This is a genomic window from Streptomyces sp. NPDC001634 (assembly GCF_040298185.1).
In the GTDB taxonomy this organism is placed as follows: Bacteria; Actinomycetota; Actinomycetes; order Streptomycetales; family Streptomycetaceae; genus Streptomyces.
On sequence record NZ_JBEOZU010000006.1, the window covers coordinates 57,008 to 114,678 of the forward strand.

Here is a 57,671-nt window from a genome sequence, read left to right on the forward strand (position 1 = left end):
TGAAGTGCTCCAGGGTGGGGCGGCCGGAGATGTCGTCAGGGTTCACGAACGTCTCGCCCAGCGCGCCCGAGATCGGCCAGCGCAGCCAGACCAGGCCGCCGCCGGCGACCGGGCACAGCGCCGAGTACTTGGACGCCGGGACCGGGAACGGCGTCACCCGGTTCTCCAGCCCCTCGATCTCGACGGTCACTACCCCGTCGCCTTCCTCTTCCTCCATGGGGTCGAGGCCGCCGGCCGCCGGTCGTCCCTCCGGGTTCAGCGCGAAGGGGGAAGGGGTCGCGGAGGACAGCGGCACCAGGTACGGGCGGCAGCCCAGCGGGAAGGACAGGTCCCCGGTGTGCACGTCGTACACCGGGTCGAAACCGCGCCAGGACAGGAACGCCAGGTAGCGCCCGTCCCGGGTGAACACCGGGTTCTCGTCCTCGAAGCGGCCGTTCGTGACATCGACGATCGACCGGTCTCCCTGTCCGGTCCCGGAGATTCGCGCCATCTTGATCTGCCTCAGCGACCGGCCGATCCCGGGCTGCGACCATGTCAGCCATGCCCCGTCCGGGGAGAACGCCAGGTCCCGCACCGGCCCGTTGACCGACCGGATCAGCTCGGTGACCGCGCCGTCCGACTCGTCACCGACCGCCGCGCCCGGCTCCCCCGCGCCCGGCTCCCCCGCGCCCGGCTCCCCCGCGCCCGGCTCCCCCGTGCCCGGCTCCTCTGCGGCCGGCTCCTCCGCGCCCGCGGTGGCGGTCGCCTCGTCGGACACGGTGATCAGCAGCAGTCGCCCGTCGCTCGAGGCGATCGCGAGCCGTTCGCCCTGCGGGTCCGCCACCATTTCCAGGACGCGGCCCAGTTCGCCGGAGACCGGCCGGCGCGGCTCGCGGTCGCCCGAGGCCCGGGGCAGATACGCTATCTCGATCGCGTCCTCGCCCTCTGCGTCCGTGATGTACGCGACCTGCCCGTCCGCGCCGAGCATCTCCGGCAGCCGGACCCGTACGCCGGGGGTGTCCGTGATCGTACGGGCGGGCCCGTCGCGGTGCGTGAGCCAGTACAGGCTGCCGCGGACGACGACCGCGCTGGCCCGCCCGGTGTCGTCGACCGAGATCCCGTCCACGTGCTGCGCGGCCGGTACCTGGTACTTGCGCCGCCCCGCACGCGGCCCGCCGAGGCGCACGTCCAGTCGGCGCGGGATCGAGTCGGGGGACAGGTCGTCGACGATCCACAGGTCGCCCGCGCACTGGTACACCACCCGAGTTCCGTCGCTGGACGCGTGCCGGGCGTAGAAGGCGTCGTGGTCGGTGTGGCGGCGCAGGTCGGAGCCGTCGTACGCGCACGAGTACAGGTTTCCGATGCCCTCGTGGTCGGAGAGGAACGCGATCCGCCCGCCGACGAACATCGGCGAGTCGAGGTGGCCGTCGAGGTCGGCGAGCAGCCGCTGCCCGTGCAGCCACAGGCGGCCCGTCGCGCCGCCGCGGTAACGCTTCCAGGAGACCGGTTCATGCGGCGGGGTGCCGGTCAGCAGCAGGGTCCTGTGCTCGCCCTCGACGTCGGCCACGGCGATGTCCGAGACCGGGCCCCAGGGGAGCTTGCCGCCGGGGTCGCCGTCGGTGGGGACCTTGTAGGCCCAGGTGAAGTGGGAGAAGGGCTCGCCGTGCGAGGCGACGGCGAGGATGTGGCCGTCCGGCGTCCAGCCGCACACCCGTGTGTCGGAGCTGCCCCAGTAGGTCAGCCTCCGGCCGGGCCCGCCGTCCACCGGCGTCAGATGGATCTCCGGGACGAGGCTGCGCCAGCTCGTGTACGCGATGAGGCGGCCGTCAGGGGAGAAGCGGGGGTGGCCGATCTTCGTACGGTCGACGGTGAGCCGCCAGGCGCGGTCGCGCCCGTCCAGCGGGGCCACCCACAGGTCGTCCTCGGCGGCGAAGCACAGCCGGTCGCCGTGCAGATGCGGGAAGCGGAGGTAGCCGGGTGCGTTCTCGAACTCGTCTCGCGCGTCACTCACCTACCCATGCTTTGCCCGGTGGCGGGCCCCGGCAACTCGTACGGCGGATGCCGCCGGACACCGAGACGGTTGAGTCCGCGACGCGTGACTCAGAACACGTACGAAACGGTTTCGTTTCGCTCGCCCGTTGGGTATCGTCTGACACGTACAGGAGAATGTGTGCGCGGAGCCGGGACAGCGGAGCAGGAAAGGTGAGTGGCATGACTGAGGCATCCAAGGGTGCGGTGGCAGCCGCTCCAGTGGAGCCGGTGCTTGCACCGGGGCGTCGCAGTCGCATCACGCCCGAGCGCGAGGCCGAGCTGTACGAGGCCGTGCTCGACCTGCTCCGGGAAGTCGGTTACGACGCCCTGACCATGGACGCCGTGGCCGCCCGCACCCGGTCGAGCAAGGCGACGCTCTACCGCCAGTGGGGCGGCAAGGCCGAACTGGTCGTCAAGGCCATCCGGCACGGCAAGTCGGGCCACATCGACGAGATCGACACCGGTTCGCTCCGCGGTGACCTGCACGCCCTCGTATCGCTCGAGGACGACTGCACCATGGAGCGGAACTCCGCGCTGATGCGCGGCGTGGCCATGGCGATCCACCACAACCCGGATCTGCGCCAGGCGTTCCGGGGGCAGCTCGTCGAACCGGAGATGGCGGCGTTCCGCCGCGTTCTGCAGCGCGCCGTCGACCGGGGTGAGATCCGTCCGGACTGCCCGGCGCTGGACTTCCTCCTGCACATGATGGTCGGCGGGTTCGCCACCCGTGCGCTGCTCGACGACCAGCCGCCGACCCAGGCCTTCCTGGCCTCGTACATCGACGCCGTGGTCCTCCCCGCCCTCGGCGTTCCCACCACCTGACCAGTCCCCCTTCAACTCTCTTCAGCAAGCCCCTTCCTGACGTAACCGCTCACGTCGTCGGGCTGATCACCCCTGCCCTGAATACCCCACGACCTGACCGGGAGTACGCCCTCGTGGCCACGTTCCTCTACAAACTCGGCCGGCTCGCCTTCCGGCGACGCCATTTCGTCGCACTGATCTGGGTGGCGCTGCTGACCCTCGCGGGCGTCGGCGCCGCCAGCGCCCCCGCAGCGGGCTCCTCCTCCTTCTCCATCCCCGGCACCGAGGCCCAGAAGGCCTTCGACCTGCTGGAGCAGCGCTTTCCCGGCATGTCCGCCGACGGGGCGACCGCGCGTGTCGTCTTCAAGGCGCCGGGCGGACAGAAGGTGACGGCCGCGGACAACAAGGCGGTCGTCGAGAAGACCGTCAAGGAACTGCGTGACGGTTCCGAGGTCGTCTCCGTCGCCGACCCGTTCACCGCGCACGCCGTCAGCAAGGACGGCACCATCGCCTATGCGCAGGTGAAGTACAAGGTCTCCGGCATGGAGCTGAAGGACGCCTCGAAGGACGCCCTGAAGGCGGCCGCACAGGATGCACGGGACGGTGGACTGACCGTCGAGGTCGGCGGTGACGCGCTGTCGGCCGTACCGGAGACGGGGTCGACCGAGATCATCGGTATCGCGGTCGCCGCGGTCGTCCTCGTCATCACCTTCGGCTCACTGGTGGCGGCCGGTCTGCCCCTGCTCACGGCCCTGATCGGCGTCGGTATCGGCGTCTCCACGATCACGGCACTGGCCAACGCGCTGGACCTGGGCTCGACCACCTCCACGCTGGCGATGATGATCGGCCTCGCGGTCGGCATCGACTACGCGCTGTTCATCGTCTCCCGCTACCGGGCGGAGCTGGCCGAGGGCCGGGAGCGCGAGGAGGCGGCGGGCCGGGCGGTCGGCACGGCGGGCTCGGCGGTGGTGTTCGCCGGTCTGACGGTCGTGATCGCGCTGGTGGGTCTCACGGTCGTGAACATCCCGATGCTGACGAAGATGGGCGTCGCCGCCGCGGGCACGGTCGCCATCGCGGTCCTGATCGCGCTGACGATGATCCCGGCACTGCTCGGCTACGCGGGCCGCAAGGTCAAGCCGGCGGGCGAGAAGAGCAAGCTCCTTGGCGGTGGCCGGGCCACCGCCAAGAAGGGCAGGCCGAACATGGGCACGCGCTGGGCGAGCTTCGTCGTGCGCCGCCCGGTGGCCGTACTTCTGCTCGGTGTCATCGGTCTCGGCGCGGCCGCCATCCCGGCGTCGCAGCTTCAGCTGGGTCTGCCGGACGACGGTTCGCAGCCGACGTCCACGACGCAGCGCCGGGCCTACGACCTGCTCTCGGAGGGCTTCGGCGCCGGTTTCAACGGCCCGCTGATGGTCGTCGTCGACGCGAAGGCGAGCGACGACCCGAAGGGGGCGGTCGCCTCGGTGACCAACGAGATCAAGGGCATGAAGGACGTCGTCACGGTCACACCGGCGACGTACAACAAAGCCGGCGACACGGCGATGATCACGGTGATCCCCGGCTCCAAGCCGTCCTCCACGAAGACCGAGGACCTGGTGCACGGCATCCGTGACGCGGGCGCCGGCATCAAGGCCGACACGGATGCGAAGCTGCTGGTCACGGGCACGACGGCGATGAACATCGATGTCTCGCAGAAGTTGAACGACGCGCTGATCCCGTACCTGGCGCTGGTGGTGGGCCTCGCCTTCCTCCTTCTGATCGTGGTCTTCCGCTCGATCCTGGTCCCGCTGAAGGCGGCCCTCGGCTTCCTGCTCTCGGTGATGGCGGCGCTGGGCGCGGTGGTCGCGGTCTTCCAGTGGGGCTGGCTGTCCGGTCTGATGGGCGTCGAGGAGACGGGCCCGATCATGTCGATGATGCCGATCTTCATGGTGGGCGTGGTCTTCGGTCTGGCGATGGACTACGAGGTCTTCCTCGTGACGCGTATGCGCGAGGCGTACGTCCACGGGGAGACGCCCGGCCAGGCGATCGTGACCGGCTTCAAGCACGGGGCGAGGGTCGTCACCGCGGCCGCGGTCATCATGATCGCCGTCTTCTCCGGCTTCATCGGCTCCAGCGAGTCGATGATCAAGATGATCGGCTTCGGCCTGGCGATCGCGGTGTTCTTCGACGCCTTCGTGGTCCGGATGGCGCTGGTTCCGGCGGTGCTGGCGCTGCTGGGCAGGAAGGCCTGGTGGCTGCCGAAGTGGCTGGAGCGGGTCCTGCCGAACGTGGACGTGGAGGGCGAGGGCCTGCGGACGCGTGGCGACGACGGCCGCAAGGACCCGGACGCGGACCAGGACCGGGAGCTGGTCCGGGTCTGAGACCCCGCCTCGGGAAACCACGCCTGCCGCGCCACCGCTCGCCGGTGGCGCGGCAGGCGCCGTATCCGGGCGCCCTATCCGCCGATCCCGAACGGCAGTTCCTTCTCGGCGCCATTGAGGGAGCGCCGTATCGCGTTGACGAGCCGCACCTGCGCCGCCGCGGGCGCCTCCCGCGCAGCCTCGAACTCCTCGGAGGTCAGCGGATCGGTGCGTGCGTCCCGCCCGACGACGTCCAGGAACGAGTTGATGGCCAGCCCGAAGGCCTGTATCTCGTGCGTGATGCCTGCGGGTGCCACCAGGCTCGCCCGCATCGGACTCGCGCTCCATTCACCCCAGTCGTAGTCCCAGCCGCTGCGGTCGGCATGCGCCCGCCGCAGGATCATCGTGAAGCGGGCGTAGTGGGTGAACAGTTCTTTGTAGGCGTCGAGTTGCTTGTCGCGCAGCCACTGGCGGTCCTGGGCGCGGCGGGTGACGATCCCGCCGACCACGACGCCGGCCGTCGCGGAGAGCGCCCCTGCCCCCGTCGTCAGAAGTGTCTCCAGCACCGCGTCAGTGTAGGGGTGTTCATCCCACCCGCGGCCGGAGCTATGACACGCGCCGCCCCACCGTTGTCGCCCCTTCCAGATACGTCCGGCTGAGGAACCGCATCAGCGCCTTCGACTCGAACTGCACCACCTCGACGCCCTGCGGTGAGTGGAACTCCATCACCGCCTGGACCCGGCCGCACGGCCAGATGCTGACGTCCCCCTTGGTCGCGGGGGCGCGCAAGCCCTTCTCCAGGAGGTCTCGGGAGAAGGCCCACTCGTGGGGGCCCGGCAGGCCGATGCGGACGGAGCGGGGATCGGCGTCGGGGTCGTAGCGCAGGATGACGGGGACCGCGTCCGGAGCGTCCGGGGCGTCGGTGACGACATGGGCTCGTGCGTACTGTTCCACAACGGACATCGGATCGCTCCTCACGCTGAGTCACCGAAGCAGAAGTTCTGCATCCGCTCCCCCTCCAATGTCCAATGTCGCATATATGGACGAAAGCGGCTTTTGGTGCATGGCGAGCGCTCTCGCCTATTCTCAGTTCTTGCGAATAGTTCGCAAGAAGGCCTCTTCCGGGACCCGGACGACCAGCTCTTCATGCCGACGGTCCGCGAGGACGTGGCCTTCGGGCCCGCCGCGGCCGGTCTGAAGGGCGCGGAGCTGGAGTCCCGCGTCGACGGGGCCCTGGAACGGGTCGGCATGGCGGACTTCAAGGACCGGCCGCCGCACAACGTGACGGTCCTCGTGGTCACGTACGACCTGTCGTACGCGCTGGAGCTGTGCCCGCGCTCGCTGGTCCTCGGCGAGGGCGTGATCGCGGCGGACGGGAAGACGGCCGAGCTGCTCGCCGACGACGCGCTCATGCGCGCCCACTGCCTGAAGCTGCCCTTCGGCTTCGATCCCCGATCCGTGCCGCCGGACACGAGCCGTCCGTGACAATGGGCGCGTGACGAACGAAGAGGACTCCGCGTCGCTGCTGCTGGACGACCAGCTGTGCTTCGCGCTGTACGCGGCTCAGCGCGCGGTGACGGCCGCGTACCGCCCGCTCCTCGACGAACTGGGCCTCACCTACCCGCAGTACCTCGTTCTGCTCGTCCTCTGGGAGCGCGGCGAGACCACGGTCAAGGAACTCGCCACGGCCCTGCGGCTCGACTACGGCACGGTGTCCCCGCTGCTCAAGCGGCTGGAGTCGGCGGGTCTGGTGCGGCGTGAGCGGTCGGCGCACGACGAACGTTCGGTGCTCGTCGCGGTCACCGGACAGGGCGAACAGCTGCGGGAGCGCGCGGAGCACGTACCGCAGGCGCTGCTGTCCGCGGCCGGACTGGGCGGTGGCGAGGTGGCCCGGCTGCGCGAGGAGCTGTGGCGACTGGCGGAGAAGGCGGAGTCCGCCGCGGACCGTACCCGCTGACCTGGCGTTACCCGTGGTTTCACCCCCTGATGGCGCATCTCCACCTACCGGCCGGTACCTTGTGCGCGATGTACTTGCACACGTTTGTGTTGCGCACCCATGTATCCGTCCTGGGGGAGGTCCCGTCGTGAGCGAAGAAGCCGCTGTCGACACCCGTCCGACGAAGATCATGTACGTCGCCGAGGCCACCGCGCACGGCGGCCGGGACGGGTACGTAACCAGTCAGGACGGCCATATCGGGCTGCGGGTCTCGATGCCGCCCGAGATGGGCGGCGACGGCAACGGCACCAACCCGGAGCAGTTGTTCGCGGCCGGCTACAGCTCCTGCTTCCACAACGCGCTGATCCTGGTGGGCAACCGCGCGGGATACGACCTGACCGGCTCCACGGTCGCCGCGAAAGTCGGCATCGGCCCCAACAAGCACCGCGGCTACGGCCTCGCGGTCGCCCTGAGCGTCTCGCTGCCCGTCCTCGACCAGGAGGTCGCGGCCAAGCTCGTGGACGCGGCCCACGAGGTGTGCCCGTACTCGAACGCCACGCGCGGGAACATCGATGTAACGATCGTGCTGGGCTAGCGGTACACAGGAATCGCAAGCTCTGCGTGCGCGTTGCACCCACAGTCGCAGGTGATGGTGAGGAGTGCGGACGTGGACGTGAACGGCACAGTGGCCGAGGGCTTCGAGCCGGTCAGGGAAGCGTTCGTACGGAACTTCGAGACGCTGGGGGAGCGGGGCGCGGCGGTCGCCGTCTACCGCGACGGCCACAAGGTCGTCGACCTGTGGGGCGGGACGCGGGACGTCGACGGCACGGAACCCTGGGAGCGGGGCACCGCGCAGATCGTGCGCTCGGCGACCAAGGGGGTGGCCGCGGCCGTCCTGCTGATGCTCGCCGAGCGCGGGGAACTGGACCTGGACGCCCCGGTCGGCCACTACTGGCCGGAGTACAAGGCGCAGGGCAAGGAACACACCCTGGTGCGGCACGTCCTGGCACACCGGGCCGGCGTACCGGTGCTCGACCGGCCGCTCACCCCCGCCGAGGCGGCCGACCCCGATTTCGCCGCGGCCGTGCTGGCCGCCCAGGCCCCTGCCTGGGAGCCTGGCACGAACCACGGCTATCACGCGCAGACGTACAGCTGGCTGACGGGCGAGCTGGTGCGCCGGGCCACGGGCCGCTCCGTCGGCGAGTGGATCGCGACCGGGATCGCCGGCCCGCTGGGCCTCGATCTGTGGCTGGGGCTGCCCGAGGCGCAGGCACACCGCGTGGGCCGGGTCGGCCCGGTCGAGGCTCCGGCGCAGGAGGGCGCCCTGCGCACCCGCCCCAAGCGCGCCGTCGCCGAGGCGTACGCGGACCCCGACAGCCTGACCACTCGCGCCTTCGCCGCGATCACCCCGCTGCCCGACGAGAACGACCCCTCCTACCGCGCGGCGGTCCTCCCCGCGTCGAACGGCATCGCGACCGCCGACGGCCTGGCACGCTTCTACGCGGCGCTGACGGGTGAGGTGGACAGCGTCCGCCTGTTCGCGCCCGGGACCCTGGAACGAGCCCGCACGGAGGTCTCGGCAGGTCCCGACCGCGTGCTGGTGATCCCCACCCGTTTCGGCCTCGGCTACATGCTCCACGGCAGCGCGTCCCCGCTCCTCGGCCCCGGCTCCTTCGGCCACCCCGGCCGCGGCGGAGCCCTCGGCTTCGCCGACCCCGACTCCGGCATCGCCTTCGGTTATGTCACCAACGGCTTCCGCAAGAGCGTGACGGCGGACCCACGGGCACAGGCGCTGGTGCGGGCGGTGCGAACGGCACTGGCGTAGGCACCGGGAGGACAACGAGGTGATGCCCGTACGCGGCACCGCGTACGGGCATCACGGGGACGCACTCAGTGCGTCAGCGGACGCGACGTCCTCCCCGACGCGTCGTCGATCTCGTCGTGTGCCTTCGTGAGCAGCTTCATGGCGAGGTCGTTGAGCGCCCGCGCCCCTGCGATCTCCTCACCGACACGGGGCTGATTCGCGTCGGTGTGGTGGCGGCTGGCGTATCCGCGCGACCGGACTTCGTTCCCGTCGGGAAGCCGTACCAGCGCCGCCGCCCGCGTGTGCTCCGAGTCCTCCTCGAATTCGAGTTCCACATGCCATCCCACTGCGGTGTGCATCATGACGATCACCTCCGGAACCGCTGCTTCCAGCGTGCTCCTCCTCGTCGCCGGACGCACGGCGCACAGGGGCTTCCGTCCTCAGGAACGGGGCTCCTCGCCGAAGCTGGCGAAGTACGCGGCGGCCATGTCCTCGTCGGCGTGGCCCTGCGCGGCGGCGCGGGCGAGGCGTTCGGCGGTCGCGGCGGCGACGTCGAGGCGGACGCCGTTCTCCTCACCGGCCCGGACGATCAGCCGGGCGTCCTTCTCCGCGGTCGCCACCGCGAAACTTGCCGGGGACAGCTTGTCGTTCAGGACGAGGTCGGCCTTGGCGCGCAGATAGCCCATGTCGAGCGGCCCGTCGGCGATCAGGTCGAAGAACTTCTGCGGGTCGACGTCCAGGGCCTTGGCCAGGGCCAGGACCTCGCCGCCCGCGGCGGTGACCGCGAGGACCCAGCTGTTGGCCACCAGCTTGAGGCGGCTGGCGCTGCCCGCCGCGCCGTCCTCACCGGTCCACACGGTGCGGGCGCCGACGGCGTCGAAGACGGGCGTCACCGTCTCCCGGCCCTCGGCCGGGCCCGCGGCGAGCACGGTCAGCCGGCCGGCCTCCGCGGGCTGGCGGGTGCCGAGCACGGGGGCGTCGTAGAAGACCAGGCCGTGGTCGGCGGCGAAGGCGGCCAGATCGCCGACGGCCTCGATGCCCGCCGTGGTCGCCTGCACCCAGACGGTGCCGGGGCGCAGCGCGGGGGCGGCCTCCCGCATGACCTCCAGGACGGTGTTGCCGTCGTACAGCATGGTCAGCACGGCGTCGGCTCCCTGCACGGCCTCGACCGGTGTGCCGGCGATGTGGGCGCCGTCGGCGGCGAGCGGTTCGGCCTTGGCACGGGTGCGGTTCCAGGCGCGGACGGTGTGTCCGGCGCGAACGAGGTTGCGGGCCATCGCCGCCCCCATGATCCCGGTGCCCAGAACGCTCACGGTGAGCTTGTCTGTCATGACGTCAACTTCCTGATCCCTGAGGGGTTGATGTGCTTCCCATGCTCGCTCAGCCGACGGCCGGCGTGTCGCCCACAGGACGAGTCCGTTCGTGTGACGGACAGAAGAGGCCCCGGGCCGGCGGTGACGCCGGCCCGGGGCCCTTGACGCGATCAGGCTGCGTCAGCCGTCGGAGTCCGAGGCCGGGATGTAGGCGCCCGGTACGTCGTTCGGCGCGTAGATCTTGCTCTCACCGGGGTACGGCTTCGTCCAGTTGTGCGTCTGGTACCACGTGAAGTGGTTCATCTGCGCGGGGTTGGCGAAGTCCGGCACTGCGCCCGGCCCGGTCAGCCGCTGGTGCGACTCCCAGGCCTTCCACTCCGCCGCGACCTGCTGCTCGGCCGCCGGCACCATGGTGGACGTCGGCGCGGGCGCCGCCTTGGCGTCCTGCGGCGCCGGGGTGTCCGAACCGCAGGAGGGCTGGGGGCTCACACCGAGGGTCAGCGAGGTCCGGTTGGGCACCGCCTTGAACGGCGTGTTGTTCGCCGTCTGGGTGAACGCCCCGAACATCGGGGTGGCCGCGCTGTCCTTCTGGTTCATCGGGTGGATCCCGAGGATCTGCTCGATGGTGCGGACCATCGTGATCTGCGAGTAGTAGTGGTTGTCGACGGTGCCGTGCTTGGCCCAGGGGCTGATGATCTGGACCGGGGCACGGTGGCCGTCGACGTGGTCGAGGCCGTTCTGGGAGTCGTCCTCGACGACGAAGATCGCCGAGTCCTTCCAGTACTTGCTGTGCGAGATCTCGTCGACCATCTTGCCGACCGCGAGGTCGTTGTCCGCGACCTCGGCGGCCGCGTTCGCCGGACCGCCGGTGTGGTCGTTGGAGAACCAGAACATGTTCAGGTTCGCCGGACCGTTCTTCTCGAAGTCCTGCTTCCAGATCTGGTACTTGTAGACGTCCGGGACGTTGAGGTCGAACAGCGGGAAGCCGGGCACCGACACCTTGTTGAGCGACGGGATCGCCGAGCCCGTCTGAATGGGGTAGGCGGTCTTCTGCCCGGTCGCCTCCATGTTCTTGGCGTCGCAGTACAGGTTCTGCCAGGTCGCGCCCGCCGGCTTGCTCTCGAACGACTGGAACTCGCCGTAGTCCTTGACGGACTTCCCCGCAGCCTGCGCACCGGTCCAGATGAAGCCGGACTTCTGGTGGCCGAGAGCGTCGTCCTCGGTGTCGTAGCTGCGCGTGTACTCACCGGCGGAGGACTCGGTGTACTCCGGGTTGTCCGACTGCATCAGCCAGTTGTGGCCCTCGGCGGAGTTCGTGCCGACGTCATAGAAGTTGTCGTACAGCCCGAACTGCTCGGCCAGGGCGTGCTGGTTCGGCGTCACGTTCTCGCCGTACTGCGTCAGCGACGCGTTGCCGTCGCCCTGCGGCATGTCACCGAAGACCTGGTCGTAGGTCCGGTTCTCCTTGACGAGCAGGAATACGTGCTTGATCGTCGAGGGGTTGCCGAGCCGCACCGGAACCGGCATCGGCTTCGCGTAGCCCGTTCCCTTGGTGACCGAGCCGGCGGTCCAGCCGTTCTGCTTGAAGACCTTGGCCGTCTCGGACCTGATGACGCTGTCGTCCGGCAGCGTGAACTGCGTCAGGCTCGACGTCGTGTCGTGGGTGCCGTGTCCGGCCTTGCTGGTGGGGCGGCGGGCGTCGATACCACGGGTGTTGGAGACGACCACGTTCTTGCCCACGGCGGCAATCTCCGAGGGGAAGTAGTCCGTCGGGAGCAGGCCGACGTAGCTCGCCGGCTGCTGCGGGGAGGTGTACCGGTAGACGGCGACCGCGTTGGCGCGGCCGAGCGTCACCAGCAGGCGACCGTCGTCGGTGAGCGTCACCGCGTTGGGCTCGTAGCCGACCGACGCCTCCGGCCACGGCTGGGTGGCGATGGTCTGCACGACCTTGTCGTTGGCGGTGTTGATGACCGACACGTTGTTGTCGGCGGTGTTGGTGACGAACACCGCGCCCTTCTTGGCGTACACCGCGGTCGGGTGCAGACCGACGTCGATGCTTCCGACGGCGGCGGACGGGTCCGACAGGTTGATGACGCTGACCGTGCCGGTGGTGGTGGCACCGGTGTCCGGGTTGGCCGGCACCTGGGTGCCGTAGGAGTTGATCGTGGTGTCGCCGGCCTTGGCCGGACGCCCGCCCTCGTTGCTGATGTAGAGCTTGTTGCGGACCATGGCGATGCCACGGGGGGCGTTGCCGACGGCCCAGCTCTGCTTGATGGTTCCGGTCGCCGCGTCGATGGCGACCACCCGGTTCTGGCCGTTGACCGCGGAGTACACGGTGGAGCCGTCGGCCGAGAACACCGCCGCACCCACCAGTGCGCGCTTGGACCCGTCGGCCGGGATCGAGATGGTCGTCGGGTTGGAGAGGGTGCCGTCCGGGTTCACGGTGAACTTGGTGTAGCCGTCGCCCTGGCCCAGCCACAGCTGCGAGCCGTCGGGCGAGTACGTCGGGCCCTCCTGGCCGACGGAGCCGCTCTTGATGAGCAGGTCGTCCGCCGCGTTGGTGCCGACCTTCTGCTTCACCTGCCCGGTCTTGAGGTCCATGACGACCAGCGAGGCGTCACCGTCGGCGACCGAGGCCGCGAGGTGGGTGCCGTCCGGGCTGACCGAGGACGACATGATCTTGCCGTCGTTGATGACGGTGCGGCTGCCGTAGGGGGCGATGTACTGGTCGTCGGCGACGACCTGGCCGTTGGCGGTGACCTGGCCGACCTGCTGGGTGCCGAACTGGTGCGTCTGGGCAACAGCGGTGCCCGTGACGGCGAGGGCGACAGCGATGCCCGCCGTCACCACGGTCCGACGGCCGACGCGTCTACCGAAAAGGTTGATCTGCTCCTTCTCGTTGACCCGGCGCTGCCGTGTTACCTGCATGGAATTATCCCTTCGCGGTGGTGTCGAGCAGTTCGACGTTGCCGTCGAACTGCCATAGGGGGTTCGGGGCGTCCCCGGTGGGGGTGCGGACCAGGAAGAAGCCGTTCACTTCCTTCGGTCCGTCGCCGTCGGCCACGAACCGCCCGTCTGAGGTGACGTCAAGTTGGTAGATGGCCGTCCCCGCGGCCGCGGCGCCGGGGAGGTGCCAGGTGACGACGCAACGCCAGTCGTTGCCCGCCCCCTCGGGGGCGGCCTGGCCGTCGCTCTTGGTGCACGCCGCCGTGGCGCGCAGTTGAGCCTCGGTGACGGCGGGGCGGTGGAGCTGCTGGGTCTGCATGCGGTAGAGGTGGGCGAAGGCCGTGGCGAGTGACCGCTGGATCTTGTCCTGCTCGATTCCGGAGCCCATCGACGGGGTCGCCACGGCGACCACCGTGACGGTGAGGGCGGCCAGTCCGACCAGCGGCAGAAGTCCGGTGGTGATCGCGCGGCGCCCGGAACCGTCGTAGGCCGGGTTGGTGAAATCGCGTCGGAGGAAAAGCAGGTACGCCAGCGCTGTCGCGAGCACGGTCCACAGCAGGCTGACCCCGATGCCGATCAGGAGCGGGCCGACCTGTGCCGGGCTGGTGAACAGACCGTTCCAGGCGATGAAGGCGTAGCCGGGCAGGGCGAGGCGCATGGCGACGGGCAGCGGCAGCATCTGGGCGACCTGCATCGCGAGCGCGAAGAGCGGGGGCAGCAGCAGCCCCATCGGGGACCGTCCCAGCGCGACCGACCCGAGGAGTCCGATCGCGGCGAGGGCCAGGGTCGGGGCGAGGGCGCAGACCCAGGCGAGCAGGACCCTGCCGGCGGCGTCCCCCGGCGTCAGCAGGTGGCCGTCGAGGCCGACCAGCGGCTGGTTGCCGACCGCCACGAGCCCGCCGACCGCGCTGGAACAGGCCAGCCCGGCCACGAGCAACAGGATGACGGTGAGGCTGGCCAGTGCCTTCGCCATGAAGATCCGTCGGGGCGACCGGACGGCCACGAGCAGGTGGCGCCAGGTGCCCAGCCGGTCCTCGGAGGCGAACACATCGCCCGCGACCACCGAGGTCAGCAGCGGGAGCGCCCAGGTGCCCGCGAAACCGAGCATCACCAGCGGTCCGGCCCACCCCGTGGCATGCATCCAGCGACCGAAGAGGGTGTCGGAGGGGAGCGTGCTCTGCCGGCTCACCCCGGCGACGAAGAGCGCCGGCGCGATCCAGCAGGCGAGGACCAGCAGGCGGATCCGCCATTGCGAGACGAGCTTGACCAACTCGAAGCGGTAGCCGCGCGGAACCGAGACGCGGCGGGCACTGGCAACGTTGTTGTCGACGATGGTCGCGGTCATCGGCCCGCCTCCTGCTGCTCGGTGAGGGCGAGGAACGCGGCTTCGAGCGGCGACACCACGGGTGCGAGCTCGCGCACCGCGATGCCCGACTGCACGAGCCGCCTCACCAGTTCGTCGAGGGCGGGCACCAGCGCGCGCACGACGAGCACCTCGGGGTCCTGCCGTACCCCGGTGTCGTCGACGACCTGGATCCCGGCCGTGTCGGCAGCCTGCAGGCGCGCGGCCTGCGGGTCGGAGGTGCGCAACCGGTAGTCGAGTTCACGGTTTTCGGCGGCCAGCTTGTTCAACGGGCCGGAGAAGACGACCCGTCCGGTGGCGATGATGGTGACCTCGGAGCACAGTGCCTCCAGGTCGTCCATGCGGTGGCTCGAGAGCACGACACTCGTTCCGTCCGACGCGAGCCGGGTGAGGACACCGTGTATGTGTCTTTTGCCAGCGGGGTCGAGGCCGTTGGAGGGTTCGTCGAGCACGAGCAGCCGGGGCTTGGTGAGCAAGGCCGCGGCGAGCCCGAGCCGTTGACGCATGCCGAGGGAGAAGCCGCGGGCCCGGTCGTCGGCGACATCGGTGAGCCCGACCTGGTCGAGCACTTCGTCGATCCCCGCCGTCCGCGCGTCGTGGCCGCGGAGTGCGGCCAGCGCGGCAAGGTTCTGCCTGGCGGTGAGCGAGGGGTAGAGACCGGGCCCGTCCACGAAGCCGGCGACACCGTCGGGAGCGGCGAACGCCCGCCCGACCTGCGCACCCAGGATCTCGAGTCGGCCGCTGTCGGCAACGGCCAGGCCCAGCAGGAGACCAAGCAGTGTCGTCTTGCCGGCGCCGTTCGGTCCGACCAGGCCGTGGATCTGACCCTGCGTCACATCGAGGTCGACTCCGTCGAGCGCGACGACGTTGCCGAAGCACTTGGTGATGCCGCGAGCCCGGACTGCGAGGAGTGTGTCCATGCGTCCCTTCTTTCGAAGCCCGCAGGGACCCTAGGGACGACACACAACCCAGACACAGACAGCTGGCTGAACGTTCATGGAACGGATCGTCAAGGCGTCGGCAAGTCGTGCGCACCGGTGGCCCGCATCGAGCCGGACGTGCAAACGCCTGGACGCCCCGCGTCCGTACGCAGTACCCCGCCGCGCTACGCGTTCGTTGCTCGGGACGACGGGATGCAGCCTTACGCCGGCCGCCGCCCTGGCCCAACCGGCGTGCAGCAGCAGCCCTATGCCGACGACGACCAGCCCGGCCGCACCGATCCGCGGCAGGCCGGACCGTTCCTTGAAGAGACCGCCCCTGTCGCGGCGCCGACGATGATCGACGTCATGCCTGGCTCGTACCGTATTTCCATGAGTCGACCGAAGTCAGGCGCGAGCACAATCACGCCGGGCGAGCCCGCAGCCATCTACTGCCGTATCTCACACACCAAGGACGAGGATCAGACCGGGGTCGACCGGCAGGAGCGCATCTGCCGGGAGATCGCCGAACGGCTTCAGCTCCGTGTCGAGTCTGCACACGTCTACGTGGACAACAACCGTTCGGCGTGGCAGCGCAACCGCAAGCGGCCGGGATGGGAAGAGATGCTGAAGGCGATGGGGGAGGGGGAGATCCGGCACGTCATCATGTACCACCCCGACCGCCTCATGAGGCAGCCCAGGGACCTCGAAGAGGCTCTCTCCATCGCCGACGAAAAGCGCATCCTCCTCCACGGCGAGGCGAACCGGCGCGACCTCTCGGATCCCGATGACCGGTTCATCCTCCGTATTGAGGTGGCCCATGCGTGCCGCTCCTCCGACGACACCTCGCGACGCCTGAAGGACGCCCTGAAGGACAAGGCCCGCGAGGGCCAGCCACACGTGGGCAACCGACCGTACGGCTACACCAGCGACGGCCGCGCGATCATCGAGGAGGAAGCGGAGATCGTCCGCGAGGTCTTCCGCCGCTATCTGGACGGCGAGTCACCGAACCTCATCGCCCAGGACCTCACAGCCCGCTCGATCCCCACGTCCAAGGGCAAGACGTGGCAGCCCGAGAAGGTTCGCCATCTACTGTCGTCCAAATTCGTGGCGGGCGTCCGGATCCACCAGGGCGAAGAGGTGGGAGTCGGGGCGTGGCCGGCCATCATCGACCGGGGCCAGTGGGACGAGGTTCAGCGGCTCAGGGAGTACCGGGCCGAGCGCGCCAGGGACGATCAGAAGCGACCGACCCGGAACTACCTCCTGCGCGAAATCGCGACCTGCGCTTGCGGAGTGCGCATGGCCGGTACGAACGGCGGTCGATACGCCTACTACCGGTGCACCCGCGCCGACGACACGGGTCAGCAGAAGTGCAACCGGTCCGTCTCTGCCGGGCCCCTCGAAGAGTTCGTGCGGGATGTGGCGATCAAGGTGCTGACCAAGCTGGACACCTCGGGCTACGAGCCCGCCACGACGAGGCGCCCCGAGGCCGATGTGCTCGCGGACGAGAAGGACCGCGCGAAGCTGGAGGAGCTGAAACAGCTGTGGCTCAACGATGACGACTTCACGACCGCAGACTTCCAGGCCATGCGCGGCCCCATCCTCAAGCGGATGAAGGAGCGGCAGCGGAAGACCGTCAAACGGCCGATCGCAGTCCTGGAGGGGATCGCCGGACCGGACGCCGAAGTCAACTGGAAGCGGCTGGAGAAGGAGGAGGACTACGCGCGCATGAACGCGATCTACCGCTTCCTGTTCGCCGCCGTGATCGTCCGTCCTCCGACGAGGAGGGGCAGGGGGTTCGACACCGACCGGGTGGACATCAAGCCGAACGCTCTGGACTAGGGCTCGTTCGGGTGCTCTCATGCGAAGCCGATGCCCAGCGCCTCGGTATGGTAGCCCTTCCGGGGAGCAGCGTCAGTTCAGGTGGCTGGCAATCTCGAGGAGCTGTGCATCGGTGATGTGGGGGCTGGCTGTGTTTATGACGAAGGTGTACGTACCGTCAGACCAGGCCAGGGTGCGGTTGTCGGGGGTCTTGTCATCCAGGTGGCCAGAGTGGCCGCTGATGGAGACGTCTTTGCCAGAGACCTGTTTGCCAGGGGCCGCGCCACGCGGATTCGTGCCGCTGATCTGGGTGATACTCAGGGAGGGCTGCCCCGAGGTGGTGCTGTAGAAGCGGGTCCAGACGGGGTCTTGCGTGGCGGTTCGCTCGAAGGGCGAGGGGATGGGTCGCTGGCCCGCGTCCTCCGGATAGATGTTGTCCGTCTGCCTGTAGCCCGGGGGGAGGTAGTGGGGGCTGATGAGCTGTGTTGCATGGAACGGTGTGATGGTCCATGCCGTGCCTGCTTCCGTGAGCTTCCGTGAGCCGAGGGGGGAGCGCAGGATGGTGCTGATCTGCTGGGGAGTGCTGGCGCACTGGTGCCGCAGATCGGCCGTCCCCTCGTGCAGGACGAGGCTGACGGAGTTGCTGGACTCGTGGGCGACGAGGCGGGGCTTGACTTCCTGGCAGGGGGTCCACCTGACGGCGGTGGTGATGGTCTGGCCGTCCGCGCTGACGAGCACCTCGCCCAGTACCGCGGCCTCCTGGGTGTCTGTGTCCCGGGTGAGCCAGAGGTCCAGTGCGGTGGCCAGGCCCGCTGCTACTGCACAGGCGGCCAGGGCAAGGCGGATGCGTTTCGAATTCACGCGCATACTCCACGGTCGTCGGGGGCACGGGGAGCCTGTCAGGTTTTCCTCTGAAAGAGAACCGGGGGTGGGCTGACACCCATCGGCGTCAGCCCACGGCTCCGTTCCGGTTGGTCAGTTGGTGATGAGGGTCCAGCCCATGTCGGACAGGGTCTGGTAGATCGGCACGTAGTAGGCGCCCTTGAGACACCATGGCGTTCGGACGTGGCCGTCGAGGACGGTGTCCTGGTTGAGGCTGGGCGGGCACGTGACGGTCGTGTCCAGGGCGGTGATCGTGCCGCGTGCCTGGTCTGCTGTGTAGTTGTTCACGCCGGCGAAGACTGGGCCGCCGCTGTCGCCGTTGACCGCGGCGACGCCGTCCGGGGTGTACTGGGTCGCAAAGGCGAGATCGGTGATGGGGCGCAGATGGCCGTCGGCGCCGGTGACGCTGATGTCCGTCTGGGCGATCTGGACGTTGCAGTGGACGCCGCCGTTGGCGCCGTCGGTGCACACGTATTCGCCGCGGTTGTTGTGGCCCCAGCCGGTCACGGCTTTGGAGTATCCGTCGGTCCGGTTGGCCGCACCGTCATACAGAAACCCGCCGGCCTGCTTCGAGTAGAGGCTGATGGCAACCACGTCATCATTCACGTCGCTGCGGAGCGGGTCGCTGACGCCTACAAGGTCACCACCGACGTACGTCTTCCACTGACCGTTGCCGCCATCGCAATGCCGGGCGGAGGTGAGCATGGGAGTGCCCTGCGCGGTTTTGATGGCGAACCCGCCGGAGCAGATGCCTCCGGTGGGGTTGCGCAGTGCGTCTCCGCCGAACCAGGGCGACTGGTCGTGGGCGCGTGACGCGTCCGAGACCAGCGGCTTGTAGACGATCGACGTGTTGATCCCGGTCAGGCGGTCCGTGATGGCCTTGATCTCGCGGGAGCGCTCTGTGCGCGCGCTCCGGGCCAGGGGATCGACCAGGTCGCGTTTCTCAACCCCGCGGTCCTCGTCATACCCAATATCTAGGCCATTTCCGTCGGTCGCCGGGCCGACGGAAGTGATACGGATGGCGTCGCTGGTGGAACCGAGATGGACCTCCTTGAACTTGCCGCCCTGAATCAGCTTTTTCCGGGCTGCGTGGAGTTCGGCCTTGGAGTACTTGGCCGAGCGGACTTCAGCGGTCACCCCGCCAGGCAGGTGGGCCAGTGTGTTCCTCACTCGCGTGGGTGGGGTGCCCCGCCAGTACAGGCGAAGGTGGTTGTGGTCCGGGTCGATCGCGATGTCGGTGAATCCGGGAATCTTCGCGCGCTCGGACTCTGAGAGCCCCTGGGTGATCTCGCCTGCGATCTTGTCCAGGGTGTCCTGCTGCTGTTGCACCTGGATCAAGTGCGGGTCGGTGATGTTGTGTGCCTTGGCGCCGGCCGTGAGGTTGGCTTCGAGACCCGGTGAGGGGACGGACGCACCGGCCGGGGGAGACGTGATGAAGGGGACAGCCACGAGCAGCGCGGCTGCGGGCAGAGCTGCGACTGGCCACCTACGTCTGCCACTGAGGCTCTTCACGGAATGCCTTCCTGCCGATCACTGAGTTGACGTGATCATGCTGGCTGTTCGACCTGAGATCGAAAACGGGGGGATCGGTCATTCTGTGAAGCATGCGAACTGCCCTACGGTGCAGGCGCGTTCGTTATGGAGGCGCACAGGCTGCGCAAGATCGGCGCGCGGCATCTTTCCGGTTTCTTGGGGAAACTCTGATCTCTCCCTTGAACGAGATCTACTAGGAGCTGTTGCGAACGGTCTTGTCGCTGGCGGAGAGCTGCTCTTGGGTGCGGACATCGAGACGGCGACGGCACACATCCGATGCCTGGGGGCGATGAGGCAGTGGCCGAAACACAGACGTCGGATCCAGGGCTGAAGGGGACCGCTGCGTCCCCTGCCGGGCCACCCTTCGCTTTTCCAGGGCTGATGGGGTGGCCCGGTCTCGGTATGGGGTTGTGAAGCGCGGCTCCTCCTTCGGGAGGGGAGCCCCCAGGGGTCCAGAGGAGCCGCGCCCCGTCGGCCGGAGAGGTCAGCTCCGGCTCATGCCCGGGCCGTCGCCCGCTCCCGATCGCGAGGGAGCAGCGCAGGGGCCGACAGCCCGGAGATCAAGTCAGCGAATCGTCCTTGCCTCCGCCGTCGAGGTCGAAGCGGCACCACACGGTCTTGCCGCCCCGGTCTTCCGGTGTCCACCAGACCGAGGTGGCCAGCCGCTGGGCGATCAGCAGCCCCCGCCCTGTCGCGGGCAACACCGCCTCCGACAGCTCTCCCACCAGCTCCGGGGAGAACGTCTCGCCGAGCGGAAGCAGGGGAGGCGTTGAGTCCTCATCAGCGACTCCGATGAACAGCCACTTCGACCACATTTTGAACGTCACATCGATGCGCCGAGCGCTACCCAGGCGAGCCCGACGAGGGTCCGGCACCGCGTGGTTCACCACGTTGTCTACGAGTTCTGACACGACCAGTCGAGCGTCATCGATGAGCTGATCGGCACCTACGCCCCGAAGGAATGTCGCCGTCATGTCCCGTGCCATACGTGCAGTGTCGGAGAACTCGGCGAAGAGCGTGAGCGCTAGGAAGTGCGCACCCGAGGACGGGTCCGGCGCCACGAACCAGTGAGCGTACGCATCCAGTTCGCTTGCCAAGTACTCGCGCTTTTCCGCTTTCCTCGCGTCCATCACGTCCCCTTCTGAGCCTTAGACGGCCTCTGCGCACGGCTTGCTTTGGCCAAGCCAGTACACGCCGGGCAGCCCGCGACCGGGAGCGTTCACCAGGGGGTTCACGTGAACACCGGCAAGCGCGGCGGGGGTTCACTAATGAACCCCCCCAAGGCGACACTGTTTGTGACACAATGGATACTCGTCGCAATTCTCGGGTTGGCAGGGGAGCATGAGCCGAGAGTCGAACGCGCACTTGATCGCTGTCATGGACGAAGCGAAGGTCTCGAACAAGGGCCTCGCGAAGCGCATGACGGACGAGGCCGCCCGGCGCGGCATCGACCTGGGAACAACGCACATCGCCGTGAAGCGTTGGCGAGAAGGCGCAGGCATCAGGCCGCAGACAGCGGCGATCATGGCGGACGTTCTCTCGGCCAAGCTCGGGCGCCTCATCACGCCGGGTGATCTCGGATTCTTCGATCACGCCAAGTCGTCGGCTCCCGAAGCGATCGGCTACCCGAGCACGATTCCCGACGTCCTGTCCATGCTTGACGGACTTGCTCAGGAACGCGCAGACGCCCCCGCTTCGGACCAACTGATCACCGCGGACGCCGACCTCAGCTCGGCCGTCCTGTCATGGATGATCGCGCGCCCCGATGGCATCCAAGCCGATAGGCCAGCTCACCAACGAGTCGGCATGCGCGATGTCCGTGCGATCAGGGACGCCGCCGGGACGTTCATGGCCCTCGACTTCAAGTACGGCGGAGGCCACGGCCACAAGGCACTACGCCACTACTTCCGGCACGAGGTGTTACCCCTGTTGGACGCAAGCTACAGCGAGAAGGTGGGCACGGCGTTATTCGGCGCCTCCGCCGAGGTATCCCAGCTGCTTGCGTGGACCGCGTACGACGCCGGAAACCACCGTCTTGCCCACCGCTACCTGACATCTACGCTGCGCCTCACCCAGGTCACCGGCGACCGCATGTTCGGCGCCCGCATCCTCACCAACCTCAGCCACCAGGCCAACTACCTCGGCAACCATGCCCAAGCCATCCAGTTAGCGCGATCTTCCCTGGAGGGGGGAAGAGGCGCGGCCACTCCCCGCGCCATGGCATTGTTCGCAGCTCACGAAGCCCGCGCTCTGGCGAATGCGGGAGACGCACACGGAGCCGGCCGAGCCATGAACGAAGCGGAACGCTATTTCGAGCGAGCCGACACCGTCACCGACCCTGAGTGGTTGAGCTACATGGACGCTGCCGAACTCGAAGGCGAGATCTGCCACTGCCTCCGCGACCTCAAGCAGCGCCGAGAAGCCGTCCAGTACGCCCAGCGCGCCGTGGACAGCACCGACCCCAAGTACGCCCGCACGTTGGGGTTCTGCCGCATGGTTCTTGCCCAGAGCCAGCTACTGAACGGCGAGTTGGAAGCCGCCGTCACCACCGCGAGCCTCGCAGTCGACGGCGGCGACTCCCTACAGTCCACCCGCTTCCAGCGCTACGTGACCGACTTCCAGAACGAGGTCAGCGTGCACGCAGCGAACCCCACCGTGGCCGCCTTCAACGAGAAGGTGCACGACGCACTTGCCCGCCTAGACGAGGACGACGAGTAGCCGCTACCAGGGCCGCCAGTCGCGCGGCGCATCGTCGTCACGCAATGCGTCAATGCGCCGCCGGTACTCGGCCGCCACCGTCTCGCTCTCCTGAACGTTCTGCATGAGCCATGTAGTCATGCCGAACTCTTGCAGCCCGCGCAGAGTGTCATACCCGTGCCAGTCGTACAGATCCCGCCCGTACGCCGAGACGAAGTCGGCGTACTGTTCGTCGGTCTGCCACCTCAGGCTGTGGTGCTCCACCGCCGTGACCATGAGATCCCACTCCGGGTGATCGAAGCAGAAGTACTCGAAGTCGATCAGGATCACTTGGCCCTGGTCGTTCACCATGAGGTTCTGCACATGAGCGTCACCGTGGACCGGCCCCTTCGCCGACTCGAACCGCAACTCGGCGAACTTGTCCCGAAGCTCCCGTTCCCGCTTCCGCAGGAACGCCTTGTCATCCGCAGGGATCCGCGCCCGCTCCAGGCGCAGCTCTGACTTCTCGAACGGCCTGTACGACGGAAGGTCAAGACCCGCCGACACCGTCAAAGAGTGCAGATCCCGCAGGATGCCTCCCAGCTCCCCGTACGTGGCCTCACGGTCCCCTTCCACGATCAGATGCCAGAAGGTCACCGGGTGGCCGTCGACCAACAGCGGTTGCTCCAGGTCTTCAACCGCCCGGGTCGCCGGGAAACCCTCACCCGTCAGCCAGTGCGAGACAGCAACTTCCCGACGGGCTTTTGGAAGCCACTCCTCCCCACGTGCCACTCGCACGACCACCGGCACCGAGGCCAGCCGGAAGAGCGCGTTCTCCCCCAGCCTAATCAACTCCGCGCCTCTGTCGTCGAGCCCCGCAGCCCGGCACGCGGCAACCATGACCCGCGCAGCCCCCGCCGACGTGAACCCCTCTTCCGATCGAGCAGCGTCAACCGCCATGCCCGTACCAGCTCCCCTAGTCGCGCGCGATCAACCAGCGCACGTCTGTGGGTGACCAACCCAACGTGCGCCGGACACGTCGTAGACCGTACCTGGGTCAACTGCTCAACACGAGGGTCACTGTGATCAGGCAAACTGCGCGCACTGAAAGGGTTTCGCCGGATCTGTACCCGGTCCCCGGGTCTCGGTAGCATTGTGTCCTTATGGAGGGCCGCGCAGTCTCACAGGGTGCTGACATGCAGAACGAAATCAACGGTGGCGTGTTTTTCAACGCGGTTATCCAAGGGCACCAGGTAAACTTGCAACTCCCTGCAACCATAGCCCCGTCCTTATCTGGGATTCCTCGACGCTCATCCACGTTTACGGGACGCGATCAAGAGCTTAAGGAAATAGCTTCTGCCCTCGCCCCGAGTGAAAAAACGGAATAGCACTCGCCTTCTCAGGGATGGCAGGAGTTGGCAAGACAGAGCTTGCGTTGCAACTCGCCCATCGCGTACTCAAAGAGCCTGGATGGTTTCCAGGTGGATCCCTATTTATTGACCTTGCAGGATACGATTCGGAACGAAGGATCCTGCCGGGGGCTGCGCTCGGACAGCTCCTTCGATCTCTCGGGATTCCCGCTGAAGCAATTCCGGATGACACTCAAGAGTGCGCCCGCATTTATCACTCTGCCTTGCAGGCATACGCCCAACAGGGGCGGCGAATTCTTATCGTCGTCGACAATGCCGATTCGGTCGAACAGTGCTCGCCGTTGATTCTCAGCGACGATGTCAACGCAGTCTTGATCACATCGAGACATACGCTCGCTGTGGATGCCACCCGATATGACCTAAGTGTACTATCCCCCGAATCTTCGCAGGAGTTGATTGGATCAGTCCTTCGCAAATATAGCGCCGGCAAGGATACGCGTGCAGATCAAGAGTCTGGAGCACTCTGTCGAATAGCACAGCTATGCGGGTACCTTCCGCTGGCTCTGCAGATTGCGGCGGCACTGCTGGCAGATTCGCCAAACCGCCCTCTGATTTCTCTGGCAGAGGATCTGGCCAATGCGCAGACTCGGCTAGACACTCTGGAACGTGAAGAACGTACTGTTCGTGCGGTCTTTGAACTGTCGTACACAGCCTTGCAAGAAGATCAGGCCCGGCTCTTTCGATTGCTTCCGATCAATTCTGGGCCCGACATCTCCACGGAGACGGTGGCACATTTGGCCGACCGCGAGGAACGCGTGGCTAGTCGGCTCCTTGAGTCGCTTGCCCGAGCACATCTGATCGAGATAGGCCGGGAATGGGGACGTTGGCGCCTGCACGACTTGCTTCGCCTCTATGCTGAGGAGAAGGGAATGGAGCAGGCCCGTGAGAATGAACGAAGGGAGGCCGTTCGGCGGCTGACCAGCTACTATGCCAACGTTTCCGAGGCTGCAGATTGGATCCTCAGGGGTGGCTCATCGAAAGCGGAGCGTCGAAATTTCCAGAATAGGAGAGGTGACGCTCTCAAGTGGTTTGAGGCAGAGGAACCAAATCTCCTCGCCGCTGCCCACCTTGCGGAGGGCTCCGAACTGACTAAAGAAGCGTACTTGATTTCAATGCACCTTGGGCTCTACCTTGATATTCGTCGCAGGCTATCTGATAGTGCACGTGCGGCAAATACTGCGCTCAGGGCGGCACGCCAAGCCCAAAACATTGAATGGCAGGCAAGAGCTTTGAGTCATGTAGGGCTCGCCTTGTCAAGCGTTAGGCGTTTCCGCGAAGCAATAGGACCTCTCAGGCTAGGGGTCAAACTCTCACGGGAGGCGGGGAATCAGCAGGTCGAATGCGACTGCCTCCTCGCCCTGGGGGCGGCACTAAAGGGGGCAAGCGGAGCGGACGCAGCGGTCGCCCCACTGCGTCGCGCACTGAATCTCGGGAAACAATTGAAGAGTCCGATTAGCGTAGGGACTGCACTGACGAATCTTGGAAGTGCTTACAGGGAATCCGGCAGGCTTAAAGAGGCGGCTGAGGCGTACTCTGAGTCGATCACCTATCATCACATTAGTAGGGATCGCCGAAAAGAAGCCTCCGGATATTCCGGACTAGCTGCCGCGCTTTTCCAGATGGGCGATATTTCGACGGCATTTCCACACTTCGGTAAAGCAATTAAGATTTACCAGGAAGTGGGAGATGAGCACGGCCTGGCCATTGCCTTGATGAACCTCGGAAACGCCCATATGGGCATGGGAAACCTTGAAAAAGCGCGCCAGATATACAAGCGAGCCAGGTTGCACTATCAAGAGAGTAGCGACAAACAGGGTGAAGCCGCCACTCTACTCAACTTGGCCACTTTGGAACGCACCGCGGGAAATCCCGGAAAGGCGCGTATCTATTCCCAGCAGGCGCAGGGCATGCTTAACACAGCACCATGGATAGTCCCAAACATCACCGGGCCCTGATCCGGTACGACCGGGGCCAGCGCGAGGCCGCCAACCTCAGCAAAGCCGCCGCACTCCGCATCGGCCAGGAAGCCGGCCATGGCGACATCATGGCTTGGGCGTGGGATATAGAAGCTTGGTTCGCCCTCACACAGAGCCGTTGACAAGACATGCTCAACGCCGTTGAAGCCGGACGCGCCTAGGATCAGACACACTCCGTCGGCGTCCAGCTCTACGCGCACAAGGCCCGCGCCGCCGCACGCATGGGAGACGCCCGTCTGGTCCGCGACTCCTTGGATGCCGGCCGCGCCCGCCTGCACCGGCTCCCCCGTCCCGACCACCCGGAACACCACTTCATCATCGACCCCGACAAGTGGGACTTCTACGAGATGGACGCCTACCGCCTCCTCGGAGACGATGAGCGCGCCGCCGCCCACGCCCGAGCAGTGATCCGAATAACCACCGGTCCCGACGGACCCGAGATCTCCCTGATGCGGGCCGCGGAAGCCCGCCTTACCCTCAGAGTCGCCGCCGCTCGCACAGGCGAGATCGAGGAAGCTATTGGTACGGGTACAGCAGCCCTCGAAGTCGACCGGAAGTTTTAGTGAGTTGGACAAAGAGCTACGCGCCAGATACCCCCGCGAAGCCGCCACACGCAACTTCCATGAACAGGTTGACAATCAAGCAAGGAGCCGCCAGGCCTGAGCTTCCGTTCTAATTCCGACCACTCGCAATCCGAGCTCCCCTTAGATAGGGCCTCGCTTAGACAGTGAAAACCAGCCCACACATCAGGCAATGAATCCGATCCAGCCGATCTTCGAGAATTTTGAGCGGCTCAAAGGGATGGCACGGTGGTTCAACAATCACCATGTCGTCCGGATCGCTGGGGGGCTCGGCTACTTCAGAGCGAGGACTCGGCGAAAACTTAAATCCCGTCCCTGATAGCTCACGCCCGATTTCCTCGGTAACCGGTTCACGTGCCACTGAGGCCATATATTCCAACTGGGTAGGAGTCCACCAAGAATCCTTCCCTGCTGGCACTCCACAGTATGGGCAGAAGTAGTTTTCCGGATCAAGGAAATCATCCGGCCTTTCCGCGGTTTCCCCATAGAACCACTTAAATTCGCTCTCACAGGTTGGACATTCCCTGCGGATGAATCCAGAGCTGTCGAGAGTAATTCGCATTGAAATCTCCACGCCCGACTCCCTAGATGCTAATCTTCGAGAAAAATCGCACCGTACCTCCGCCTTCGAGAGATCCTGTGATCTCGGCGTCGAAGATACCTTTCCCTCCACCCATCACGACCGACACGGGAAGTCTCACACTGTCACCCGGCCGCATGATGTCGATAGGGAGATCGTGGTCGATTAGGCGGAAGCTACTGGCCTCAGAGGGAAAGGCAACCGAAACATTCAGAATGTCGGAGGTTCCAGTATTGGAGACAATAAGTCGATACCTGCCGCTATATCCTTCCAATCGGGCTGTAAGCCTGGCCTCCTTCTTTCTTTCAGGTGGTTCCTGGAGAATTCTCCCCTTCGGGGCTTGCTCCTGGGCATGGTCGATAAGATCGCGCTCGTTGAGCAAGTTCACAAGAACGTCATAGGTCTCGAAGAATTCATCTCGCAGGCCGTGAAGGCGCATCTCATCCACTGAAGGCTGGTGTACCCTAAGCTTCAAGACCCACCCATCTTCGGGGTGCTCCAGATCCTCAGCGCCACTTGCCGCTCTAGGATCAGCAAAGAGCAGGTCGAGCATTCCCTGCATAAGTCTCCCACCTGCCTCCAGACAAGAAGTCTCCGCATTCCGAAGATCTGAATCCACATACTGGATCGGATTGGTTGTCATGCGAGTCATTCCTTCTTCGAGCAGCCGATTCACCTTGCCGCTGACCGTGAAGAAGTCCTGAACACGCAGATGCCGAAGCCAGCCAGCCAAAGGAGGAAACGCCCGGAGGAAACTCTGCGCCCTCGCTCGATCGCCCAAATGCGTAGAAGGCGGCACTTCTAGAGCCTTTGAAGATTTGACACGCGAGGAATCTCTGCCAGCCTCATACACAGCCTGGGTCTCAAACAGTCTCGTGCGCAGCACTTGATAAACTGCATCGTCTGAGCTTGCCGCCCGAATAATCCTGCTATGGTCGCCCGGAAGCATGGCAGCATGAAGAAATGTACTCTGCGCCGAGGCCCTCTTGACTACATTGTCTTCAGTGCCGCCATATACCCAGATAGGAATGCGGCATGAAGACGATCCAACTTCAGCAGCATTGACAATCTGATTCTGCACCGTGCGATGGGTGTCCGTGACCAGGTCATTAAACGGGCGAAGAGTCTGCTCCTGGGGGTGTCGTTGCCACCATGCCCGTCGGAGGCTGAGTGCAAATTCCGACCCCGTGTTCGGACAAGCGAACAACACAATTCCCTGAATCCTTGCCAGATCCCTTCCGCGCCCTTCCGTCAACATTCTCGCCAGATACCTCTGGATAATCAACCCACCCTGGCTATGCGCCACCAAGAAAAGGCGACTATGGCTGCTCTTCTGGTCATGAAGGTAAGCCTTGAGCAAATCGGCAATGTCATCGAGGGCAGGGATGCGTCGATCTGGCCGGAACCGGATCTTCGGAGATGCATAGCTGAAGCGGTACGCAGACGCGAACGACAGTTCACTGTCCCTTGCCATGAGTGACCCAATGGAGTCCCACGTGGCCGGGCCGGAGAAGAGCCCGTGAACGAACACCACGTCGAGGTTGTCCTGCACTGTGCCCGCCGCTTTCAAGGTTGTCGACCCATTCAAGGTGGATAACGCGCCGATTCTGCCCCATCCCCGCTCGTTCGCGATAGGCCATCGCGTGTATCACAGTTTGTAATCATGCGGATACGGAAACTATACGGCGCCATCACCTACTAGCGTGCCGCGGTCATCCCAGCAAAGTGCGACACACAGTCCTCCTCCGCCAATGCGCTGACCAGCGGATTTATTACTCTATGAGTCCGACTTGACCGACATGCCCCTCTGGGCACGTTTGAGATCTGCTGCTGCACCAGTTCTGGCGGAGTAGCTTGATCGACATGGATCAGGGGCGGGTAGTTGAAGCGTTTTGTCTTGAGGCGAGGCAGGTCGCGCGGGCGATGACCGGGGTCTCGGCGGCCGAGTGGCGTCTGCCGACACGGTGTGCACCGTGGAATGTGAGCGACTTGCTGGCTCATGTCCGGGTGGTGATTGCCTGGCTGCCGGGCATGCTGGCCGCGCCGGCGCCGCCCCGGGCCGAGGTCTCGGCAGTGGAGTACTACCGGCCCGACGACCGTTTCGCTCCGGACACCAACGCGGCTCGGATCGCTCTGGCCCAAGATCATGCGGCCGAACGGGTCAGCGGTGCCGCGCTCGCCGATGACTTCAACGCCACTTGGCAACAGGTGGACCGATTGTGCCGGGCCGAACCCGAAGGGCGTGCGGTTCGCACCCGGCACGGCGATGCGATGCTCCTGTCGGAGTTCCTGCTGACGCGCGTGGTTGAGGTCGCCGTGCACGGCCTGGACCTGGCCGACGCCCTGGGGCGCGAGCCATGGCTGACTTCCCAGGCCGCAGATGTGGTGCAGGATCTTCTGCTCGGCCCGGACGGGGCCGCGGCACTGGAGAAGCTGGGCTGGAGTCAGCTTCGCTTCCTGCGCAAGGCGACGGGGCGCGAGCCGATCACCAGCGAGGAAGCACTGGACGTCAGCCGACTGGGCATCCGGTGGCTCACGCTGGGATGAGAACCTCGCCGACTGACGCCGGCGAAACGGTAGATCTCCATCGCGCTCTCACGGCGCGGGACGAGGCCGCAGCGTACGAAACCGCTCAGCCGCGGTGACGGCCGGCGTCACGTGGACTGCTCGCGCACGTCCACCAGCGTGCCGCCCGCGTGGGCGATCAGTGTCTTCGGATCCATCGGGAACACGGTGTGCGGGGTGCCCGCAGCGGCCCACACCGTGTCGTGGTCGAGCAGCGAACGGTCGGCGAGCACACGCGTCTGCGTACGGTGCCCGAAGGGCGGCACGCCGCCGATCGCGTACCCGGTGGTCTCCCTCACGACGTCCGCCTTGGCGCGGGTGACCTTCTCGGCACCCAGCTCCTCCCGGACGCGCTCCACGTCCACCCGGGACGCGCCGTCCATCAGAACGAGAACCGGCACATTGTCCGCCGCGAAGATCAACGACTTGCAGATCTGGCTCAACTCGCACCCGATCGCCTCCGCGGCCTCCGCGGCCGTACGCGTCGCGTCCGGGAAGCGGCGGATCTCGGCGTGGAGTTCGCCGAGCCCGAGCTCTTCGAGGGCCGCGGCGAATCGGGGATGGGCTCCTGATTCCGAAGACGTCATGAACGGCACGCCGGCGATGGGTGTACCGCGCATGCGACCGGGTATTCGGGCGGCCCCGGCCGCCCGCCGTGCGTCAGCTCCCCGCCCGCAGCAGCGCCGCCACGATCGGCCCCGCCGAGTCGCCGCCGTGGCCGCCCGCCTGGACGACGCCCGCAGCTGCCAGATCGCCCTTCCAGGCGGTGAACCAGCCGTTGGGCTGCTTCTGGCCGTCGACCTCCGCCGAGCCCGTCTTCGCGCCGTAGTCCGGGCCCAGGCCCGCCATCGCCTTGGCGGCCGTCCCCGCTTCGGCGGTGTACTGGAGGACCTCCCTCAGCTGGGCCTGCGTGGACGCGGACATCGTGCGGGTCGCCTTCGCCAGGGTGCGGTTGTCCACCGACGAGGCGACCAGGTAGGGCTGGTGGAAGACGCCCGTCTTCGCCGTCGAGACCACCGAGGCCATGTTTAGCGGGTTCATCCGGACGCCGCCCTGGCCGATCAGGGACGCAGCCATCTGGGCCGCGCTCTGCACCGGGACCGCGCCGTCGAAGGTCGGGACGCCGATGGCCCAGTTGTTCATGCTCAGTCCGTAGATCTGCTGGGCGACGTTGGTGAGGTCGTCGTTCTGCAGTTTCGTCGCCTGGCTGATGAAGGCCGTGTTGCAGGAGGCCGCGAAGCTCGACTTGAATGTGCCGTTCTTGATCTCGAACTTGTTGTCGTTCTGGAACTTCCAGCCCCCGTACGTCACGAACTTGGGGCAGGGGTGTGCCTTGTCCGCCTTCGCCAGGCCCTTCTCGAACAGCAGCGTCGACGTCACGATCTTCATCGTCGAACCCGGCGCGAGGGAGCCTTGGAACGCCACGTTGAAGCCGTGGTCGTGGTTCGCGACCGCCAGGATCTCGCCCGTCGACGGGCGCATGACGACCACGGACGCCTTGTCCTTCGTCGTCACCTCCTGCTCCGCCTTCGCCTGGAGCGTCGGGCTCAGCGTCGTCTTCACGGTGCCCGGGGTGCCCTCGCTCAGCGTCACCAGGGTCTTGTCGGGCGTCTTCTGGGTGCCCTTCTTGGCCGCCTTGCGCGCGATACGCAGCTCGATGCCCGCTTTGCCGCCCGCGGTCTTGCCGTACTTCTCGCGCAGGCCGTCCAGCACCGTGCCGAGCGACGGGTACTTGGCCGTCGTGAGTTCGCCGCCGTTGCGGTCCAGGGCCTTGACCGGGGGCGTGCCCGCCTCACCCGTCACCAGGCGGTCGCCCTCGGTCAGGTCCGGGTGCACCACCGACGGCTGCCAACGCACCAGCGGCACACCGTCCTTCGCCCGGCGCACGACGGTCAGCCTCGACGCGTACGCGAGCGGCTTGCTCATGCCCTTGTACGACACCGTCGCCTTGACGGAGAACGGGACCGACGTCCCGGACGGCGTGCCGCGGGTCAGCGTCACGCCTGTGATGTGCGCGTCCTTGCCGTAGCCCGTCAGGAGCTGCGTCGCGGCGGCCGAGTCGTCCGTGGCGGCTGCCGCCTTCGCGACGTCGCCGTGCTGCCAGGCCGTGAGGAACGCCGTGGCCGTGGTGCGGACCTCGGAGGCGGACGGCGGGCCGATCTTCACGAGCCTGTGGTGCGCCGCGTCCGCCGAACGGTCATCGGCCGCGGCGCCGCCGCCGAGCAGGAAGTAGGCGCCGGCCGCCCCGACCACACAGACGAGGGCGATCGCGCCCCCGATCACCAGCGGCCGGTTGTTGGTGCGCTCGGTGGCGCGTCTTCTCTTGCCCACAGCTCCCGATCCTCCGCAGTCCCCAGGTCCCCCCGGTGCCTCACACTCCTCAACGAGAACAACCACACTAGAGTCCCGCAGTGACACGGGTGACGTCAGCCGCCGGTTCGTAGCACAGCTGCGACGATAGGACCGGCCGCGTCGCCGCCGTGCCCGCCCTCCTGGGTCATGGCCGCCGCCGCGACATCGCCCCGGTAGCCGGTGAACCAGCTGTTGGACTTCGTCTGTCCGTCGACCTCCGCGGACCCGGTCTTCGCGCCGATGTCCCCGCCGAGCCCGGCCATCACGCGCGCGGCCGTGCCCTCGGTCGCGGTCAGCCTCATCATCGCCTTCAGCTGGGCGACCGTGCCGGCGGACAGGCCCCTGGCGGTCGCCAGTTGTCGGTTGTCGAGCTTCGGCGAGACCAGGTACGGCTGGCGGAAGGTGCCCGTGATCGCGGTCGCCGTCACCGACGCCATGTTCAGCGGGCTCATCTGCACCTGGCCCTGGCCGATGGCGTTGGCCGCGCGGTCCGGGCCGGTGGAGGCCGGGACGCTGCCGTCGAAGGAGACGATGCCCGTCTTCCAGTTGTCCTGTCCGAGGCCGAAACGCTCCTGAGCCTCGGCCGTCAACGACCCGTCCGTGAGCGGCTTCTCGTCGATCAGCTTCACGAACGCCGTGTTGCACGACCGCATGAAGCTGTTGGCGAGACTGGCGTGCAAGTTGGGCGCGAGCCCCTTGAGGTTGGTGAACGTCTGGCTCTGCCACGTCGCCGAGGGCGGGCAGGGCGCGGCACCGTTCATCGTGGTCACGCCGTTGTCGATGAGCATCGCCGACGTGATGATCTTCATCGTGGAGCCGGGCGCGAGCCGCCCCTCGAAGGCCGCGTTGAAGCCGTCCGTGCGGTGGTTGGCGACCGCGAGCACCTCACCCGTGCTCGGCTTCACCGCCACCACCGACGACTCCGCGAACTCCTGGACCGCCTGCTCCGCCGCCGCCTGCACGGGGGCGCTGAGCGTGGTGTGCAGCTTGCCGGGCGTGCCCTTGGCGAGGGTCAGCAGGGTCTTGCCGGGCGTGTTCTGGTCGGCACGCTCGACGGACAGCTCGATGCCCGGCTTTCCGCCGGCCGCGTCGCCGTACTTCTCGCGCAGCGCCTCCAGGACCGGGGCGAGGGACGGGTACTTCTCCGCCGTCAGCACCACGTCGTTCCGGTCCACCGCCTCGATGGGCGGGACCTTCGCCTCACCGGTGACGAGCGTGTCGCCCTTCGCCAGGTCCGGATGGACGACGGACGGCTGCCAGTCGACCAGCGCCCGCCCGGTGGTCTGCCCGCGCACGACGGTCAGTCTGCTCGCGTACGCGAGGGGCTTGGACTTCCCCTCGTAGGACACCGTCGCCTTGACGGAGAACGGGACCGCGTCCCCGCTCCGCGCGCCCGGTGTGATGTGCACCTCGGTGATGTGCGCGGCGGTGCCGTATGCGGTCAGCAACTGCTGCGCGACCCCGGCGTTGTTGGTGTACGAGGCCGCGGCGGCCGCATCGCCCTTCTCCCAGGCGGCGAAGAACTTCGCACTCGCCTCCTTGACCTCGCTCGCGGACGGCGGGCCGGTCTTCACGGGCGCGGGCCCGCCGACCCCGCTCCCCGGCCCCCCGCTGAGCGCCGTCAGGACGTTGTACGCCCCGTATCCGGCTCCCCCCACCATCACCACGAACACCCCGCCCACTATGGCGGTCTTGACCCCCTTGCGCATGGCGCGTCTCCCCCTCCCCGTAGGCCTCGCACTGTAGGCGGCCAGGGGGGCGGGGGTGACGGATGTGTTCGATTGTTGTCCGAAGAGTGATCAGTGATGTGACCTAAACCCAGGTATCCAGCCACATCCGTGAACGCCAGGAGTCGATCGGGATCGCCGTACCCGTGTACAGGGGCCAGAAGTAGATGAAGTTCCAGGCGATCAGCAGGACCAGGACACCCGCGCCCGCCGCTCCCACGATCCGGCGGCGTTCGTCCGAGCCGGGCGGACCGAGGATGGCGCCGATCATCATCGCCACCGCAAGGCACAGGAACGGGACGAAGACGACCGCGTAGAAGTAGAAGATCGTGCGCTCCTGGTACATGAACCAGGGCAGATAGCCGGCGGCGATGCCGCATGCGATCGCGCCCGCCCGCCAGTCGCGGCGGAACGCCCACCGCCACAGGATGTACAGGATCGCGAAGCAGGCCGCCCACCACAGCAGCGGGGTGCCGATCGCCAGGACCTCGCGGGCGCACTTCTCGCCCGCGTTCACCGGGCAGCCTGCCTGGCCGGGGGACGGGGACTCGTAGAAGTACGAGACCGGACGGCCCACCACGATCCAGCTCCATGGGTTCGACTGGTACGTGTGCGGGGACTGCAGGCCGATGTGGAACAGGTAGACCTCGTGCTCGTAGTGCCACAGACTGCGCAGCCAGTCGGGGAGGAAGGTCCAGGTGCCGCCCTTGCCGTCGGTGGCCGCCCAGTTGCGGAAGTAGCCGCCGGAGCCGTTGGAGGGGGAGAGGATCCAGCCGGTCCATGAGGCGAGGTAGACGCAGACCGCCACCGGGATCGTGGCAAGGAAGGTCAGGCCCAGGTCGCGCTTCAGGACCGCCGTGGCGGTCTGGCGGGCGCCGGCGACCTTGCGGGCCGAGTAGTCCCACAGGACCGCCATCACGAAGAACGCCGCCAGGAAGTACAGGCCGTTCCACTTGGTGCCGATGGCGAGGCCGAGCAGCACGCCCGCCAGCCAGCGCCACGGGCGCCGGCCGAAGCGCGTCGTCTCCGCCGTGTGCGGGTCGGGGCGCACCCGGCCGTCCGCGTCCGCGGGGAGCGCCGCCGCCAGTCTGGCGCGCGCCTTGTCCCGGTCGACGATCAGGCAGCCGAAGGCCGCCAGTACGAAGAACTCCAGCACGCCGTCCAGCAGCGAGGTGCGGCTCATCACGAACTGCAGCCCGTCCACCGCCATCAGCGTGCCGGCCAGACAGCCCAGGAACGTCGAGCGGAACAGGCGGCGGCCGATGCGGCACAGCAGCAGCACCGCCAGCGTGCCCAGCAGCGCCGTCATGAAGCGCCAGCCGAACGGGTCGAACCCGAAGATCAGCTCACCGAGCCCGATGACGTATTTGCCGACCGGCGGGTGCACCACGTACGCGGCGTCGGTCGGGATCGGCACATGACCGTTGTGCTTGAGGATCAGGTCGTTGGCGTCCTTCGCCCAGTTGGACTCGTACCCGTTGTGGATGAGCGCCCAGGCGTCCTTGGCGTAGTACGTCTCGTCGAATATCACCGCCCTGGGGCTGCCCAGGTTCCAGAACCGCATCAGCCCGGCCATGAACGTCACGAGCAGCGGACCGCCCCACGCCGACCAGCGCGTGATGCGGTCGGCGACCTCCTTGCGCAGGCCGATCGCCGCCCAGATACGCGGGCTGGGCTCGCTGTACGGAGGCACCAGCCGGTCGCGGACGTCGCCTCTCGGGCGCTCCGTGTATCCGAAACGGCGCAGCCGCTGCTGCCACGACGGCCGCTGGTCTTCGGTGGCCTGGCCCTGCCGGGTGTCCGTGGAGGACGCGGTACTGGTCACCGCGCCATCGTAGGGAACACGTCTGTGTGAGTCCCGTGCTTGGGCCCTACCCGATCGGGTAGGGCGCGCCTGGGAGTATGGAAACGTGACAGTTGCACCCGGAACCACGACCGGAATCCTGGTCCTCGCCGGCACCCCCATCGGGGACATCGAGGACGCGCCGCCACGGCTCGCGCACGAGCTCGCCACCGCCGACGTGATCGCCGCCGAGGACACGCGCCGGCTGCGCCGGCTCACCCAGGCGCTGGGCGTGCAGCCGGCCGGGCGTGTCGTGTCGTACTTCGAGGGGAACGAGGCCGCCCGGACGCCGGAGCTGGTCGAGGCGCTGGCGGGCGGGGCACGTGTGCTGCTCGTCACGGACGCGGGGATGCCGTCCGTGTCCGACCCGGGGTACCGGCTGGTCGCCGCCGCCGTGGAGAAGGACATCCGGGTGACGGCCGTGCCCGGGCCGTCCGCCGTGCTCACCGCGCTCGCGCTGTCCGGGCTGCCGGTCGACCGGTTCTGCTTCGAGGGGTTCCTGCCGCGCAAGGCGGGGGAGCGGCTGTCGCGGCTGCGCGAGGTCGCCGAGGAGCGGCGCACGCTCGTCTACTTCGAGGCCCCGCACCGGCTCGACGACACGCTCGCCGCCATGGCCGAGGTGTTCGGCGCCGGGCGCCCGGCCGCCGTCTGCCGTGAGCTGACCAAGACGTACGAGGAGGTCAGGCGCGGTCCGCTGGGCGAGCTGGCGGTGTGGGCCGCCGAGGGCGTGCGCGGTGAGATCACCGTCGTCGTGGAGGGGGCCGGCGAGAAGGCCGCCGAGGAGCTGGACGCGGCCGAGTTGGTGCGCCGGGTCCGGGTGCGGGAAGAGGCGGGGGAGCGGCGGAAGGAGGCGATCGCGGCCGTGGCGGCGGAGGCGGGCCTGCCCAAGCGTGAGGTCTTCGACGCGGTCGTGGCCGCGAAGAACGCCGGTGGAGCACGGTGAGCTCCTGGGGCCTCCGAAGGGGCTCGCACCCCCTCTGAGCAGGGTGCATCTCCCATGAGCGTGCGCCCCATGGGTGAGCAAAGGGCTGTCGCCGAAAGCAAAGTCGTCATGGCGCGACCGGGTGGATTTGGCAAGCGAAGTCCAAATCGCCTCCAACACTCGACAGGTCTGATGCGTTCGCGTCGGCGAAGGCGTCCACTGGTTGAAGGGACGCACCCGTCCCTCGCCCACAGTGGGACCCCGCGGGATTCAGGGGGAACCCCGCCCCACCGGGGCGCTTGTCCAGCGGACAAGGCAAGAGGAGCTCGCATGAGTGAGATCGCAGGGCAGACCGGCCGGACAGCCGCGGCCGGTGCCGTCACCGGACAGACCGACCGAGGCGCGGCACATGCTGTCGTACACGAGTCCTATTCCTTCGCCTGTATGCGATGCGGGCACGGTTGGGAGCAGTCGTACGAGATAGAGCATCACCACGACGGCGACGGCCACGAGTTCGTCAGGTATGTGACGGGCGGTCGCATCGTCCCGTCACCGCTGAGCCAACCCACCTGCCTGAACTGCGACAGCCATGTGGTGCGCATCATGCGCCCCGGCCAGGTGTCCTCCGCGCAGAACTCCCTGCACCGGCACCACCACCACGCCGCTCAGCCCGTCGGGGAGGGCCTCGACGAGCCGCAGACGGAGCCGAAGGCGGACCACCACTGGCACCTCTCGGACCTGCTCCACCCGTTCCACCACCGCAAGGCGGGATGAGCCCGCCGGGGAGCGGCTCCCACCCTGGCGTGCGATGCGCGGCATGCCCCTTTCGTAGGATCGGGGCATGCCTTCCCAAGCGTCCGACAAGAACGCGCCGCCGCCGCTCCCCGAGCCCCTCCGGGTGCCCGTCGCCGACTCGCACACCCATCTCGACATGCAGTCCGGCACGGTGGAGGAGGGCCTCGCCAAGGCCGCGTCGGTCGGCGTGACCACGGTCGTGCAGGTCGGCTGCGACGTGAAGGGCTCACGCTGGGCCGCCGAGACGGCCGCGGCGTACGAGGCCGTGCACGCCACCGTCGCGCTGCACCCCAACGAAGCCCCGCGCATCGTCCACGGGGACCCCGACGGCTGGTCCCGGCAGGGCGCCCGGGAGCCCGGCGGGGACGCGGCCCTGGACGAGGCCCTTGCCGAGATCGACCGCCTCGCCGCCCTCCCGCACGTCAAGGGCGTCGGCGAGACCGGACTCGACCACTTCCGAACCGGGCCCGAGGGCAAGGCCGCCCAGGAGCGGTCCTTCCGGGCGCACATCGAGATCGCCAAACGGCACGGCAAGGCGCTGGTCATCCACGACCGTGACGCCCACGCCGACGTGCTGCGCATCCTCAAGGAGGAGGGCGCGCCGGAGCGGACCGTCTTCCACTGCTACTCGGGCGACGCGGCGATGGCCGAGGTATGCGCGCGCGCCGGGTACTTCATGTCGTTCGCCGGCAACATGACCTTCAAGAATGCGCAGCCGCTGCGCGACGCGCTCGCCGTGGCACCCCTGGAACTCGTCCTCGTGGAGACCGACGCGCCCTTCCTGACACCCGCGCCGTACCGCGGACGGCCCAACGCGCCATATCTCATTCCGGTCACGGTCCGCGCGATGGCGGCGGTGAAGGGGGTCGAGGAGGACGTGCTGGCGGCGGCGGTGGCAAAGAACACGGCGCGCGCCTTCGATTACTGACCGATAACGCTCCCGGGCCGTCGGCGACCGGTCGGCGCTCCCCGGGGTGTCCGTGCTCCCGCGCACAACCGTGTCGCGACACCCTGCCACGGCGTTGCTTTGGAGAGTGACGGCCAGCCGTTAGGTTCTGGTCGCCCGTTTCGGACCCTCTCTGGAGCGTGTCGTCGTGAGCAACCGGAAGCAGCGCCCGCTGCCGGGACCCTACGGTTTCATCCCGGCGTACGAGGCCCGCGCCCCCTACGGCCAGGCGTACCCGGACACCTACCGGCCCGCGTACGAGACCCGGGCCCGGGTGCGGGCGCGCCAGGCGGCACGCGCCGCGGAGCCGACGGACCCATTGCTCTCCCCGCCGGAGGACGGCGCCCCGCGTGGCGGAGGGCGCGCCCAGGCCCGGCACGCCGCGCGGCGCAAAAAGGGCGGCACGCGCCCCGACTCCATGCGCCGACTGCTGCCGCAGGCGCTGGTCGTCGCCTTCCTCGCCGGCGGCACCACCGCGTTCGTCGCCAAGGACAAGGCCGTCGAGCTGAATGTGGACGGCAGGCCGCGTATGTTGCACACCTTCGCCGACGACGTGGGCGAGCTGCTCGCCCAGGAGGGCGTGGCGGTGGGGGATCACGACGTCGTCGCGCCCACGCCCGGGTCGCCGCTCGCAAGCGGCGACGAGATCGTGGTGCACTACGGGCGCCCCGTGCACCTCACCATCGACGGGCAGCGGCGCCAGGTGTGGACGACGGCGCGCACGGTCGACGGCGCGCTCCAGCAGCTCGGGGTGCGCGCGGACGGAGCGTACCTGTCGATCACGCGCTCCCGGCGGATCGGCCGCGAAGGGCTCGCGCTGGACGTCCGCACCGAGCGCACGGTGACGGTCCTGGCCGACGGGCGGGCGCGCACCATCCGGACGAACGCGGCGACCGTGCGCGAGGCCGTCGAGCAGGCCGGGGTCACCCTGCGCGGCCAGGACATGACGTCCGTGGCACCGGGGAGCTTCCCGCGCGACGGGCAGACGGTGACCGTGCTGCGGGTGACCGGCTCGAAGGAGGTCCGGGAGGATCCGATCCCGTTCGATGTGCGGCGCACGGACGACCCGACCCTGTTCGAGGGCACGGAGATCGTGGCGCGCGCCGGGCAGCCGGGCACGCGCCGCATCACCTATGTCCTGCGCACCGTCAACGGCGTCGAGGAGAAGCCGAGGCGGATCGGGACCGAGGTGGTGCAGCAGCCGCAGACCCAGCTGGTGCGGGTGGGCACCAAGCCGCACCCGGACCCGGTGAAGGGCGCGGAGGGCCTGAACTGGCACGGGCTCGCGGCCTGCGAGTCCGGCGGCCGGCCGCAAGCGGTGGACGCGTCCGGCACCTACGGCGGCCTCTACCAGTTCGACCGGCACACCTGGCGCAGCCTCGGCGGCTCCGGCCGTCCGCAGGATGCCTCGGCCGAGGAGCAGACATACCGGGCGAAGAAGCTGTACCTGCGCCGGGGCGCCAGTCCCTGGCCGCACTGCGGGCGGCACCTGTACAGGTGAGCGGGGAGCACGGCCGCCCCGCACCGCCCCGTACCCTTGGTCCGTGAGCAGCCCCACCCCCGACGCCCTCCTGGGCCCCGCCGACATCCGTGAACTGGCGGCGGCCCTCGGCGTACGACCCACCAAGCAACGCGGCCAGAACTTCGTCATCGACGCCAACACCGTGCGGCGCATCGTGCGCACCGCCGAGGTGCGCCCCGACGACATCGTGGTGGAGGTGGGGCCCGGACTCGGCTCGCTGACGCTGGCGCTGCTGGAGGCCGCCGAGCGCGTCACCGCCGTCGAGATCGACGACGTCCTGGCGGCGGCGCTGCCCTCGACCGTCGCCGCACGGATGCCGGAGCGCGCCGAGCGGTTCGCGCTGGTGCACTCCGATGCCCTGCACGTCCGGGAGCTGCCCGGTCCCGCGCCCACCGCGCTCGTGGCGAACCTGCCGTACAACGTCGCCGTGCCCGTCCTCCTCCATATGCTCGACACCTTCCCGAGCATCGAGCGGACCCTGGTGATGGTGCAGTCCGAGGTCGCGGACCGGCTGGCCGCCGCACCCGGGTCGAAGGTGTACGGGGTGCCGTCCGTGAAGGCCAACTGGTACGCGGACGTCAAGCGCGCCGGAGCCATCGGGCGCAATGTCTTCTGGCCCGCGCCCAACGTCGACAGCGGACTCGTCTCGCTGGTCCGGAGGGCCGAGCCGATCAAGACGACGGCATCGAAGGCGGAGGTGTTCGCGGTCGTGGACGCCGCGTTCGCGCAGCGGCGCAAGACGCTGCGGGCGGCGCTCGCCGGGTGGGCCGGGTCGGCCGCCGCGGCCGAGGCCGCGCTCGTCGCCGCCGGCGTCTCGCCGCAGGCGCGCGGGGAGTCGCTGACGGTCGAGGAGTTCGCGCGTATCGCCGAGGCTGCGTCACTGCGGGGGGCGACCCCCGCACCCCCGAAGGAGGAGTCCGAGTAAGTGAGCGTCACCGTACGCGTCCCGGCCAAGGTCAATGTGCAGCTCGCGGTGGGCGGTGCCCGCCCCGACGGCTTCCACGACCTGGCGAACGTCTTCCTGGCCGTCGGCCTGTACGACGAGATCACCGTGACCCCGGCCGACGAGCTGCGCGTCACCTGCTCGGGGCCGGACGCCGCGCAGGTGCCGCTCGACGTCACGAACCTGGCGGCACGGGCGGCGCTGGTGCTCGCCGAACGCCATGGGCTGGATGCGGCCGTGCACATCCACATCGCCAAGGACATCCCGGTCGCCGGCGGCATGGCGGGCGGCAGCGCGGACGGCGCGGGCGCGCTGGTGGCGTGCGACGCGCTGTGGGGTACGCGGGCCTCGCGCGAGGAACTCCTCGACATCTGCGCCGAGTTGGGCAGCGATGTGCCGTTCAGCCTGGTGGGCGGGGCGGCGCTGGGCACCGGGCGGGGCGAGAAGCTCCAGGTGCTGGAGGTCGGCGGGAACTTCCACTGGGTGTTCGCGATGGCCGGGCGGGGGCTGTCGACTCCCGCCGTGTTCCGGGAGTTCGACCGGCTGAGCGAGGGCGTACGCATCCCCGAGCCGGTCGCCTCGCAGGATCTGCTCGACGCGCTGGCGAAGGGGGACGCGGTGGCGCTGGCGGCCGCGGTCTCCAACGACCTTCAGCCCGCGGCGCTTTCGCTGTTCCCGGAGCTGGCCAGGACGCTGGCCGCGGGGCGCGCGGCGGGGGCACTGGCGGGGCTGGTGTCGGGGTCGGGACCGACGACGGCGTTCCTGGCACGGGACGCCGCCGGCGCTGAGAAGATCGCGGAGGCGCTGGTCGCGTCCGGTACCTGCCGGACCGCGCGGGTGGCGGTGTCACCGGCGCCGGGGGCGACCGTGGTCTGACCCGGCCGCGTACGCCGAAGTCCCCGTACGCCGAAGTCCTAGTACTCAGAACGCACTTGAGTACGAGCGCGCTGACGTCTCCTACGGCGTCCGCGCGACCGTACCCTCATGAGACCCAGCGACCTCGCCGCCGCCACCCCGGCCTCCCGTGACCGCTTCGTCGATCTGTTGCGGGTCGCCTCGCTCGGTACCGTCGTGCTCGGCCACTGGCTGATGGCGGCCGTGTCCGTGGGCGCGGACGGGCATGCCCAGGTCGGGAACCTGCTCGCCCTCCAGCCCCGGCTCCAGATCCTCACCTGGGTGTTCCAGGTCATGCCGGTGTTCTTCTTCGTCGGCGGCTTCTCGCACGCCCTCTCCTACCGCTCGCTGAGCCGCCGGACCCCCAGGGCCTACTCGGCGTTCCTGCGCGCCCGGCTCCAGCGGCTGCTGCGGCCGACCGTCGTCTTCATCGGGGTGTGGGGGGCGGCGGCGCTGGCCCTGCAACTGGCGGGACGCGGAGGCGGTTTGCTCGACGTCACTCTCCGACTCGTCGCACAGCCCCTGTGGTTCGTCGGGATCTACCTCGCGATGGTCGCCTTCACACCGCCACTGCTGAGGCTCCACGAGCGGTTCGGCTGGGGTGCCTTCGGCGGGCTGGTCGCTGCGGCCGGGGCGGTGGACCTGCTCCGCTTCGGCCTCGGCGTCCCCTACGTCGAGTTCCTCGACTTCGCCTTCGTCTGGCTCGCGATCCACCAGCTGGGGTTCCTGCGCGCGGACGGGAGGCCGACCCGGCCGTACCTCCTTGCCGGCGCCGGACTCGCGGGCGCCGCGCTGCTCGTCGCGTACGGGCCGTATCCGCTGTCGATGGTCGGCATGCCCGGCGAGAAGGTCTCCAACATGGCGCCGCCCACGCTCGCGCTGCTGTGCCACGGGCTGTGGCTGGTCGGAGCGGTGGAGCTGCTGCGCGGGCCGGCCACGCGGTGGCTGCGGCGCCCGCGCGTGTGGCGCACGGTGGTCGTGGCCAACGGCATCTCGATGACCGCGTTCCTGTGGCATCTGACGGCGATGCTCGGCGTCTACGGGGCGCTGCTCGCCGCGGGTGTCCGGCTGCCGGAGCCCGGGTCGGGTGCGTGGTGGATACAGGTACCATTGCGGATCATGGTCGCCGGGACGCTCACCGGGGTCTTGGTGGCCGTCTTCCGTACCTTCGAAAAACCCTCGGGCGTACGGGAGTCGAGTGCGCCGCGCGCCTGGGCGGGACCCGCCGCCGCGCTCGGCGTCACCCTGTCCTTGTTCGGGGTGCTGGGCCTGTCGATGGTCGGCTTCGGGGGACTCCTGGAAGGCCGCACGGCGCTGCTGATAGCCGTGCATGTCACGGCACCGGTGGCGGTCGTGATGACGCTCGCGGGGTGGTTGCTGGTGGAGCGGGCTGGGCGGGCGCGGGGTGCCGCCGTCTGACCGGGCTCAGATGTCGTCGATGGCGGTCAAGTCGATGTCGATGTCGTACGGCACGGTGACCTTGACGTGGTCGTGGTGGATGCCGGTCAGGGCATATGTGCCTGTCGCCTGCCCGAGTTCGTAGATCTGGACGACCGGGCTGTCGTCTTGACCCACCATGTCGACGAGCCAGTAGTGGGGGATGCCCGCCGCGGCGTACTTGTGCGGCTTGGTGTCGCGGTCGCGTGCTCTGGAGTCCGGTGAGACGACTTCGACGGCGAGCAGGACGTCGGCGACACGGTAGTACGTCTGGTCACGGCTCTTGACGGCCTCCCTGCGGACGACCGAGATGTCTGGCTCGGGGCCGTTGCGGCGGTCGATGACCACGGTCATCTCTCGGCGGACCCTCAGCTCCGGTGGCGCGGTGCGGCGCAGCCCGTGCACCAGCAAGTCGATGACAATGCTGTGGAAATCCCGCTGCGCACTCACGAAAACCAGGCTCCCGTCGATCAGCTCGGTATGCGGCGGGAGATCCGGCAATGTGAACAGGTCGTCCACGGTGTAGCCGTCCGGCGGCGGCACCGGCCAGGGGTGGCGGTGCTCTACGGACTCGGCAGTCATGGTTCCTCCCATGGACGGGATCCTGCGGCCTGCTTTCCCACCGTAGCCGTCGTTCACGGATCACGTCACCACAAAGAGTGACGATCCCCGCGCGTCCCGTCCCCTCCCCCGGAGGGCCTACGCTTGAAGGCTGATCGATCCCCGCGTCAGGAGTGAAATGGCCGTCAACCTGGTCAATGTCGAGAACGTCAGCAAGGTGTACGGCACCCGCGCCCTGCTCGACGGCGTCTCGCTCGGCGTGTCCGAAGGGGACCGGATCGGGGTCGTCGGACGCAACGGCGACGGCAAGACCACCCTGATCCGTATGCTCGCCAAGCTGGAGGAGGCCGACTCCGGCCGCGTCACCCACTCCGGCGGGCTGCACCTCGGCGTGCTCACCCAGCACGACTCCCTCGACCCGGCCGCCACCGTCCGTCACGAGGTCATCCGGGACATGGCCGACCACGAATGGGCGGGCAACGCCAAGATCCGGGACGTGCTCACCGGGCTGTTCGGCGGTCTGGACCTGCCCGGCTTCCCCCAGGGGCTCGACACCGTCATCGGGCCCCTGTCCGGTGGGGAGCGGCGCCGCATCGCGCTGGCCAAGCTGCTCATCGCCGAACAGGACCTGATCGTCCTCGACGAGCCGACCAACCACCTCGACGTCGAGGGCATCTCCTGGCTCGCGCAGCATCTGCGCGAGCGCCGCTCCGCGCTCGTGTGCGTCACCCACGACCGGTGGTTCCTCGACCAGGTGTGCACACGGATGTGGGACGTACAGCGGGGCACGGTCTTCGAGTACGAGGGCGGCTACTCCGACTACGTCTTCGCCCGTGCCGAGCGCGAGCGCATCGCCGCCTCCGAGGAGACCAAGCGGCAGAACCTGGTCAGGAAGGAGCTGGCCTGGCTGCGGCGCGGCGCGCCCGCCCGTACTTCCAAGCCCCGCTTCCGCGTCGAGGCCGCCAACGAGCTGATCAAGGACGTGCCGCCGCCCCGCGACAGCAGCGAGCTGATGAAGTTCGCGTCGTCCCGGCTGGGGAAGACCGTCTTCGACCTCGAGGACGTCAGCGTGCAGGCAGGACCCAAGGTGCTGCTCAAGCACGTCACCTGGCAACTCGGCCCCGGCGACCGTATCGGCCTCGTCGGCGTGAACGGCGCGGGCAAGACCTCCCTGCTGCGCGCCATGGCCGACGCCGCGCGCAGCGAGGGGGAGCGGCAGCCCGCCGGCGGCCGGGTCGTCACCGGCAAGACCGTCAAGCTCGCCTATCTGTCCCAGGAGGTCGCGGAGCTCGACCCCACCTGGCGGGTCCTGGAGGCCGTGCAGCGGGTGCGTGAGCGCGTCGACCTCGGCAAGGGGCGCGAGATGACCGCCGGGCAGCTGTGCGAGACCTTCGGCTTCAACAAGGAGAAGCAGTGGACCCCGGTGGGCGACCTCTCCGGCGGTGAGCGGCGCAGGCTCCAGATCCTGCGGCTGCTGATGGACGAGCCCAACGTCCTCTTCCTCGACGAGCCCACCAACGACCTCGACATCGAGACCCTCACCCAGCTCGAGGACCTCCTCGACGGCTGGCCCGGCTCGATGATCGTGATCTCCCACGACCGGTTCTTCGTCGAACGGACCACCGACCGGGTGTACGCGCTCCTCGGCGACGCCACGCTGCGGATGCTGCCCCGCGGTATCGACGAGTACCTGGAGCGGCGCCACCGCATGGAGGAGGCCGCCGCCGCGGCCGCTGCCCCGTCCCTGGCACCGGCGGAGCAGAAGAGCACCGTCTCCGCCGCCGATGCCCGCGTGGCCAAGAAGGAACTCCAGCGGATCGAGCGGCAGTTGGACAAGATCTCCGAGCGGGAGGCCAAGCTCCACGAGCAAATCGCCGAGAACGCAACGGACTTCGAGAAGGTGGCCAAGCTGGACGCCGAGCTGCGTGAACTCGTGGGCGAGCGTGAGGAGCTGGAGCTGCGCTGGCTGGAACTCGCCGACGACGCCTAGGCGTTCGAGGGGAGGCGCGCACACACGACGTGCGCGGCGTGAAGACCCCGTGAAGGCGCGTAACGAGGGCATCACGGGCCGGTCCTCCCTTGGGAACAGGGGCAGGACCGGCCCCGTCCGTAGGGGCACCGCAGTGATAGAAAGGGCCGTCTGAGAACAGTCTGAGGACCACCGGCGTGGCGGAAAACGAGTACCACGGGCGTGGGGACACATCAGTTGATGAGGGGGAACGCGCTGATGACTCAGCCGCCCGACCAGCCGCCGCAGGGTGGCTTCGGAGCACCGCAGAATCCACCGCCAGGCGGTTTCGGTGCTCCCCAGGACCCGCGGCAGGCCACACCGCCGCCGCCGCCCGCCCAGCCCCCGGCCCCGCCGCAGCCGGGGTACGGCTACCCGCAGCAGCAGCCCGGCCCGTACGCGCAGCCGGGGCCCTACAGCCAGCCGGGTCCTTACGGCCGGCAGCCCGGCCCCTACGCCCAGCCCCAGCCCGGTCACGGCTACCCGCAGCAGCCGCCCCAGTTCCCGGGTGCGCCCACCCCGCCCCCCGGAGGCGGTTCCAGGAACCCCTTCAAGGGCAAGCCCGCCCTGGTCGTCGGCGCCGCCGTCGCCGCGCTGCTCGTCATAGGCGGCACGGTGTACGCGGTCAGCGGCGGCGGGGACAAGAAGCCCACCGCCGGCAAGAGCCATGACGCCACGCCGTCCGCGGACACCTCCACCCCGGTCAACCCGGGCGACGGCAGCGGCGACGGCGGCGAGGACCCCGAGAACCTCAACGACGGCCGCAAGGCGGGCGAGGCGAAGGTGCTCTGGTACAAGCAGGCGCCCGACGCACCCGGTTCGGGCGCAGACGCCCCCAGCATGTGGATCACCGGCAAGGCGGCGGTGAAGGCCGCGTACAAGCAGGTCTTCGCCTACAACGTCGGCAACGGCAACCCCACCTGGGCCCCGATCTCCTTCCCGCAGAAGATCTGCGCGGTCACGCCGCAGAAGACCGCCGACGACAAGGTCGTCGTGGCCTACATGAGCGGTGTCAGCGACAACGCCAAGTGCAACCAGCTCCAGGAGATCGACCTCGGCACCGGCAAGAAGGGCTGGAGCGCCCAGATCGCCGAGGGCGCCCTGTTCGACAGCACGCTCAACATCAGCCTCAGCCTCACCGGCAAGACCGTGGTGGTCGGCCGCTCGCAGTCCGGTACGGGATACGACGTGGGCACCGGCAAGAAGCTGTGGGACAAGCAGGAGTACACCGGGGCCTGCTTCCCGACCGCGTTCGCGGGCGGCGCCAAGCTGATCTCCGTCGCCTCGTGCAGCGCCGGCAGTTCGAACGAGCACGACGAGGTGCAGGAGCTCGACCCGGCGACCGGCAAGGCCAGGTGGACGAAGAAGATCCCCAAGGGCTGGACGGTCGCGCGCGCCTACTCCGTCGACCCCGTCGTCCTCTACCTCACCAACGAGGACAAGAAGAAGTGGAACGTCTCCACGCTGAAGAACGACGGCTCGCTGCGCTCCCAGGTCGACGTCAACGAGTCCTTCGCACCCGAGTGCGGCTGGGCCGTCCTCAGCCGTGATCTGCAGGGCTGCACGGGCGCGGTGGCCGACGCGAACACCCTGTACCTGCCGACGGAGGCCAAGAGCGGCCCCAACGAGGTCGTCGCGATCAGCCTCGACACCGGCAAGGAGAAGTGGCGGGTGAAGTCCCCGGCGGCCCAGTCGATGCTCCCGCTGAAGACGGACGGCACGAACCTGATCGCATACGTCGAGCCGTCGTACGACGGCGGCGGCCAGGTCGTCTCCATCGCGACCGGAGCCGGGCACGCCACGAGCAAGCTGCTGCAGAACCCGTCGGGCGCAGCGAAGATCGAGAGCGGCTTCTACTCCAAGGTGATCGACTACGTGGACGGGCGCTTCTACATCTCCACGACCCGCCTGACGGGCGGCACCCGGACGAAGGAGAAGCTGATGCTGGCCTACGGCAAGTGACCCGGCTCCTGACCCCTTCGCTCCTGCCCACCACTCTTCCGTCCTTTCTTCCGTCCTTCGAGGTACTCACGTCATGAGCCAGCCGCCCCCGCCCCCGAACCAGCCGCCGCCGGGCGGCTTCGGCGCGCCCCAGGACACGCCCCCCGGTGGCGGTTTCGGCGCCCCCCAGAGCCCACCGCCGGGCGGTTTCGGCGCGCCCCAGACGCCGCCCCAGACGCCGCCCCAGACGCCGCCCCAGACGCCGCCGCAGACTCCGCCGCCCGCGCAGGGACCCGGGTACGGCTACCCGCCGCCGCAGACTCCGCCGCCCGCACAGGGCCCTGGCTACGGCTACCCGCAGACGCCGCCCGGTCAGCCCGGCTACGGCTATCCCGGCCCGCAGCCCGGCTACGGCTACCCGAACCAGCAGTCCGGCTACGGCTATCCGCAGCCGCAGACCGTCCCCATGCAGCAGGGGGCCCCGCAGGGCGGCGGCCGCAAGGGGCCGGGCGCCCAGGTGTGGATCGTCGTCGCGGCGGTCGCGGCCATCGCGCTGATCGTCGGCGGCGGGGTCTGGTACGCGAACAGTTCGTCCGGCGGCACCAAGGACAAGAAGTCCGCGTCGGGCGGCACCGGCGGGGACAACAAGGGGGGCGGCACCACAGGCTCCGGCAGCGGGGGCAAGGAGAAGGTCCCGGCCAACACCAGCGCCAAGGTCCTCTTCCAGCTGCCCGCGCCGGAGATCAAGGACAAGGACGAGATCGACAGCGTCGCCGGCTCCTGGCTCACCGACTCCGTCTACGCCAAGGCCGGAATCAACAAGATCGTCGGCTATGACGCGGACACCGGCGCGATCAAGTGGACGCTGCCGCTGGACGGCCAGACCTGCGCGGGCTCGCCCGAGATCAGCTCGTCCGGTGTCGCCGCCGTGGTGACCGAGTCGGGCAAGCGTGCCAATGCCCGGGACCACAAGCCGTGCAGTGACGTCACGGCCTTCGAGGTCGCCACCGGCAAGAAGCTGTGGACCAAGTCGATCAACCCCAGCGGTACGCCCCTCCGGTTCGGCGAGGTCTCGATCAGCGGCAACACGGTCGCGGCCGGCGCCGGTTACGACGGTGGCGCCGCTTTCGACCTGACCACCGGCAAGGTGCTGTGGCAGCCCAAGGTCGGCTCCTGCACGGACGTCGGCTACGCGGGCGGCGAGCAGCTCGTCGCGGTGCGCAAGTGCGGCGACTACGGCAACGAGACGTACGAGGTGCAGCTCCTCGACCAGAAGACCGGTGCCGTCAAGTGGGGCTACAAGCTCCCCAAGGGCATCGACAACGCCAAGGTGATCTCCACCAAACCGGTCGTGTTCGGGCTGGACTCCGGCGATGTCACCGCGTCCGGCGCCACGGACGTCTTCTCGATGGACGACACCGGCAAACTGCGCACGAAGATCACGCTCGCGGACGGCAAGTACGGGCACGACTGCGGCGTCGGCAAGATCCACGACTGCCACGGGATCACGGTCGGCAACGACAAGCTGTACGTGCCCACCCAGCAGCACGACGGTACGGGCCAGAGCACCCAGACCAACGAGATCATCTCGTTCTCGCTGGCCACCGGGAAGACCACCGGTGACAAGATCGACGCGGGCGACGACTACGAGATCTTCCCGATCCGCATGGACGGGGGGAACCTGCTGGCGTACAAGAGCGGGCCGTACGACAAGGGCGCCCAGGTGGTCTCGGTCGACGGTACGACCCTGAAGCAGACCAAGCTGCTGGAGACCCCGGCCTCCGAGGGCGTGCTCAGCGCGATCAGCAGCATGGTCCCGAAGAACTCGGAACTGCTCTACACCGACGGCCGGTTGTTCCTCGGCAAGGACCTGGCGAGCAAGCCGTACTCGTCGGACCAGAAGTCGTACACGGCGCTCGGCTTCGGCGCGAAGTAGCGCGTACTCCGCGCACGGCGAAGGCCTCGCTCCTGTTCAGGGGCGGGGTCTTTCGCGTACCCCTCATCAGGCGCGAATGGGCGGGATTTCGGTAATCCGGGGCACTTCTCACCAGTAGGGGAAGCGCAATGTCGAACAAGCGTGTAGCTTCCGGGGGCATAAAGGGCGGGGGGTGCAGCCGGGGGCTTCTGTCCGTGCGGGCCGGGGGGCATCCATAGTGGGCATCCATGGGGGGGACTGGGGGGTTGCTCGATGGGAGTGCGGCTCATGGTGGTCGACGACCACCGACTGCTCGCCGAGGCACTGGCCTCGGCGCTGAAGCTGCGGGGGCACCGGGTGCTCGCTGCGGCGGCGCCCGTGGCGGGCGCGGCGGAACTGGTGATCACCAGGGCACCGGAGGTGTGCCTGCTGGGGACGGCGACACCCGCCGAGCCGGGGGCCTTCGACCCGGTGGTGCGGATCAAACGGGAGCGTCCGCAGGTGGCGGTGCTGGTCCTCGGGCCGGTGCCGAACCCGCGGGGGATCGCGGCGGCGTTCGCCGCGGGCGCCTCGGGATACGTTCGCCACGACGAGCGTATCGAGGGCGTCGAGCGGGCGATCATGAAGGCGCGGGCGGGTGAGGCGGCGGTGGCGCCGCAGCTGCTGCAGGGCGCGTTCAGCGAACTGCTGAACCCGGCCGCCCAGCCGGACGACGAGGGCCAGCGGCTGCTGCAGATGCTGACCCCGCGTGAGGTGGAGGTCCTGGTGCGGGTCGCGGACGGTGAGGACACGCGGCTGATCGCGGCCGGCATGGGCATAGCCCCGTCGACGGCCCGCACCCATGTCCAACGGGTCCTGATGAAGCTGGGCGTGGGCTCCCGCCTCGAGGCTGCCGCCTTGGCCGCACGGACGGGGCTCCTGGACCGCGCCGGTCCGGTCAACCACGCGACACCGCCGGGGACGGAGACGTAGCGGCAGGTCACTCCCGCTTCTCGTCCGGCAGAACCTCGGGAAGCGGCGTGACCGGCGGAGCCATGGGGCGCAGCTTCAGCCATACCAGGAAGAAGATGCCGAGCAGCAGCATCCCCAGCCCGGTCCACAGGTTGATGTTGACGCCCTGCGCCTTGCGGATGGCGGCGTCGGAGGCGGTGAAGCCCGCGATCATGACGATGATGCCGTAGACCACGAACAGGCCGCCGATGATGCGGCGCAGGTCGAAGATCCGTGCGGCGGTCGTGGACTTCTGTTTCAGCTCGATGACCTCGCGCTGGACCTCGCGATCGGAGTAGTGCTCGGACATGGTCTCTCCATCCTCCCGCGGTCAGAGCGAGAACGGGACGTAGCAGGCGGCGGCGAGGACGACCGAGCCCCAGCCCAGCAGGGCGGGCCTGCGGTACCAGGCGTCGTCGCCGGCGGCGGGCGGCTCGGCCATGCCGGGCGAGGTGGTGCCGTACACCAGGCCCTGGAGGTCCTCCTCCGGCTTCGACGCGGTGAACAGCGAGACGGCGACCATCACGACCGCGCCGGCCACGAAGCCGGCGATCGCCGAGACGAAGTTGGCTCCCTGGTCGGAGGGGATGCCGATGATGCCGTGCTTGTAGATGACGAAGTAGTTGATCATCGCGGTGACGGTGCCGCCGAGCAGGCCCCAGAAGCCGGACTTCGCGGACGCGCGCTTCCAGAACATGCCGACGACGAAGACCACGAACATCGGCACGTTGAAGAAGGAGAACAGCGTCTGCAGGTAGCTCATGATGTTCGAGAACGAGGACGCGAGGAACGCCGTGCCGATGGAGGCGACGACGCCGATGGCCGTGATGAGGCGGCCGAACTTCACGTAGTACTCGTCCTCGCGGTGCCTGACCACGTACTTCGACCAGATGTCGTTGGTGAACACCGTGTTGAAGGAGGACACGTTGGCCGCCATGCCGGCCATGAAGGCCGCCAGCAGACCGGTCACCGCGATGCCCAGCACACCGTTGGGCAGCAACTCCTGCATCAGGTACGGGATCGAGTCGTTGTACTGCAGGCCCGAGCCGGGGGTGCCGATCTTCGGGACGAGGACGGCGGCGACCAGGCCCGGGATCATCACCAGGAAGACGATGAAGATCTTCGGGTACGCGGCGATCAGCGGGGTGCGCTGGGCGGCGGAGAGGTTCCTCGCGGACAGGGCGCGCTGCACCTCGGCGAAGTTGGTCGTCCAGTAGCCGAAGGACAGCACGAAGCCGAGGCCGAGGACGATCGTCAGCCAGTTGGCGCCCAGCGGGTTGGCGTGGCCGATGCCGGTGCCGCCCCAGGCGGTGACGAAGTTGTGGCCGTGGGTCGCGGTGAGCTTGTCGGTCAGGCCGCCCCAGCCACCGACCTTCTTCAGGCCGAGCACGGTGATCGGGATGAGGGCCGCCAGGATCACGAAGAACTGCAGCACCTCGTTGTAGATCGCGGACGACAGTCCGCCGAGGGTGATGTACGCGAGTACGAAGAAGCCCGCGACCACGATCGCGACCCATTGCGGCCAGCCGAGCAGCGCCTCGACGACGATCGCGAGGGCGTAGAGGTTCACGCCGGCGATCAGGATGGCGGCGAAGGCGAACAGGATCGAACTCAGCAGGTGTGCGCCCCTGTCGAAGCGGAGCAGCAGGAACTCGGGGACCGAGCGGACCTTGGAGCCGTAGTAGAAGGGCATCATCACAAGGCCCAGGAAGACCATGGCCGGGATGGCGCCGATCCAGTACCAGTGCACCGTGTATGCGCCGTACTGAGCACTGTTGGCGGCCATGCCGAGGATCTCGGTGGCAGCCAGGTTGGCCGAGATGAACGCCAGGCCGGTGATCCAGGCGGGCAGCGAGCGCCCGGACAGGAAGAAGTCGAGGCTGGTCTTCACGGAGCGGCGGGCGGCGAAGCCGATGCCCAGGACCACGGCGAAGTAGATGCCGAGGATCGTGTAGTCGAGCCCGTTCGTGGGCAGTCGTAGCTCGGCCGCCAGATATGTGGGGGTTTGCATGGTTACTCGCTTCGCTGTATGAACCAATCAGTTCCCGGAACCTGTGCCTCCGTGTTCGATATTTTGAACGCTTTTGATGGTGAAGTTTGTTTGTTTGTGACGTTGACTGGCGTGGTGGCTTGTGGTTTGTTGTGTTCGGTTATGTTTGAAGGCTGGGTGGCTCGAATGGAGAGTCCGACGTGAAGAAGACCTCGACCCTGCTGGCCGACGGTCGTGAGCTCATCTACTACGACCTGCGGGACGACGCCGTGCGCGACGCGGTCGACCGCCGGCCGCTGGAGCGCACCGTCACGACCTCCGAGATCCGTCGCGACGTGCTGCTCGGCGACCGTGTCGCCATCGCCTCGCACCGCCAGGGCCGCACCTACCACCCGCCGGCCGACGAATGCCCCCTGTGCCCCTCCCAGGGCGGGAGGCTGAGCGAGATCCCGGACTCCTCGTACGACGTCGTGGTCTTCGAGAATCGTTTCCCCTCCCTCGCCGGCGACTCCGGCCGCTGCGAGGTCGTCTGCTTCACCTCCGACCACAACGCCTCCTTCGCCGACCTGACCGAGGAGCACGCGGGGCTGGTCCTGGACGCCTGGACCGACCGCACCGCGGAGCTGTCCCACCTGCCCGCCGTCGAACAGGTCTTCTGCTTCGAGAACCGCGGCGCGGAGATCGGCGTGACCCTCGGCCACCCGCACGGCCAGATCTACGCGTACCCCTTCACCACGCCGCGCACCGCCCTGATGCTCCGTTCGCTCGCCGCCCACAAAGAGGCCACCGGCGGGGAGAACCTGTTCGACGCCGTCCTGGAACGCGAGCTCGCCGACGAGCGGGTCGTCCTGGAGGGTGAACAGTGGGTGGCCTTCGTGCCGTACGCCGCCCACTGGCCGTACGAGATCCACCTCTACCCGAAGCGCCGCGTCCCCGACCTGCTCGCGCTCGACCAGGAGGCGCGCACAGAGTTCCCCAAGGTGTATCTGGAACTCTTGAGGCGCTTCGACCGGATCTTCGATGGGGGGGATGGTGGGGAAAACGCCGTGAGTGAGCCCCCGACGCCGTACATCGCCGCCTGGCACCAGGCGCCGTTCGGCACGCTGGAGGAGTTCGAGGGCGTCAGCCGTGACGACTTCGCGCTTCACCTCGAGCTTTTCACCATTCGCCGCACTTCCGGCAAGCTGAAGTTCCTCGCGGGTTCCGAGTCCGGCATGAACGTGTTCATCAACGACGTGCCGCCGGAGGCCGCGGCCCGGCGACTGCGAGAGGTAGCGAGTTCATGAGTGGGAAGTACCTGGTCACCGGCGGCGCCGGCTATGTGGGCAGCGTGGTCGCGCAGCACCTGCTGGAGGCGGGCCACGAGGTGGTCGTGCTCGACAACCTCTCCACCGGCTTCCGCGAGGGCGTGCCGGCGGGCGCTTCCTTCATCGAGGGCGACATCCGCGACGCCGGCAAGTGGCTGGACCCCTCCTTCGACGCGGTCCTGCACTTCGCCGCGTTCTCGCAGGTCGGCGAGTCGGTCGTGAAGCCCGAGAAGTACTGGGACAACAACGTCGGCGGCACCATGGCGCTGCTCGGCGCGATGCGCGAGACGGGCGTGCGCAAGCTCGTCTTCTCCTCCACGGCGGCGACGTACGGCGAACCGGAGCGGACGCCGATCGAGGAGAGCGCCCCGACCAGGCCCACCAACCCCTACGGCGCCTCCAAGCTCGCCGTCGACCACATGATCACCGGTGAGGCGGCCGCGCACGGCCTGGGCGCCGTGTCCCTGCGCTACTTCAACGTGGCGGGCGCCTACGGCAGCTGCGGCGAGCGGCACGACCCCGAGTCCCACCTCATCCCGCTGGTGCTCCAGGTCGCGCAGGGCCGCCGCGAGGCCATCTCCGTCTTCGGCGACGACTACCCGACGCCGGACGGCACCTGCATCCGCGACTACATCCACGTCGCGGACCTGGCCGAGGCGCACCTGCTGGCCCTGGACGCCGCCACACCAGGCGAGCACCTGATCTGCAACCTCGGCAACGGCAACGGCTTCTCCGTGCGCGAGGTCATCGAGACGGTGCGCCAGGTCACCGGACACCCGATCCCCGAGGTCGTGGCCCCGCGCCGGGGCGGCGACCCGGCGGTCCTGGTCGCCTCCGCGGCCACGGCCCGCGAGCGGCTCGGCTGGAACCCGTCCCGCGCGGACCTCGCGGGGATCGTCGCGGACGCGTGGCAGTTCGCGCAGGACATCGCAAGCAACGCAAGGGAGCAGTAGGTGGGCGTACGCGAGGGCTTCGAGGAGCTGTACGGGACGGCTCCCGAGGGCGTCTGGACGGCACCGGGCCGGGTCAACCTGATCGGCGAGTACACGGACTTCAACGAGGGGTTCGTGATGCCGTTCGCGCTGCCGCACACGGCGGTCGCCGCGGTCTCGCGCCGCACCGACGGCGTGCTGCGCCTGCACTCGGCGGACGTCGAGGGCCCGGTCGTCGAACTGCACGTCGACGAGCTTCAGCCTCTGACGAACACCAGCTGGGCCGCGTACCCGGCGGGTGTCGTCTGGGTGCTGCGCGAGGCGGGCCACGCGATCACCGGCGCGGACCTCCATCTGTCCTCGACGGTGCCGACGGGCGCGGGCCTGTCGTCGTCGGCGGCCCTTGAGGTGGTCACCGCCCTGGCCCTGAACGACCTGTACGACCTCGGTCTGACCCGCCCGGAGCTCGCCCGGCTCGCCCAGCGCGCCGAGAACGACTTCGTCGGCGTGCCGTGCGGCGTCATGGACCAGACGGCGTCGGCGTGCAGCACCGAGGGCCACGCCCTGCACCTCGACTGCCGCGACCTCTCCATCCGGCAGATCCCCTTCGACCTGGCCTCCCAGGGCCTCTCGCTGCTGGTCGTCGACACCCGCGTGAAGCACGCGCTGGGCGACGGGGCGTACGCTGAGCGGCGCGAGGGGTGCGAGGAGGGCGCACGGCAGCTCGGGGTCTCGCATCTGCGGGACGTTGCGTACGAGGACCTGGAGTCCGCGCTTGCGCGCCTGTCCGACGAGCGCGTGCGCCGCTATGTGCGTCACGTGGTCTCGGACGACCACCGTGTCGACCAGGTCGTCGCCCTGCTGGACGCGGGCGACGTCCGGGCGATCGGTCCCGTGCTGACCGAGGGCCATGTCTCCCTGCGGGACGACCTGCGCATCTCCTGCCCGGAGCTGGACCTGGTGGTGGACACGGCGAACGCCTCCGGCGCGCTCGGCGCCCGGATGACGGGCGGCGGCTTCGGCGGCTCGGCGATCGTGCTGACGGAGGCGTCCGACGCGGACACGATCACCAAGGCGATCGAGGAGGCGTTCGGCTCCGCCGGTTTTACGGCGCCTCGGGTGTTCCCGGCGGTGCCGTCGGCCGGCGCCCGTCGCCTGAACTGAGCCCCGGTCCTGGGGGCTGCCGCCCCCAGACCCCGCTTCGGCCTGAACGGCCTCGTCCTCGATCGCCGTACGGGCTGATTCTGCTCAGCCCAGTCTCTTCGTCAGTGTGTACTCCGTGATCCCCGGCGGATAGTCGGGGATCACGCACACCACGTCATAGCCCTGCTTCTTGTAGAACTCGGGGGCCTGGAAGTCCCAGGTCTCCAGGCGTGCGGCTGTGCAGCCGCGCCCCTCGCGCGCCGTGCGCTCCGCCTCGGCCAGCAGGCGCGTGCCGAGGCCCGCGCCGCGATGGCGGTCGTCCACCCACAGGTAGGTGACGTGCAGCCACGTCGTCCAGGTGTGGCCGACCAGCCCGCCCACCAGCTCTCCCGCGGCGTCCAACGCCCAGACGTGGAGCGGAACTTCGCGTTCACCAGGCGTTCCGCGCAGTGCGCGCAGCACCGGTGACGCCACCGTGTTCGTCTCGCGCAGCCGGGCGCGGAGCAGATCCCGACGCACTTTGTCGACTTCTGTCTCGATACGAAACATGTGGCTCACCATAAACGCGCTGGCCAACCAGTTCTGCAAATTTCCTTCCGCTCCCGGCCCCTGGCCCTACCCTGTGAACAGCACCGGTGGGGGCCGGTGCTGATCAGGGGGCGAGACAGTCGGGTACGACGCCCGGGGTGGGGGTAGCAGTTCCAGCACGGCGGCGGCCGTGTGGCTGCGTCGCCCCGTCCCAGGCGAATGACCGGGGGACACTCCGGGCGTCGTACCCGCACCGGTCGTCCCCCGAGCAGTGGGGGTATCAGTGGTTCGCATCCGAGTCCTGGTCGTCGACGACCATCGCATCTTCGCCGAGTCGCTCGCCGCCGCCCTGGCAGCCGAGCCCGACGTCGACGTGTCCGCTGCCGGGAGCGGTCCGGCCGCGCTGCGCTGCCTGGACCGGGCGGCCGCGGAAGGCCGCAGATTCGACGTGATGCTCGTCGACGCGGACCTCGGCGGCAATGTTCCGGGCTCCCGTCCGGCGGTCCCCGTCCAGGAGGGCAACGAGGACGGGCTCGTCGACGGCATCTCCCTCGTCGCCGGCGTCCGTTCCGGTCAGCCGAGCGTGCGGACCGTCGTCCTTGCCGAGAAGGACGACCCGCGCCGGGCGGCCCTGGCCCTGCAGGCCGGTGCCTCCGGCTGGGTCGCCAAGGACTGCTCGCTGTCCCGGCTGCTCACGGTCATCCGGGGCGTGCTGCGGGACGAGACGCACCTTCCGCCCGCCCTGCTCACCGGAGTCCTGCGCGAACTGACCGCGGCCCGCAAGCACCGCACCGAGAGCGAGCGGCTGGTGGAGTCCCTGACGCCCCGGGAGCGGGAAGTACTGCGGTGCATGGTCGCCGGGCTGGGCCGCAAGGCCGTCGCCGAGCGGCTGTTCCTCTCCCCCCACACCGTCCGCACCCATATGCAGAACGTCCTCGGGAAGCTGGGTGTCCACTCCACCCTCGCCGCCGTCGCCCTCGCCCGCCGTGCCGGCGTCGGGCCGGTCGACCTAACCGGGGATGTTGTCGAACGGGGCGGTCAGCTGGCGTAGCAGCGCCGCCAGTTCACCGCGTTGGGCCCGGCTCAGCTCCGACAGGATCGCGCGCTCCTGGTCGAGCAGTCCGGCGAGCGCCTGGTCCGCCCGGTCCTGGCCCTCCTCCGTGAGGCGCACCAGTACGCCCCGGCGGTCGCTGGGATCGGGCAGCCGCTCGACCAGGCCCTTCTTCGCCAGACGGTCGATGCGGTTCGTCATCGTGCCGGAGGTGACCAGCGTCTGGGTCAGCAGCTGGCCGGGGGAGAGCTGATAGGGGCTGCCGGCCCGTCGCAGCGCGGTGAGGACGTCGAACTCCCAGGGCTCCAGGCTGTGCTCGGAGAACGCCAGCCGGCGTGCGCGGTCCAGGTGCCGGGCCAGTCTGCTCACCCGGCTGAGCACCTCCAGCGGTTCCACGTCGAGGTCCGGGCGCTCCCTGCGCCACGCCGCGACCAGCCGATCGACCTCGTCC

General features: G+C 68.5%; 48 protein-coding genes and 2 pseudogenes (2 of these 50 running past the window's edge). 26 read left to right on the forward strand and 24 right to left on the reverse strand.

Annotated elements, in window-relative coordinates:
* Nucleotides 1-1,990: the 5' portion of a S41 family peptidase gene (locus ABT186_RS05625; RefSeq protein ID WP_351923732.1), read on the reverse strand. It extends 1,418 nt beyond the left edge of the window; only the first 1,990 of its 3,408 coding nucleotides appear in the window; the start codon lies at nt 1,988-1,990; its stop codon lies off the left edge, out of view.
* Between the two features lie 200 nt (nt 1,991-2,190).
* Here ABT186_RS05625 and ABT186_RS05630 point away from each other — a divergent pair, with 200 nt between their 5' ends.
* Together ABT186_RS05630 and ABT186_RS05635 are read left to right on the forward strand one after the other, a co-directional pair.
* Nucleotides 2,191-2,832 carry a TetR/AcrR family transcriptional regulator gene (locus tag ABT186_RS05630; RefSeq protein ID WP_351234030.1) on the forward strand — a complete coding sequence of 214 codons (642 nt, stop codon included), beginning with the start codon at nt 2,191-2,193 and terminating at the stop codon, nt 2,830-2,832.
* A gap of 113 nt (nt 2,833-2,945) precedes the next feature.
* The gene (locus ABT186_RS05635; RefSeq protein ID WP_351234028.1) at nt 2,946-5,171 is read left to right on the forward strand and encodes an MMPL family transporter; all 2,226 of its coding nucleotides are present in this window, start codon (nt 2,946-2,948) and stop codon (nt 5,169-5,171) included.
* Between the two features lie 74 nt (nt 5,172-5,245).
* Here ABT186_RS05635 and ABT186_RS05640 read toward each other — a convergent pair whose 3' ends face one another.
* Both ABT186_RS05640 and ABT186_RS05645 read right to left on the reverse strand, forming a co-directional pair.
* Complete coding sequence (locus ABT186_RS05640) at nt 5,246-5,716, reverse strand: hypothetical protein (protein WP_351923734.1); 471 nt, start codon at nt 5,714-5,716, stop codon at nt 5,246-5,248.
* 40 nt (nt 5,717-5,756) lie between these two features.
* On the reverse strand, nt 5,757-6,113 hold the full coding sequence (locus ABT186_RS05645) for an SsgA family sporulation/cell division regulator (protein WP_351237580.1): 357 nt from the start codon (nt 6,111-6,113) through the stop codon (nt 5,757-5,759).
* 153 nt (nt 6,114-6,266) lie between these two features.
* Between ABT186_RS05645 and ABT186_RS05650 the strand changes: the two are divergent.
* From ABT186_RS05650 to ABT186_RS05665, 4 genes and pseudogenes are all read left to right on the forward strand, one after another.
* A pseudogene (locus tag ABT186_RS05650) lies at nt 6,267-6,635 on the forward strand (ATP-binding cassette domain-containing protein); the annotation flags it as partial.
* Between the two features lie 10 nt (nt 6,636-6,645).
* Nucleotides 6,646-7,107, forward strand: a complete 462-nt coding sequence (locus tag ABT186_RS05655; RefSeq protein WP_351237578.1) for a MarR family winged helix-turn-helix transcriptional regulator — start codon at nt 6,646-6,648, stop codon at nt 7,105-7,107.
* 127 nt (nt 7,108-7,234) lie between these two features.
* On the forward strand, nt 7,235-7,681 hold the full coding sequence (locus tag ABT186_RS05660) for an organic hydroperoxide resistance protein (protein WP_351237576.1): 447 nt from the start codon (nt 7,235-7,237) through the stop codon (nt 7,679-7,681).
* A gap of 72 nt (nt 7,682-7,753) precedes the next feature.
* A complete protein-coding gene (locus tag ABT186_RS05665) occupies nt 7,754-8,911 on the forward strand; it encodes a serine hydrolase domain-containing protein (RefSeq protein WP_351923736.1) in 1,158 nt (385 codons plus the stop codon).
* A gap of 65 nt (nt 8,912-8,976) precedes the next feature.
* On the opposite strand, the gene ABT186_RS05670 is transcribed toward ABT186_RS05665, so the two are convergent.
* From ABT186_RS05670 to ABT186_RS05695, 6 genes and pseudogenes are all read right to left on the reverse strand, one after another.
* Complete coding sequence (locus ABT186_RS05670; RefSeq protein WP_351237573.1) at nt 8,977-9,252, reverse strand: DUF1876 domain-containing protein; 276 nt, start codon at nt 9,250-9,252, stop codon at nt 8,977-8,979.
* 78 nt (nt 9,253-9,330) lie between these two features.
* The gene (locus ABT186_RS05675) at nt 9,331-10,221 is read right to left on the reverse strand and encodes an NAD(P)-dependent oxidoreductase (RefSeq protein ID WP_351237571.1); all 891 of its coding nucleotides are present in this window, start codon (nt 10,219-10,221) and stop codon (nt 9,331-9,333) included.
* Nucleotides 10,222-10,383: 162 nt separating this feature from the next.
* A complete protein-coding gene (locus ABT186_RS05680; RefSeq protein WP_351923738.1) occupies nt 10,384-13,131 on the reverse strand; it encodes an alkaline phosphatase family protein in 2,748 nt (915 codons plus the stop codon).
* A gap of 4 nt (nt 13,132-13,135) precedes the next feature.
* Complete coding sequence (locus ABT186_RS05685; protein WP_351225989.1) at nt 13,136-14,494, reverse strand: ABC-2 transporter permease family protein; 1,359 nt, start codon at nt 14,492-14,494, stop codon at nt 13,136-13,138.
* Nucleotides 14,491-15,432 carry an ABC transporter ATP-binding protein gene (locus tag ABT186_RS05690; RefSeq protein ID WP_351923740.1) on the reverse strand — a complete coding sequence of 314 codons (942 nt, stop codon included), beginning with the start codon at nt 15,430-15,432 and terminating at the stop codon, nt 14,491-14,493. Before ABT186_RS05690 ends, ABT186_RS05685 begins: the two co-directional genes overlap by 4 nt.
* Nucleotides 15,433-15,678: 246 nt before the next feature.
* Nucleotides 15,679-15,797, reverse strand: a pseudogene (locus ABT186_RS05695) (EamA family transporter); the annotation flags it as partial.
* 25 nt (nt 15,798-15,822) lie between these two features.
* On the opposite strand from ABT186_RS05695, the gene ABT186_RS05700 reads away from it, so the two are divergent.
* Nucleotides 15,823-17,271, forward strand: a complete 1,449-nt coding sequence (locus ABT186_RS05700; RefSeq protein ID WP_351923742.1) for a recombinase family protein — start codon at nt 15,823-15,825, stop codon at nt 17,269-17,271.
* A gap of 72 nt (nt 17,272-17,343) precedes the next feature.
* On the opposite strand, the gene ABT186_RS05705 is transcribed toward ABT186_RS05700, so the two are convergent.
* From ABT186_RS05705 to ABT186_RS05715, 3 genes are all read right to left on the reverse strand, one after another.
* Nucleotides 17,344-18,111 carry a hypothetical protein gene (locus ABT186_RS05705; protein ID WP_351923744.1) on the reverse strand — a complete coding sequence of 256 codons (768 nt, stop codon included), beginning with the start codon at nt 18,109-18,111 and terminating at the stop codon, nt 17,344-17,346.
* A 114-nt stretch (nt 18,112-18,225) separates the two neighbouring features.
* Entirely contained in the window at nt 18,226-19,581 is a 1,356-nt protein-coding gene (locus ABT186_RS05710; RefSeq protein WP_351923746.1) for a chymotrypsin family serine protease, read from the reverse strand.
* Between the two features lie 644 nt (nt 19,582-20,225).
* A complete protein-coding gene (locus tag ABT186_RS05715; RefSeq protein WP_351923748.1) occupies nt 20,226-20,795 on the reverse strand; it encodes an ATP-binding protein in 570 nt (189 codons plus the stop codon).
* A 211-nt stretch (nt 20,796-21,006) separates the two neighbouring features.
* Here ABT186_RS05715 and ABT186_RS05720 point away from each other — a divergent pair, with 211 nt between their 5' ends.
* Nucleotides 21,007-22,383: an NsdA family TPR-like regulatory protein gene (locus ABT186_RS05720; protein WP_351923750.1), complete on the forward strand. Its 1,377-nt coding sequence runs from the start codon at nt 21,007-21,009 to the stop codon at nt 22,381-22,383.
* A 3-nt stretch (nt 22,384-22,386) separates the two neighbouring features.
* On the opposite strand, the gene ABT186_RS05725 is transcribed toward ABT186_RS05720, so the two are convergent.
* Nucleotides 22,387-23,301 (reverse strand): aminoglycoside phosphotransferase family protein, encoded by a 915-nt coding sequence (locus tag ABT186_RS05725; protein WP_351923752.1) that lies wholly within the window; start codon nt 23,299-23,301, stop codon nt 22,387-22,389.
* A 445-nt stretch (nt 23,302-23,746) separates the two neighbouring features.
* Between ABT186_RS05725 and ABT186_RS05730 the strand changes: the two genes are divergently transcribed.
* Both ABT186_RS05730 and ABT186_RS05735 read left to right on the forward strand, forming a co-directional pair.
* Nucleotides 23,747-25,726, forward strand: a complete 1,980-nt coding sequence (locus ABT186_RS05730; protein ID WP_502973142.1) for a tetratricopeptide repeat protein — start codon at nt 23,747-23,749, stop codon at nt 25,724-25,726.
* Between the two features lie 242 nt (nt 25,727-25,968).
* On the forward strand, nt 25,969-26,310 hold the full coding sequence (locus ABT186_RS05735) for a hypothetical protein (protein ID WP_351923754.1): 342 nt from the start codon (nt 25,969-25,971) through the stop codon (nt 26,308-26,310).
* A gap of 157 nt (nt 26,311-26,467) precedes the next feature.
* Here the strand turns inward: ABT186_RS05735 and ABT186_RS05740 are convergent, their stop codons facing one another.
* The gene (locus ABT186_RS05740; protein ID WP_351923756.1) at nt 26,468-26,902 is read right to left on the reverse strand and encodes a hypothetical protein; all 435 of its coding nucleotides are present in this window, start codon (nt 26,900-26,902) and stop codon (nt 26,468-26,470) included.
* Nucleotides 26,903-26,912: 10 nt separating this feature from the next.
* Nucleotides 26,913-28,460: an alpha/beta fold hydrolase gene (locus ABT186_RS05745; protein WP_351923758.1), complete on the reverse strand. Its 1,548-nt coding sequence runs from the start codon at nt 28,458-28,460 to the stop codon at nt 26,913-26,915.
* Between the two features lie 311 nt (nt 28,461-28,771).
* On the opposite strand from ABT186_RS05745, the gene ABT186_RS05750 reads away from it, so the two are divergent.
* Nucleotides 28,772-29,455 carry a maleylpyruvate isomerase N-terminal domain-containing protein gene (locus tag ABT186_RS05750; protein WP_351923817.1) on the forward strand — a complete coding sequence of 228 codons (684 nt, stop codon included), beginning with the start codon at nt 28,772-28,774 and terminating at the stop codon, nt 29,453-29,455.
* 107 nt (nt 29,456-29,562) lie between these two features.
* Here the strand turns inward: ABT186_RS05750 and ABT186_RS05755 are convergent, their stop codons facing one another.
* From ABT186_RS05755 to ABT186_RS05770, 4 genes are all read right to left on the reverse strand, one after another.
* Nucleotides 29,563-30,093: a YbaK/EbsC family protein gene (locus tag ABT186_RS05755; RefSeq protein ID WP_502973143.1), complete on the reverse strand. Its 531-nt coding sequence runs from the start codon at nt 30,091-30,093 to the stop codon at nt 29,563-29,565.
* Between the two features lie 40 nt (nt 30,094-30,133).
* Nucleotides 30,134-31,804, reverse strand: a complete 1,671-nt coding sequence (locus tag ABT186_RS05760) for a penicillin-binding transpeptidase domain-containing protein (RefSeq protein ID WP_351923760.1) — start codon at nt 31,802-31,804, stop codon at nt 30,134-30,136.
* A 95-nt stretch (nt 31,805-31,899) separates the two neighbouring features.
* Nucleotides 31,900-33,534 (reverse strand): penicillin-binding transpeptidase domain-containing protein, encoded by a 1,635-nt coding sequence (locus ABT186_RS05765; protein ID WP_351225995.1) that lies wholly within the window; start codon nt 33,532-33,534, stop codon nt 31,900-31,902.
* 103 nt (nt 33,535-33,637) lie between these two features.
* Complete coding sequence (locus ABT186_RS05770; RefSeq protein WP_351923762.1) at nt 33,638-35,377, reverse strand: dolichyl-phosphate-mannose--protein mannosyltransferase; 1,740 nt, start codon at nt 35,375-35,377, stop codon at nt 33,638-33,640.
* A gap of 85 nt (nt 35,378-35,462) precedes the next feature.
* Here ABT186_RS05770 and rsmI point away from each other — a divergent pair, with 85 nt between their 5' ends.
* The 7 genes from rsmI to ABT186_RS05805 all read left to right on the forward strand — a co-directional run bounded on the left by rsmI (nt 35,463) and on the right by ABT186_RS05805 (nt 42,836).
* Nucleotides 35,463-36,338 carry a 16S rRNA (cytidine(1402)-2'-O)-methyltransferase gene (rsmI, locus tag ABT186_RS05775; RefSeq protein WP_351225999.1) on the forward strand — a complete coding sequence of 292 codons (876 nt, stop codon included), beginning with the start codon at nt 35,463-35,465 and terminating at the stop codon, nt 36,336-36,338.
* Between the two features lie 309 nt (nt 36,339-36,647).
* Nucleotides 36,648-37,091 (forward strand): hypothetical protein, encoded by a 444-nt coding sequence (locus tag ABT186_RS05780; RefSeq protein ID WP_351226001.1) that lies wholly within the window; start codon nt 36,648-36,650, stop codon nt 37,089-37,091.
* Nucleotides 37,092-37,158: 67 nt separating this feature from the next.
* Complete coding sequence (locus ABT186_RS05785; protein WP_351226003.1) at nt 37,159-38,040, forward strand: TatD family hydrolase; 882 nt, start codon at nt 37,159-37,161, stop codon at nt 38,038-38,040.
* 166 nt (nt 38,041-38,206) lie between these two features.
* Nucleotides 38,207-39,559 (forward strand): resuscitation-promoting factor, encoded by a 1,353-nt coding sequence (locus ABT186_RS05790; RefSeq protein WP_351226005.1) that lies wholly within the window; start codon nt 38,207-38,209, stop codon nt 39,557-39,559.
* Between the two features lie 43 nt (nt 39,560-39,602).
* Nucleotides 39,603-40,505 carry a 16S rRNA (adenine(1518)-N(6)/adenine(1519)-N(6))-dimethyltransferase RsmA gene (rsmA, locus tag ABT186_RS05795; RefSeq protein WP_351226007.1) on the forward strand — a complete coding sequence of 301 codons (903 nt, stop codon included), beginning with the start codon at nt 39,603-39,605 and terminating at the stop codon, nt 40,503-40,505.
* Nucleotides 40,506-41,399 (forward strand): 4-(cytidine 5'-diphospho)-2-C-methyl-D-erythritol kinase, encoded by an 894-nt coding sequence (locus ABT186_RS05800; RefSeq protein WP_351923764.1) that lies wholly within the window; start codon nt 40,506-40,508, stop codon nt 41,397-41,399.
* Nucleotides 41,400-41,507: 108 nt separating this feature from the next.
* Entirely contained in the window at nt 41,508-42,836 is a 1,329-nt protein-coding gene (locus ABT186_RS05805) for an acyltransferase family protein (RefSeq protein ID WP_351226011.1), read from the forward strand.
* Between the two features lie 6 nt (nt 42,837-42,842).
* Here the strand turns inward: ABT186_RS05805 and ABT186_RS05810 are convergent, their stop codons facing one another.
* Nucleotides 42,843-43,436 carry a Uma2 family endonuclease gene (locus tag ABT186_RS05810; RefSeq protein WP_351923766.1) on the reverse strand — a complete coding sequence of 198 codons (594 nt, stop codon included), beginning with the start codon at nt 43,434-43,436 and terminating at the stop codon, nt 42,843-42,845.
* Between the two features lie 157 nt (nt 43,437-43,593).
* Between ABT186_RS05810 and ABT186_RS05815 the strand changes: the two genes are divergently transcribed.
* The 4 genes from ABT186_RS05815 to ABT186_RS05830 all read left to right on the forward strand — a co-directional run bounded on the left by ABT186_RS05815 (nt 43,594) and on the right by ABT186_RS05830 (nt 50,251).
* Nucleotides 43,594-45,405, forward strand: a complete 1,812-nt coding sequence (locus ABT186_RS05815; protein ID WP_351923768.1) for an ABC-F family ATP-binding cassette domain-containing protein — start codon at nt 43,594-43,596, stop codon at nt 45,403-45,405.
* A 237-nt stretch (nt 45,406-45,642) separates the two neighbouring features.
* Nucleotides 45,643-47,385, forward strand: coding sequence for an outer membrane protein assembly factor BamB family protein (locus tag ABT186_RS05820; RefSeq protein WP_351923770.1), 1,743 nt, complete (start codon nt 45,643-45,645; stop codon nt 47,383-47,385).
* Nucleotides 47,386-47,458: 73 nt separating this feature from the next.
* On the forward strand, nt 47,459-49,300 hold the full coding sequence (locus tag ABT186_RS05825) for an outer membrane protein assembly factor BamB family protein (protein WP_351923772.1): 1,842 nt from the start codon (nt 47,459-47,461) through the stop codon (nt 49,298-49,300).
* Between the two features lie 252 nt (nt 49,301-49,552).
* Nucleotides 49,553-50,251 (forward strand): helix-turn-helix transcriptional regulator, encoded by a 699-nt coding sequence (locus tag ABT186_RS05830; protein WP_351226021.1) that lies wholly within the window; start codon nt 49,553-49,555, stop codon nt 50,249-50,251.
* A 7-nt stretch (nt 50,252-50,258) separates the two neighbouring features.
* Here the strand turns inward: ABT186_RS05830 and ABT186_RS05835 are convergent, their stop codons facing one another.
* A complete protein-coding gene (locus ABT186_RS05835) occupies nt 50,259-50,579 on the reverse strand; it encodes a hypothetical protein (RefSeq protein ID WP_351226023.1) in 321 nt (106 codons plus the stop codon).
* A 21-nt stretch (nt 50,580-50,600) separates the two neighbouring features.
* Nucleotides 50,601-52,280 (reverse strand): sodium:solute symporter family protein, encoded by a 1,680-nt coding sequence (locus ABT186_RS05840; RefSeq protein ID WP_351923774.1) that lies wholly within the window; start codon nt 52,278-52,280, stop codon nt 50,601-50,603.
* A 179-nt stretch (nt 52,281-52,459) separates the two neighbouring features.
* Between ABT186_RS05840 and galT the strand changes: the two genes are divergently transcribed.
* Genes galT through galK form a run of 3 tightly spaced genes read left to right on the forward strand, consistent with a single transcriptional unit; the run spans nt 52,460 to nt 55,662 of the window.
* Nucleotides 52,460-53,545, forward strand: a complete 1,086-nt coding sequence (galT, locus tag ABT186_RS05845) for a galactose-1-phosphate uridylyltransferase (protein ID WP_351226027.1) — start codon at nt 52,460-52,462, stop codon at nt 53,543-53,545.
* The gene (gene galE, locus ABT186_RS05850; RefSeq protein WP_351226029.1) at nt 53,542-54,519 is read left to right on the forward strand and encodes a UDP-glucose 4-epimerase GalE; all 978 of its coding nucleotides are present in this window, start codon (nt 53,542-53,544) and stop codon (nt 54,517-54,519) included. The genes galT and galE overlap by 4 nt, the downstream gene beginning before the upstream one ends.
* Nucleotides 54,520-55,662 (forward strand): galactokinase, encoded by a 1,143-nt coding sequence (gene galK, locus ABT186_RS05855; RefSeq protein ID WP_351226031.1) that lies wholly within the window; start codon nt 54,520-54,522, stop codon nt 55,660-55,662.
* A gap of 84 nt (nt 55,663-55,746) precedes the next feature.
* On the opposite strand, the gene ABT186_RS05860 is transcribed toward galK, so the two are convergent.
* Nucleotides 55,747-56,202 (reverse strand): GNAT family N-acetyltransferase, encoded by a 456-nt coding sequence (locus ABT186_RS05860; RefSeq protein ID WP_351226068.1) that lies wholly within the window; start codon nt 56,200-56,202, stop codon nt 55,747-55,749.
* Nucleotides 56,203-56,452: 250 nt separating this feature from the next.
* Here ABT186_RS05860 and ABT186_RS05865 point away from each other — a divergent pair, with 250 nt between their 5' ends.
* Nucleotides 56,453-57,220 carry a LuxR C-terminal-related transcriptional regulator gene (locus ABT186_RS05865; RefSeq protein ID WP_351226033.1) on the forward strand — a complete coding sequence of 256 codons (768 nt, stop codon included), beginning with the start codon at nt 56,453-56,455 and terminating at the stop codon, nt 57,218-57,220.
* Here the strand turns inward: ABT186_RS05865 and tamR are convergent.
* A protein-coding gene (gene tamR / locus ABT186_RS05870) for a MarR family transcriptional regulator TamR (RefSeq protein WP_351226035.1) crosses the window boundary here: on the reverse strand, nt 57,179-57,671 show its 3' portion. 5 nt of this gene lie beyond the right edge of the window; only the last 493 of its 498 coding nucleotides appear in the window; its start codon lies off the right edge, out of view; the stop codon is at nt 57,179-57,181. The genes ABT186_RS05865 and tamR overlap by 42 nt on opposite strands.

Bases quoted from the DNA above. Each gene is read 5' to 3' on its own strand.
- ABT186_RS05630 (WP_351234030.1), top strand. From the start codon at position 2,191: ATGACTGAGGCATCCAAGGGTGCGGTGGCAGCCGCTCCAGTGGAGCCG.
- ABT186_RS05645 (WP_351237580.1), bottom strand. From the start codon at position 6,113: ATGTCCGTTGTGGAACAGTACGCACGAGCCCATGTCGTCACCGACGCC.
- ABT186_RS05670 (WP_351237573.1), bottom strand. From the start codon at position 9,252: ATGATGCACACCGCAGTGGGATGGCATGTGGAACTCGAATTCGAGGAG.
- ABT186_RS05675 (WP_351237571.1), bottom strand. From the start codon at position 10,221: ATGACAGACAAGCTCACCGTGAGCGTTCTGGGCACCGGGATCATGGGG.
- ABT186_RS05680 (WP_351923738.1), bottom strand. From the start codon at position 13,131: ATGCAGGTAACACGGCAGCGCCGGGTCAACGAGAAGGAGCAGATCAAC.
- ABT186_RS05685 (WP_351225989.1), bottom strand. From the start codon at position 14,494: ATGACCGCGACCATCGTCGACAACAACGTTGCCAGTGCCCGCCGCGTC.
- ABT186_RS05690 (WP_351923740.1), bottom strand. From the start codon at position 15,432: ATGGACACACTCCTCGCAGTCCGGGCTCGCGGCATCACCAAGTGCTTC.
- ABT186_RS05700 (WP_351923742.1), top strand. From the start codon at position 15,823: ATGAGTCGACCGAAGTCAGGCGCGAGCACAATCACGCCGGGCGAGCCC.
- ABT186_RS05715 (WP_351923748.1), bottom strand. From the start codon at position 20,795: ATGGACGCGAGGAAAGCGGAAAAGCGCGAGTACTTGGCAAGCGAACTG.
- ABT186_RS05720 (WP_351923750.1), top strand. From the start codon at position 21,007: ATGAGCCGAGAGTCGAACGCGCACTTGATCGCTGTCATGGACGAAGCG.
- ABT186_RS05725 (WP_351923752.1), bottom strand. From the start codon at position 23,301: ATGGCGGTTGACGCTGCTCGATCGGAAGAGGGGTTCACGTCGGCGGGG.
- ABT186_RS05730 (WP_502973142.1), top strand. From the start codon at position 23,747: ATGGCAGGAGTTGGCAAGACAGAGCTTGCGTTGCAACTCGCCCATCGC.
- ABT186_RS05735 (WP_351923754.1), top strand. From the start codon at position 25,969: ATGGGAGACGCCCGTCTGGTCCGCGACTCCTTGGATGCCGGCCGCGCC.
- ABT186_RS05750 (WP_351923817.1), top strand. From the start codon at position 28,772: ATGGATCAGGGGCGGGTAGTTGAAGCGTTTTGTCTTGAGGCGAGGCAG.
- ABT186_RS05755 (WP_502973143.1), bottom strand. From the start codon at position 30,093: ATGCGCGGTACACCCATCGCCGGCGTGCCGTTCATGACGTCTTCGGAA.
- ABT186_RS05765 (WP_351225995.1), bottom strand. From the start codon at position 33,534: ATGCGCAAGGGGGTCAAGACCGCCATAGTGGGCGGGGTGTTCGTGGTG.
- ABT186_RS05780 (WP_351226001.1), top strand. From the start codon at position 36,648: ATGAGTGAGATCGCAGGGCAGACCGGCCGGACAGCCGCGGCCGGTGCC.
- ABT186_RS05785 (WP_351226003.1), top strand. From the start codon at position 37,159: ATGCCTTCCCAAGCGTCCGACAAGAACGCGCCGCCGCCGCTCCCCGAG.
- ABT186_RS05805 (WP_351226011.1), top strand. From the start codon at position 41,508: ATGAGACCCAGCGACCTCGCCGCCGCCACCCCGGCCTCCCGTGACCGC.
- ABT186_RS05810 (WP_351923766.1), bottom strand. From the start codon at position 43,436: ATGACTGCCGAGTCCGTAGAGCACCGCCACCCCTGGCCGGTGCCGCCG.
- ABT186_RS05815 (WP_351923768.1), top strand. From the start codon at position 43,594: ATGGCCGTCAACCTGGTCAATGTCGAGAACGTCAGCAAGGTGTACGGC.
- ABT186_RS05820 (WP_351923770.1), top strand. From the start codon at position 45,643: ATGACTCAGCCGCCCGACCAGCCGCCGCAGGGTGGCTTCGGAGCACCG.
- ABT186_RS05825 (WP_351923772.1), top strand. From the start codon at position 47,459: ATGAGCCAGCCGCCCCCGCCCCCGAACCAGCCGCCGCCGGGCGGCTTC.
- ABT186_RS05830 (WP_351226021.1), top strand. From the start codon at position 49,553: ATGGGAGTGCGGCTCATGGTGGTCGACGACCACCGACTGCTCGCCGAG.
- ABT186_RS05835 (WP_351226023.1), bottom strand. From the start codon at position 50,579: ATGTCCGAGCACTACTCCGATCGCGAGGTCCAGCGCGAGGTCATCGAG.
- ABT186_RS05840 (WP_351923774.1), bottom strand. From the start codon at position 52,280: ATGCAAACCCCCACATATCTGGCGGCCGAGCTACGACTGCCCACGAAC.
- galE (WP_351226029.1), top strand. From the start codon at position 53,542: ATGAGTGGGAAGTACCTGGTCACCGGCGGCGCCGGCTATGTGGGCAGC.
- ABT186_RS05860 (WP_351226068.1), bottom strand. From the start codon at position 56,202: ATGGTGAGCCACATGTTTCGTATCGAGACAGAAGTCGACAAAGTGCGT.